This window comes from Marinobacter sp. (assembly GCF_041595835.1).
Classification (GTDB): Bacteria; Pseudomonadota; Gammaproteobacteria; order Pseudomonadales; family Oleiphilaceae; genus Marinobacter.
The window spans coordinates 1-57,671 of sequence record NZ_JBFHJO010000007.1; the positions used below are offsets into that span (position 1 = coordinate 1).

A 57,671-nucleotide genomic window follows, 5' to 3' on the forward strand; every position below is an offset into this window, starting at 1 on the left:
AAGTAGCTCATCATTCCTGAAAATATAGTCTGGCGCCGTGTAAAATCCGAATATCGCAGCCAATGATTGCGTTGTATCCAGATTTCTCAACCACTTAAGATCACCACCAGCCCCCAGCGACTTCAGTACACGGCCAGTAACTCTCAACGGTAATCTCACACCACTTACCACAAGATCAAACAGCACCCGATTCACCGCCAGAAAGGGCTTGGTGGGCTGACGATAAAACAAATTCCCATAAGCAGCGTAATTGGCTTTCGCTTCGGCTATCAGATAATCAATAAGCCCACCCAACGTTATCGGGTTCGAGGAGCCACTACAGCACTGATAAATTCTGTGTTTGCCTGGTTCGGCCAATGCCTCCGCCAGCGCCAGAATGATCGAATTAGCAACGAGATCAACAGGAATTATATCGATAACGCCTGACCGATCGCCCGGAAACAACATAACCTTTTCTCGGGCATAGGCAAGTATGATGGCGTCAGCTACTTTCACCCCCTCAATCCAGCCAGGCGCAGGCTCTTCCAGAGCGCTTTCAATTATTGAAGGCCGGACAATTGTCAGGCTTCGGCCATTCAAAGACTTCATCAGCAACTGTTCACCTAGCCATTTAGTGAAAGTGTAAGTATCACTCCAGCCATAACGATTGGCCTCCCGTATGCCCAACTCCACCAATTTCTTTTCCAGAGTTCTGCCGGAATAGCGGGCTCGCGTATCCGAAATTTTGTCCTGCAGAAGCCCCACCAACGCTTCAATGTCATAGTGACCATGACCGGAACGAGGTATAGCCTTTCCAGCTGGTTTGATAATCGATTCCGTTACTTGACCTGAATTCATTCCGTTCACATAGCAGGTCGACACTTGTAACACCGCCAGCGACGGATTCTGGCGTGCCAACTCGGCAATATTTTCCAGACACAGAGTGTTAATTTTCAGAGCCTTATCCAGCTCTTCCCTGAAGTTAACACTGGCGGCAGAGTTGATAACCGCATCCAGGTCGCCCGCTAACGTGCCAAAGGCCTCTCGTTCCAGCCCGAAGGCTGGTTCGGTAACTTCTCCGGTGATGCAATGAACCCGTTGCTCAATAAACGACTCAAACCCTTCCGGATCACTTTCCCGCATGCAATCAAACACCGAAGATGTAACGATTTCATCAAAAAACCGGCTGCGGGCATCAGAGTGCCGTTTGTTAGCACGAATAAGGAGATAAACACCGCCAATGTCGGGCACCGTCCTTATGATCTTTTCCAGTACAACCTTACCTAAAAAGCCGGATGTACCTGTAATCAGGATCTTCTTACCCTTTAGCTGTCCAAGCACTCTGGACAAAGACTTGCCACTGTCAATCTGCTCACCCGTCATAAATAGAACTCCTTCTCTCATACCCGTTTACTGGCTCAACCCATAAAAATACCGGGCACAGCATCCGTTGCCCTGAAACTACCCGCATATCACCCGGAGCATGCCAGACGTCGCTATCATCCCTGTTTCCGGTCAATGTTTGCACACACAACATGACTAGATGGTGACCGACTGCAAACTTAAAACACAAAAAGTGTCAAAAATTGGCCAGTACGGCCATCGCTCACAACCGTCCCAACATGCCTAAAAAATGTACTCACATCACATTACTGTTAACAAACAGCTTAAATACCTACCACTAAACATTTAATAATCTAAGAATATTGTCTAAGCTCGACCTATAAAAATAAGAATGAACACCTTGTCACAAATATTCCTTACAGAAGACAAGGTCACAAGCCAGAACCAGAAAACGGCCTACAACAACGAAAACGACTGGCGACGAAACAACGGAAACGTACACATGGCAACAAACCAGCCTGAACAATCTTCAAAAGATTTTTTTTCAGCCACCATTCTTGTGACTGACAATGAATCCGACTCAAGACATGCTTTGACCTCCCTGTTGAGAGAACAAGGGTTCAGCGTGGTTGAAGCAAGCAACGATACAGAGGCCTTCAGGTATCTTGCCTGCCAGTCTTTTGATCTTGTCCTGATAGACCTGAATCTACCCTCCCCCCACGTCACCCGGGTGATGGAGCAAACCACCCGATTACAACCAGACTGTGGCGTTGTTGTGGTCAGCGGAGAACATTCTTTTAGCTCAGTTAGCCGCGCACTTCGAAGAGGTGCTCTGGACTATATCCGGAAGCCGTTCGACCCGGAGGAACTTCTGACAACCATCGAAGGTGTTCTGGGAAAACGTTCCCTCATCAAGTCCCACGAAGCCATTCAAACCCGGCTGGAAAAGTCAGAAGCCCTTCATCGTTATATTGTAAACAGCTCACCTGACATCGTCTTTATGCTGGACGCTGCCGGACACATCTGCTTTATCAACAATAAAGTGGAGAGCCTGCTTGGCTATCCACCTGAAAGCCTCTGCGGCAAGCATTTCCGATATGTTCTGGACGACCGGGATGTCGCCCGGGGAACCTACGCACTTCAGGGGCCGGATATCAATGCAGATAACCCACGCTCACTGGAAGTACGCCTGAAACCTCAAGGGCAAAAAACCGCAACCCGTCACTTCGAGATCACAGCGTTCCCAATTGACCCGCAAACCTGGCCTCAAACAGGCATCACCAACGGCGGGCACTCAACTCAAAGTGCCCGGTACTATGGCATTGCCCGTGATGTGACTGACCGTAAAGAGGCCGAGGCCTTCATCAACTTTCAGACCTATCACGACTTGCTCACCCGGCTACCTAACCGCGCGCTCTTCAAAGACAGACTCGAGCTGGCCGTTACCCATGCCAAGCGCAGGAAACAGAAGCTCGCCGTGATGTTTCTGGATCTTGATCGCTTTAAAGTGGTCAACGATACCCTTGGCCACGCTATGGGTGACCGCCTCTTACAGGCCGTCACCTACCGCCTGGAAAAATGTTTGCGCCCGGGAGATACCCTTTCCCGCTTCGGCAGCGATGAATTCACACTGCTGCTGCCATCGATCCATAGCAGCGACGACGCAAGAGGTGTTGCCAAAAAATTAATTGAGGCTCTACAAAGCCCCTTTCAGCTCGGCAATCATGAAGTCTTTGTCGGAGCCAGTATCGGCATTTCCGTGTTCCCCGAAGCCGGCCTGACCATGGAACACCTGGTGCAGAGCGCCGACACCGCAATGTATCACGTAAAAGCGCGAGGCAAAGACGGCTACTGTTTCTACTCTGACAACATGAGCACCAACACAACCAATAGATTGAGTATGGAGCGGGATCTCCGGCTGGCAATGGACCGCAATGAGCTCAAAGTTTTCTACCAGCCTCAGGTTTGCGCAAAAACCAACCGTATGCTCGGTCTGGAAGCCCTGGTCAGGTGGGAACACCCTGAACGAGGACTACTCTACCCGGGAGAATTCCTTCCACTTGCGGAGGAAACCGGGCTGATAGGCAAGCTCAGTGAAAAAGTCCTTAGCCAAGCCTGTAAGGATGTAGGCCGCTGGATTGCCAATGGCCACCCCGACCTTCGTCTTGCCGTAAACCTGTCACCAAGCCAGGTCGAACATCCCCAGTTTGTCGAAATGTTGATGAACAGAGTTAAGGCCCATCACTTTCCCGGCCGGAATCTGGAAATAGAAATCACAGAAAATGTGATCATGAATGACTTGGAACAAATCAGCCGGAAACTCCGGGACCTGGCCAGTACAGGAGTTCGTATTGCCATTGATGACTTTGGCATCGGGTACTCATCCCTGAACTACCTGCACCGACTCCCCATCCACACATTAAAGGTAGACCAATCCTTCGTAAAGGCCATCCGGAGCGGAGATGACGGTGCCTGCATCGTTAATGCCATTGTCGCTATGGCCCATGGACTAAAACTTGAAATCGTAGCTGAAGGCGTAGAGACCAGCGAACAACTGGCCTACCTGAAGAACCTGGGATGCCAGCAAGTGCAAGGCTTCTTCTACGGTCCCGCCAGGCCCGCCGCCGAGATCAGCAAAATGTTAAGCGTCGGCGACTGGTGTATCGCTAACGCCATCTGAGATTATCGATTGTCAGACACTAGGAACCAAAATCTTGATGCGGTTTGCAAAGTGTTGCACTGCGTTACTTTGTGTATCAAGAAATGCGTGCTACTGCACATCTTTCAGACACCTCCTTCTCTAATCTGAGCCCATACCAAGCAGGCCATCACAATATTCGTCTCAAACGAATAAAAACGACAAAAAAGGTGGCTGCAACTAAAGACCAAGAAGAAGGCAGTAATCATGCGCGACAAGTATAAGTATATCGGCCCGGTTTATGATTTCCTCAGCAACCTCTACAGCGGTAAAAACATTCATCACTGCAAAACAGCCATGCTCGATGTAGAAACGGTCAAAAAAGGTGATCGCATCTTGTTTGCCGGTGTAGGCCATGGCCGCGATGCTATCCGGGCTGCCGAATTGGGTGCAGATGTGACCGTTGTCGACTTGTCTGAAACCATGCTTCGTAAATTTGGTGAAGCACAACAAACCGAAGCGCCTCATCTGACAATCAAACGCATTCACAGCGACATTATGAAGATTGATGAGTCTGGCCAGTACGACATGGTTGTCGCCAACTTCTTCCTGAATGTGTTCGACGAAGAGATGATGGTCAAAGTACTTGAGCACCTGATCAGCCTTGGCAAATCAGACGCAAAAATTGTGGTCGGAGATTTCTGCTACCCAACCGGAAACATTTTCTCCAGAGCGTTCAAAAAGCTCTACTGGTACATGGCGGTATTCATCTTCTGGCTGTTCGCCAACAACGCCTTTCATAAGATTTACAACTACCCGGAACACATGCAGCGCCTGGGCCTGCAGGTGAAAGAGAAGAAACATTTCAAGCTTCTCAACATGGACTGCTACTGGTCAATACTTGGCCAAAAACAATCTTGAACGCCCAAGAGCCAGCACAATAACAACAGGTTACCGGGAGCTTCACTATGTCAGACCAAATTCTCGCACTCGATGGCATCAGAGCGATTGCCGATAGTCAGTTCACCTTTTCAGAACGCGTCAGCTACCTGAAAAAGTACGGAGCTCACTCTCAATCATTCTCCACCTTGCAGCCGGGTATGCAGTACTTCGACGTACCCGACATTGGCTACATTGCCTACATGCGAAAATGGGGCGCCACAATCGTTCTATCTGACCCAGTCAGTGCACCAGAGAACTTCCCGGTCATTCTTGAACTGTTTCAGCAGAGGTTTCCCAACGCGTCCTATGTTCAGGTCTCCAAGGCCGTTGTCGACTTTTTGCACTTACGCTTCGGCCTCTACGGTACGCAGTTTGGTAGCGAATCCCGCATTGATCTGGGCAAATGGTCGTTGTCAGGCAAAAAGAAACAAATTCTTCGCACAGCCCTGAACCAAGCCGAGAAACAGGGCATCACGGTGAAGGAGCGATACAGCGACGACCATACCCGTGAAATTTCTGAAGCCTGGATTCGCACCCGAAAATGCAAGAGCAACGAGATCCGTTTTCTAATTCGCCCAATGGAAATGGATTACCGGGAGAATGAACGTCACTTCTACGCGTATCAGGATGGCAAGGCCGTCGGCTTTATCTACTTTGACCCCATTTACCGGAACAATGAGATCGTCAGTTATGTGCCCAACATATCACGGGCCAATGCCGATTTCCGCCAAGGTATTTTCTATACCCTGATGGCCCACGCGATGGAGGTTTTCAAAGAAGAAGGCATACCCTTTATCGACTTGGGGCTGATTCCTCTGTCGCTCGATAAAACAACCGAGCATCAGGAAAGCCGGATTCTGAAAAAAATAATGCACGGTCTCTATGACAAAGGAAATTTTCTTTATAACTTCAAGGGACTGGAGTTCACCAAGTCACGCTTCCGTGGTGACAATTTCAAAACCTATTGCTGTCACAAGCGGGCTATTCCCGCTCTTGAGTTCTTCGCAATCTTCAAGCTGACCCAAGTACTATAACTTGGGCCAGCTACTCTTAACCGATGCGACAGGGGTTCCCACCTCTGCCATAAATAACGCAATCTCCGCCGGGGCCATGCCGGTGAAGCAGGCCTGGACTACGACCGCCTCAGGTATCCCTAGAAACCTTTCAGCCTGAGACAGCCGGCCCGCCTGCTCAAGCCAGTAGGCAACTCTTCGCGCAATCGCTTCGCCGGATTCCACCCAAAACGTAACTTCTGGCAGGATACGGCGAAGCCATGGCAGCAGCAGCGGGTAGTGAGTACAACCCAACACCACAGTATCCACACCGGAATGCCGCAACGGCGCCATGGCCTCAGACAACTCAGCCAGTGGAGGGGCGGTGCCTGCAACCAGCTCCTCAGCCCAGCGTACCAGGTTAGGGTTCCCTACCCGGGTAACCTCACAGTCGCCAGCAAAATCATGAATCAGTTTATCCAGATAAGGCCGCTTGATCGTTGCAGGGGTAGCCAGTAACCCCACCTTCCGGTTAAGGGAACAGGCCGCAGCCGGCTTTACTGCCGGCACAACTCCAACAACCGGAATCTTCATGGTTGCCCGCAAATGCGGCAGGACAACCGTACTGGCAGTGTTACAAGCAATGACAATGACATCGCATGAAATCTGCCGCAGACATTCTTCAATCAAACTGCAGCAACGATCAATCACGACATGTTCTGGTTTATTGCCGTAGGGAAAGCCTGCGTTATCGGCCAGGTAGACCAACTCAGCCCCAGGCAATGCTTGATGAATGCAGGCTGCCACACTCAGGCCACCCACTCCGGAGTCAAAAACCAGTACTCTGGGAGCGTGTTCGTCCATCTTCAGGACCGCCCCGCTCCAGAGGTAATGTATTCTTTCATCGCGCTGATCAAGCGCCCTGCAATGGTGGTATCAGGAGGAATGGGGGGATGCTCATCAGGAGTGAACCAGCCGGCATCGGCCAGCTCATCTTCCTGCAAAACCAGCTCCCCACCCTGATAGTCCGCAAAGAATCCGACCATCATTTGATGAGGAAATGGCCAGGATTGAGAGCCCTGATAACGTATATTGCTCACATCCAGCCCGGTTTCTTCTTTTACTTCTCGAATGACCGCACCTTCGAGACTTTCACCCGGCTCTACAAAACCTGCGATCAGACTATAAAAATTTCGGGTAACCCTCGATGACTTCGCCAATAAAAACTCTTCATCGCGACGAATAACCACAATCACACACGGCGCAATTCTTGGGTACCAGGGAATATTACAACGCCCACACCAACGGGCACGCTCCCTGGGATGAACCTGAGTACGTTCTCCACAGCGCCCACAGTAGCGGTGATCTTGCCACCATTGCCACACCTGAAAGCCGGTGCTGAGGAGTTCCACTGGGGAATCCGGCACCTGCAGTATGGCGTCTCGCAACGTCACCGTATCCAACCCGGGCAAACCTGAATCGGGTAGCGTAGTGACAAATAACTTCTGGCCGAGCCAGGTCCCTAAGGCCAACGCTTCCGGGCGGCTATCCCCCATCTCAGGGGCGCCCCACTGCAGAAACCAACCATCATCAGGCTTAATAATGTTACTGCCTGCAAACGCCAGCAGAAGATCTCCATTCTCAGGAACATCCTCGCTCCAGCCAGGTTTCCACTGCGCGCAGTTAGTCTCCATATTCAGACCTTTTCAGCTTTCGGTTCGTTTAAGCAGCAATGTAACACATCACTTTCGTTAGCCAGAATGGGTATACGCCTTTCCGCACCCGCTACAACCCGTTAAACTTGGCGCCTGTTTTCAGGTCCGGAGTATCACCTTATGCGATTTTATCAGGGCATTCGCAGCCTGATCCTGAGTTTTTTCCGCAAGATCCTGTTTTTATGGGTTCGCACGGATGTCAGTGGCAACACCTTGGAGGCCCTCGGGCTCGACCCTGAAAAACCGGTGTGCTATGTGCTGCAATACAGTTCCCTATCCAGCCGCCTGGTTCTGGAACAGGAAGTTATCCGCGCCAAACTCCCTGGCGCCACGCAGGCTTTGCCGGTCAAAAACAGCCCTTCCCACTCATTCTTCTTCCTCTATCAACGTGTCGGTGGTTTTTTTGGGGGAGGCAGGCAGAAGCCTGTACCGACTAAAGAATTCAGTGATCTGGTTCACTTCGGCCTGGAACACCCCGAACAAGATGTGCAAATTGTTCCTGTCTCACTGTTTTGGGGCCGCTCACCAGACAAAGAAAAGTCGCTGGTAAAGCTCCTGCTTTCCGACACCTGGGCGGTTGCCGGCCGGCTTCAGAAATTCCTGCTCATTCTGGTTCACGGTCGCAACACCTATGTGCAATTCAACAAACCCCTGTCTCTGAACATGGTGATTGATGAATATCGCGACAATGAAGAAAAAGCCGAACGAAAACTGGGCCGAATTCTTCGAACTCATTTCCGCCGGGTTCGCCAGGCTGTTCTGGGCCCCGACCTTTCCCACCGCCGTACTCTGGTTGAGGGTCTGGTCCGCACTCAGGCAGTGAAAGAAGCCATCCGCGAAACGGCAGCGAAAGAGGATACAGCCCCTGAAAAAGTCCGTGCCAAGGCTTATAAATACGCGGATGAGATTGCCGCGAGCATGTCCATCGTTACCATCCGCTTTCTGGAGCTCGTACTCGCCTGGCTCTGGAACCGCATTTACAATGGTATTGCCATTAACAACATTCAGGTAGCAAAAGAAGCCGCCCAGGACAGTGCCGTGGTTTATGTACCTTGCCACCGGTCACACATCGATTACTTGCTGCTATCGTATGTGCTCTACAAAAACGGCCTTATGCCACCCCATATTGCGGCGGGCATCAACCTGAACATGCCCATTGTCGGCCCTATTCTTCGCCGTGGGGGCGCTTTCTTCATGCGCCGCAGCTTTAAGGACAACCCTCTGTACGCGACCGTATTCAACGAATACATGCATGTGATGTTCACCCGGGGCTATTCGATGGAATACTTTGTCGAAGGTGGCCGTTCCCGCACAGGACGAATGCTACCTCCCAGACCTGGCATGCTATCCATGACTGTACGCAGCTTCCTGAGGGATCACCGCAAGCCCATCGTCTTCGTGCCAGTGTACATTGGTTATGAGAAAGTGATGGAAGGCCGGTCGTACCTTGGTGAACTTCAGGGTAAGAAAAAGCAGAAAGAAAGCGTATTCGGGCTGGCGAAAACAGTTCGTAAACTCAGCAACTCTTTCGGCCGCGTCTCCCTCAATTTTGGTGCCCCTATCCCATTAGCGAACGTACTTGACGACGTCCGGGACAGCTGGCGAGAAGAAGCCTATGACGCAGAATTCCGCCCTGACTGGCTGAACGACGCCGTCGCAGAACTATCTCAACGGGTGGCTGGCAACATCAACGCCGCCGTTGCAGTGAACCCCATCGGCATGACCTCTACGGTCTTGCTTGGCACCGAGCGCATGGCAATGGATGAAGGGCAGTTGATACGCCTGATGAACCAGTTTGCAGATATGCTCCGAGCTTTTCCCTACGCTGACACGGTCACGCTACCGGAAGGCGAAAGCAAAGACTGGCTGGCCTACTGCGAAAAAATGGGGCTGGTGAACCGACTGCCACAAAAGTTGGGCGACATTATTTCTCTGGAAGGCTCCAATGCCATCCTGATGACGTACTATCGCAACAACATTCAACACCTGTTCGCCTTGCCAGCACTGATTGTCAGCCTGTTTGAAAACAAAGCCAGCCTGCGTAGAGACAAAATCATCTTTCTGACCAGCGTGGCCTACCCGTACCTGCAATCAGAGCTTTTCTTGCGCTACAGTCAGGACGATGTTGAAAACGTCATCAATCAGTGGATTGACGTGTTGATTGAGCAAGGGCTTCTGGTATCCCTGGATGAAGAAAGACTGGGCCGGCCAGAAGAAGGCACCGAAGCAATGCTGCGGGCGCGTATTCTGTCCCGCTTCATCATCCAGACGCTTGAGCGTTATCACATTGCCCTGGGCATTCTTCGAAAATACGGTTCTGGCAAGCTGACGGCTGAGGAACTGGAAGAGCAGAGCACCTTGTTAGCAGAACGAATGTCCATACTGTTTGGCCTGAACGCTCCGGAATTCTTCGACAAAACCTTGTTCAGAAGCTTTATTGCCAACATGCAGAAAAACGGTGTTCTCGTCACCGATGATAATGGCCGGCTGTGTTACGGCGAAGGACTGGACGAAGTAGCAGAAGATGCCAGACTGGTTCTGAGCGTTGAGAAGAGACAGGCGATTCAACAAATCACCATGCTGGACGCCTGACCCCTAATACCCTGCTGAGTTGAATACGGTTCAGCCCGGCAGGGCTTTAAGCGGATAAATGTCGTAGCGACTACTTTTACCTTCCACCTGTGTGGCCGGCTCAGGGCCTGTGACGGAGGGGGCTTTACGCGGGCGCTTTACTACCACCCGGTAACGAGCACAGGACAGCGCGGCCTCTAGCAGCTGCTCAGAGTCGTCGTCATCACCCACAACCAGGCGGAATACCTGCATTTCCTTCTTCACCAGCGCAGATTTATCACGGTGCGGAAACATGGGATCCAAATAGACCACGTCAGCGGCCTCTGGGCCAGACTTTCTCAGCCAATCCACGGAGTTACCCGGTAACAGGGTCATTCTTTGCGCCACTGGAGCACATTCTGCATTCAGCATCGCCCGAGCTAAACCATCCGCCAGCAAGGCATGAATCACGGGATTGCGCTCAAACAGCGTCACCCGGCAACCAAGACCTGCCAGCACAAAAGCATCCTGTCCCAAGCCCGCAGTGGCATCCAGTACATGCAGCTCAGCCCGGGTTTTCTGCAAACCGACAGCCCGGGCAACAAGCTGACCGGTACCGCCCCCATGCTCGCGCCGATACCCCATTTTGCCAGTGACGAACTCCGCCCTGACCGGGCCTGGAACCCCCTTGCCCGTCAACTGGAGGGCCAACCCCTGATCGTCCATATACAGCAAGACCGGGTACTCCCTGACCAATTTAGGCTTTACCGTGCCCAACCAGGAAAGCCCCAGTTCTTCGGCAAGAGCTTGCATAGCGTGGCTATCACCCAGAGGGCTACAGGCGACAGCGACAGTTTGAGCAAGAGGAACTGTGTTTAAAGACGTGATGTCAGACATCAGATGATGATATCAATGCCGGAAATCACTGGACCGTTCTCGAAATCCTGGCCAGCCGCCGCAACATCAGCAAAAGTTGAAAGCGCACGAACTGCAGGCAACGGCAACTCATCCGCACGAAAGCGTTCAAGGCGAACGTCTTCTGCTGCACGCCGGGCTTCTATACGGCGATCTGTTGCGGCCTCGGGCTGAAGTACAAGGGCCTCGTCACGGGGCTGTTGAGAAGCGCCCAAATCACGTCGAACAGCTTCAGCGTTAGGAGATTGAGGCGAGCTTGCCGGCGCACGGGCAACATCAGAACGATCCCGGGCCGGATGGTTACCCGCCGGGAGGTACGAAGAGTTTGCCGGATTAATCCCACCGATCATAAAACACGACCACAGAAAGTAGCGAAACAGATTGCGCCATTATGGAAGAATCAACAGCAGATGAAAAGAATGCCTGGCCTGAGCTACTCACGCCCCGGCAGTTTCTTCCAGGTCACCTCATCACGAACATACAGAGGTTGCGCCTGTTCAGCGGAAACCGCCAGCCCCTGGCGAAAACCAAGATCTGCCAATCGAGCCACATGCGCGGCCCTTGGCACCAACGTAACATCAAAAAGCTCAACACTGCCAACGACCGCTTCCGGCATATCATCCCGGAATTTCCAGCCCTGGCCGGCACCAAACCAACCTGAAATAACGGCTTCAGAGCCCGGCAGGCTTACTTTTCCCGGGTGACACACTCGCTCGTCACCCAGCCGAACCGGTAATCCGTCGTCACATCTGAAAGTGCCCCAGTATACTTCACTCATGCGGGCGTCAAATGCGACGGCGATACCACTGCCATCGGGGAGCTGGCGTTGTTCAATAGCATTGAGTGCCACCGCGGCCAAAGACGAAACCGGCACAACAGGCAAGCATAAACCCCAGGCTAAACCTTGAATAACGCCTGTCGCAATGCGTAAACCGGTGAACGAGCCTGGGCCTCGGGCAAAGGCCAGCGCATCAAGGTCAGAAGGGGTCAGCCCCTGTTCCGCGAGGAGTTCGCGGACCATTGGCATAAGAAGGCGGGTATGGCCTCTGGGGGCCAGCTCAAACCGCTCGGTTATTTGACCGTCCAGCCACAGAGCGGCAGAGCAGCCTTCGGAAGACGTATCCAGTGCTAAAAGCTTCACAGAACAAGCCTCCGGGGCTACTCTGATTTTCAGTTACTTGAGTTGCGACAGAATCTGATCGCGAATACTGTCCAGGCTGCCAACACCTTCAACGCGAACATACTTCGGCGCTTCAGCAGGAGCCGTACTCGCCCACCCCTGATAGAAATCGATCAGAGGCGCAGTCTGCTCATGGTAAATACTCAAACGCTTGCGCACAGTCTCTTCTTTGTCGTCTTCACGTTGAATCAGATCTTCGCCGGTTTCATCATCCTTGCCTGCAACCTTTGGCGGATCGTATTTCACGTGATAGATACGGCCACTGCCTTCATGCACGCGACGCCCTGACAGACGACTAACAATTTCTTCGTCTTCTACTGCGATTTCAACGACATAATCAATGGCAATGCCTTGATCTTTCAGAGCTTCAGCCTGAGGAATAGTGCGCGGAAAACCATCAAGCAGGTAGCCATTTTTGCAATCCGGCTGTTGTACACGCTCTTCAATCAGCGCAATGATGATGTCATCGGACACCAAACCACCGGAAGCCATGACTTCTTTGACCTGTTTGCCCAGTTCAGACTCCGCTTTAACTGCGGCACGCAGCATATCACCGGTCGAGATCTGAGGAATATCAAACTGGCTGGTAATAAACTGGGCCTGAGTACCCTTACCTGCGCCAGGTGCGCCTAGCATGATGATTTTCATAACGTTGTACTCCCGTTGACTTATATTATAGTTTGAAAAGTTGCGGCAAAAACCTGCGTTTTTGCGACAACCTCTCGCAAACCAAGGGGGCAACTTCAGAAAGCCCCGACCGGAATCGAGGCAGCATTATACGAACTCAGCACCTGTAGAGAAAGTCGACCTCTGTATCATCGCGCCTTTTCCACGAATACAGGCCGCTTCAGGTAAGGTTGAGCAGAGGAATTATTGTCTCAAGACGCCAGAGATGAGGCCAGCACATCCAAGTCAGAAGCTACTTGTTCAACTTCCTGCATAACCAACTCCAGATCAGAAAGCTCCAGCCCCAGGCTCTCTGCTAATTCGGGGATATTATCCAGATTGAATTCATCTCCAATGCCTTGTTCTTTTAACAGGGCGTTGGCTAACTGAACCATCACCACATACTCTTCATGCTCGCCATGGTAACCCATATGCTGATGCATGCCCGCTGCCTTAATCACAGGTTCCGGCAATTGCCACAGGCGATGAAGAATCCCACCAATAGCACCATGACCGACAACCAGGATTTCCTGCCGGTCACTGTGACCCAAAACTTCTTGCTCCAGCGAGTGCATACTCGCTTCCGGGTTGATTTCTCTGAGCGCGTTCAGCTCATCAAATTCCGCAGGGAACAGGTGCCCGATCAACAGCAGCCCAAAGTTGTGCAATAAGCCACAAAGGTATGCCAAGCCTTTGTCATGACCCGCGCGGGCAGCCAGGGTTTGCGACAAAAACGCGCAGTACAATGAGTGTCGCCAGAAATTGTCCATGCCCAAAGCCCCCTTTCGAGGCACGTCAAAAGCCTGAACAGACGCAATGCCAAGAGCAATATGAGCAACACGATCGAAACCCAGCACCCTGGTAACCGCTTCCTGAACCGAGTTAATCTGACCAGGATAGTTAAACAGTGCAGAACGGGCGTAGCGCATAATCTGCGCAGTCATGCTGGGATCAAATTCAATCAGTTCCGAAAGTTCTTTGGCCGACGCCTCCGGATTACCGGTCAACCGGAGAATCCTCAAGGCCAAAGCCGGCATAGGCGGCAGGCGATAGAGCTTTTGCAGCTTATCGGCCACCTCTTGCAGCGTAAGCGCTTCGCGACCGCCAGCCCCTTGCCCGTTAATCACCAGGCGTCCTTCTCGTGCACCGGCCAGCGCCAGCCTACAGGACCGGCCATCCATCTCAACCAGGCAATGGTCTGTGCCTGCGGTAAAGATAACTCGTTCTGTCGAAACAACATCCTCATCAACCAGCACCGGCACCCCCCAAGCAGCCCCCACTGGGGGCACAAAACCTGGAGCACAATCGCTGAAAAGGCGCGTGGCTTGGCGAGCAGTCAGCGGTTGCAGACGTCGGCCGGTGAACTGTTGAACAGCGTCGAGATCAAGCGTGCTGTCAAAGCGATGCACGGCCATCACAACCCCGGAAATATCAATCAGCATAGAAGCCCGGACAAAGTCATGCTGCGGCCGCCCCGATGCCAGCACTGCTGCATCCAGACTATCAGCAACCTCGATTTCGATTTGCCGATAGACAATGCTTTTGCGGCTCAGAAAATGCGCCAGTCTCTCTGCTAATGCCAAAAGTGCTCACTCCTATGCTTCCTGTGCCGAAGGGGTCGCGTCCCTCCGCTCAAACTTACTCAGATGATCAACCGGTATTACGCATGCCTGCGGAAATCCCCGCCATGGTCACCTTAAGGGCAAGCTCTACCATCTCCGGAACTTCGCCCTTATCCTCACTTTCACGATCACGACGCAGTAATTCTGCCTGCAGATAGTGCAGAGGATCCGTATAGGGATTACGCACTCTCATGGAGTGTGCAAACACAGGCTCATGTTCCAGCAACTCCTGTTGCTCTTTCAGTTCAAGCAGGCGACTCACACACCCTTTAAGTCGCCCCCTCAGGTCAGCCCCTAAAGCTTTCAACGCCTCATCCTGCACAAGAGTCTGCTCATAGTAACTGGCAATTCTCAAATCTGCCTTAGCCAGAACCATTTCCAGCATATCAACGTAGGTCTGAAAGAACGGCCAACCCTGCATCATTTCCCGCAATTCTGGCAAACGACCGTGGCGGGCGGCCTGCTCCAGGGCAACATCGCTACCCAACCAACTCGGTAACATCAGACGCATCTGGGTCCAGGCGAAGATCCATGGAATAGCTCGTAAGCTTTCCACGCCGCCGGTTGCTTTGCGGCGTGCCGGCCTGCTGCCCAGGGCCAACTTGCCCAGGGCGGTTTCCGGGGTGACCTGGCGGAAATAGGTAACAAAGTTCGGATTTTCGCGTACGACTTCCCGGTACGAATGAAGTGAGATATCCGTCAGCCAGTCCATCACCTTTCGCCAACTGGCCTTGGGTGCCGGTGGTGGCGCCAGAGTGGCCTCGATAACTGCGGTGGTATATAGCGTCAGACTCTGCACTGCCAGCTTGGGTAAACCGAACTTGAAGCGAATCATCTCGCCCTGTTCAGTGATCCGGAAGCTACCGTTCACAGATCCCGGAGGCTGAGACAAAATCGCCCGGTTAGCCGGGCCGCCGCCCCGACCAACAGTACCGCCACGACCATGAAACAGCGTCAGGTGCACACCATACCGACTGGCAACTTCGGTCAGTTTTTCCTGAGCCTGATACTGAGCCCAGGCCGCCATCATCTGACCCGCGTCTTTGGATGAGTCCGAATAGCCAATCATGACTTCCTGGCGGCGCTGACAATACTCGCGATACCAATCCACTTCGTATAAAGCAGCCATGGCATCAGGAGCGCCCTGAAGGTCATTGAGCGTTTCGAACAGAGGAACAACACGCATCGGGAACGTCATTCCCGCTTCCCGTAACAACAGGATTACACTCAAGACATCCGATGGCTGGCTAGCCATCGATATCACATACGATCCGAGAGCTTCGGGAGTTTGCTGAGCCACAACTTCACAGGTTGCCAATACTTCCCGCACAGATTCTGAAGGCGCCCAGCCACGCGGAACCAACGGACGGCGGCCTTGCAACTCTCGCAATAAGAATGCCTGCCGTTCTTTCTCCGTCCAGGACAGGTAATCTCCCATTCCCAAAAAACCGACAATTTCGGCCACAGCTTCCGCATGGCGAGCGGCTTCCTGCCGGATATCCAGTTTTATCAACGGCAAGCCGAACGTATGGGCCCGGCGAATGGTATCCAGCAATGGGCCGTCAGCAATATGCTCCATACCGCAATCCACCAATGACCTGTAGCATAACTCCAGCGGATCTGTCAGGTCATGGTTTTCGAAGAGAATATCGCCGGTGTCAACGGCCTCACCTCTGACACTGGCTGCCGCCCAGTCACGAGTTTTGATCAACCGGTCCCGCAACTGTCCCAACACAACCCTGTAAGGTTCCCGGGAATCCCCGGTTCGGGCCATCAGCTCATCGCTGCCCTGCCACATAGACAGTTCAGCACGTAGTGCTTTTATGTCTCGTAAGTAAAGGTCTGCCGCCATCCAGCGGCCAAGCAGGAACACTTCCCGGGTCACATCATGGGTGACATTGGGGTTTCCATCCCTGTCACCACCCATCCATGAGGCAATTCGAACGGGCGTAGCCTGCAGTGGCAAGCCTTTGCCAGAGGCCTCTGTGAGTGACTTGTCCAGGGTTCTCAGGAATTTTGGCAACGCCTCCCACAGGCTGTTTTCGATGACCGCAAACCCCCACTTGGCCTCGTCTACCGCAGTAGGCCGTTCATGGCGAATTTCGTCTGTATGCCAAGCCTCGGTGATCAGTTGCGAGAGCCGGCCGACAATCTCTTCCCTCTCACCAGGCAACAGATCATCGTGATCCAACTTCTCAAGGCAATCAGAAACTTCATCGTACTTCAGGATCAGAGTACGGCGAGCAACTTCTGTCGGGTGAGCCGTCAGCACGAATTCGATTTGAAGATCTGCCACCTTGCTGTGCAGTTCCTCCGCAGAGACACCGCCAGCCTTCAAACGTTCAAAGACATCAGCCAGCGACTCCACCTGCAAGTCAGAGGCAAACCCTTGCTTACGACGAATGCCATGATACTGTTCGGCCAGATTAGCCAGATTCAGAAACTGGTTGAACGCTCGAGTGACAGGAAGGAGCTCATCGTCACTCAACTGGCCAAGCAAGGTGATCAGACGCTGGCCTGAGCCACTTTCTTGCCGGCGATCAGCTTTAGCAGCGGCCCGCAGTTCTTCAATCAGATCATAGCAGTCCTGCCCAGGATAGTGCCGGATGCTTTGACCCAGCAATTCACCCAGTAAGCGTACGTTTTCTCGCAAGTCAGGATGCAGTTCAGTCACGGTGAGTTCCTTCTGAATGGACGGAAACAATCTGAACTTACGATACTAAGGATTGGCCAGAAAAGTCCATCAAGCCATTGAGCTACTCTTTCTCGACCCCTTTGACCTGTTGCCAGATCGCATCCAGGGCTTCCAGACTTTCATTGTCCATGTCCCTGCCTTCAGCTTCGAGAATTTTCTCGATTGCCCGGAAACGCGCTTCGAACTTGTGGTTGGTTCTCTTCAGAGCCTGTTCGGGGTTCACTTTCATAAACCTGGCCAGATTTACACAGACAAACATCAGGTCACCCAGCTCATCTTCCACCGCATCCCGTTCGCCAGTACCGGCTTCAGCAGCCTGCCAGGCTTCTTTCAGTTCGTCGATTTCCTCATGCAGTTTGTCGAACACTGGAGCGATGTCTGGCCAGTCAAAACCATGATTGGCCGCACGCTTTTGCAATTTCTCAGCCCGAGCGATCGCCGGCAGAGTTCTGGCAATGCCATCCAACCGGCCAACAGGCTGATCCGTAACCGGCTTTTGTGCCCGCTCTTCAGCCTTAATACGCTCCCAACTGGCTTTGATCCAGGCTTCATCCGGGCGATTATCCGGATCAACCCGGCTTTCCAGGGTACCTTCAGGAAAAACATGAGGGTGTCGGCGAATCAGCTTCCGGACCAGATGATCCACGATGCTATCAAAGTCGAAGTGGCCGTCTTCTTTGCCAATCTGACCATAGAAGATAACCTGGAACAGCAAATCCCCCAGCTCGTCCTTCAGATGAGGGTAGTCTTTCTGCTCAATGGCATCCGCCACTTCATAAGCTTCCTCAATCGTATGAGGCACAATACTGCCATACGTCTGCCTGGCGTCCCAGGGACAACCCGTTTCAGGCTCTCGCAGACGCGCCATCAGGGTTTTCAGGTCTTCGATCGAGTAGCTCATCCGCGTTTTCGCCTTACGTCAATGATGTTCGGCAGATTACGGATCTGCGCCAGCAACCGTGCCAGCTGTTCCAGGCTGGAGATTTCCACCCTCACCCGCATGGTGGCTATATTTTCATCCTTGTTGGTTTGCGTGTGCAGTGCCATCACGTCGCTTTTGGATGCGGACAGCACCTGAGTAATATCCCTCAACAACCCCGAGCGATCGTAGGCCTCAATCTCAATATCCACCGGATATACCGCCGCTGGCTGGCCGCCCCAACTTACTTCAATCACCCGATGAGGCTCGGTTTCCTGAAGATTCAGGTAGGTCAGACAGTCTTGCCGGTGCACTGTCACACCCCGGCCTATCGTAATGTAGCCACCGATCGAATCACCCGGCAGGGGTTTACAACAGTTAGCCACCTGGGTTTTAAGCTTGCCCACCCCCAGAATCTGGATATCAGATTCTGTGTTGTAGCCGCTTTTCCGGGTAGAACTCAGCTTGAGGTCTAGCTGCTCAGATTTGGGCTCCTGCATTTGCTGAGCGACATTGGCCACATGAGTTGGACGCAGATCGCCTGCGCCGACGGCAGCAAACATATCGTCCGTTGAATGATAATTCACCTTTTTGGCCAGCTCATTCAGATCCACGTCGTGGATAGAAAGCCGTTTGAGCTCATCTTCCAGAATAGCCCGACCATCAACAATATTGCGGTCCCGGTCCTGGAGCTTAAACCAGCTGGTAACCTTCGCCCGGGTGCGTGAAGTCTGGATGTAGCCCAGACTGGGGTTAAGCCAGTCACGGCTGGGCGCGGGATTATTTGAGGTCAGAATAAAAACCTGATCGCCGGTTTTAAGCGGGTAGGTCAACGGCACAATACGGCTATTCACCCGCGCTCCCCGGCAGGCATGACCTATTTCGGTATGGACCCGGTAAGCAAAATCGACCGGTGTAGCACCTTGAGGCAGGTCAACCACATGGCCTTCCGGAGTAAACACATAAATCCGGTCAGGGATCACATCAGATTTGAGATGATCCGCCAGGCCAGATAAGTCACCCAGTTCTTCCTGCCACTCCAGCACCTGCCGTAACCAGTTGATCTTGGCATCGTAGCCACTGGACTTATTGTTCTTATCCATGCCTTTGTAAACCCAGTGGGCACAGACACCCAGCTCCGCCTCTTCATGCATAGCATGGGTGCGGATCTGCACTTCCATCACCCGGCCATCAACGCCGACAACGGCGGTATGCAGAGACTGATAACCGTTTTCCTTGGGGTTAGCAATGTAGTCATCAAATTCCTTGGGAATGTGGCGCCATAGCGTATGCACAATACCTAGAACGGCATAACAATCACGCACCTCTGGCACCAGAATACGCACCGCCCGAACATCGTAAACCTGAGAAAAATCGATGCCTTTACGGCGCATTTTCCTCCAGATACTGTAGATGTGCTTCGCCCGGCCACTAACTTCAGCCTTGATCCCAGAAGCTTTCAGCTCGGTCTGCAAAGTGTCAATCACGCTACGGATATAGCGTTCCCGATCCAGGCGCTTTTCATCCAGCAACTTGGCGATTTTTTTATAGGCCGAGGTATGCAAATAGCGGAAGGACAGGTCCTCCAGTTCCCATTTGATGTGCCCGATTCCCAATCGATGCGCCAGGGGAGCGTAGATGTCAAAAACCTCGCGCGCCACCCTCATACGTTTTTCTTCAGAAGCGTCCTTAACTGCCCGGATAGCACAGGTTCGTTCGGCCAGTTTGATCAAAGCCACCCGGACATCGTCAATCATGGTGACCAACATCTTGCGAACGTTATCGAGCTGGCCTTCACTCTGCCCTAGCACGTTGCCTTTAAGAGGGTGGTGGATTGAAGAGATCGCCGCCATCTGCTGCACGCCATTGATCAGCCCGGCCACTTCATCACCAAATTCCTTGCGGATTTCATCAAGTCCTACCCGCTCCTCCCTCACCGCCCGATAAAGCACCGCAGCTACCAGGCTGACCTGATCAAGGTGCAACGCGGCCAGAACCTGCGCCATTTCCAGGCCAATAAGGAAACTGCTCGAACCGGGCGCCCACAGACGATCTTCACGGAATGCCTGTTGTGCTATCAGCGCGGCCTTGTCACAGGCTTTTCGCAACTGCTCCGGATTCTCCAGTTGGGTTTGTTCAGCAATGCGGTGAATCCAGCGGTCAACATCCACTTCACCGTCGGCGGTTACCCCGTAATCTTCCCGAACTTTTACCATAGCAAGGACTTACCTGATACGTGCCTGACTTCAACGCGCCTTAGCCTGAGCGCGGAGAAATCAGGCTTGTCAAACCTGTTAGCGCTTACCGCGCTCAAACAGGGCGATAGACTCAACATGAGTGGTGTGAGGAAACATGTCCATCACACCGGCACGCACCAGCCGATAGCCGTTACGCACCATTACGCCGGCATCTCTGGCCAGCGTTGCCGGATTGCAAGAAACATAAACAATCCGATCAGCACCGAAAGCCGTCAGATACTTGCAGATATCTTCAGCACCAGACCGAGGAGGATCAATCAAAACCTTATCAAAGCCTTCTTTGGCCCAGCTCTGGTCGGTGAAATCACCATGCAGATCAGCACCGAAAAACTCCACGTTTTCCAGACCATTCAGCTCTGCGTTCTCACGACCGCGCACCACCATCGCGTCATCACCTTCCACCCCGACAACCTGACCGCCCTTACGGGCTAAGGGCAAGGTGAAATTGCCAAGACCGCAGAACAAATCCAACACCCGCTCTCCAGGCTGAACATCCAGCCATTCAACCGCACGCTGAACCATGTTTCGGTTAATGCCCGCATTCACCTGAGTGAAATCCATGGGGTGAAACTGCATCGTCAGATCGAATTCATCCATGCGATAAGATAAACGCTCATGATCCCGGCCCGACGACTCAGGCCAGATCCGGTGCACGGTATCCGGGCCTTTCGGTTGAAGGTAGATCTGTAAGTCGTGAGCCTGACCAAATGCAATCAGCTTCTCTCGGTCTTCCGGAACCAGTTCGTCCATGTTACGGAAGACCATGGCAGCATCGTCATCACCACAGGCCACTTCCACCTGTGCAATCCGATCATAGGCCGCCATACTGCCCAGCAATTCCCGCAGCGGCGTGATGCGTTCACCGATACGCGGGTCAAGAACCACACATTTATCTATGTCCGTCAGAAAGCTGTTCCGTTTTTCACGAAAGCCCACCAGCACAGATTCACGAGCCTTCACATAACGAACACCCAAGCGGGCTTTACGGCGGTAACCAAGCACGTCGGGTGAGCGCATAGGCTCAACCCACTCTTCTGGCTCAATACCGCCGAAGTGGGCAAAGTTCTCTCGCAGGGTGTCTTCTTTAAACCGAATCTGAGCATCAGCACTCATGTGCTGAAGGCTGCAGCCCCCGCACAGGTCAGCAAACGCACACGGGGGTTGCTGGCGATCAGGAGCAGCTTCAAGCACTTCAAGGGTACGCAGCTCATCGAATTTGCTCCGACTGCCAACGACCTTCGCCATTACGGTTTCGCCAGGCAAAGCGCCATCAACGAACTGGACTTTACCGTCAGCACGGGCAATCCCCCGACCGTCATGGCCCAGGGTTTCAATCTCACAACGCACTGGCTCTTGGGGCAGAACCTTACGGCGGCGTCTACTCATATCAAATAGTCTCTTGTCAGTTTCCGGCTCACGCGCCCGGGAATACACCGGTAGATAAGTAACGGTCTCCGCGATCACAAATAATGGCTACAATCACGGCGTTTTCAACCTCTCGGGACAGCCTGAGGGCGCCAGCTATAGCTCCACCTGAAGAGACACCGCAAAAAATGCCTTCTTCCGAAGCCATGGCCCGCATGGTGTCCTCCGCTTCCTGCTGACCAATATCGAGGACCACATCAACTCTCGCGGCATCGAAGATTTTTGGAAGATAAGCTTCTGGCCAACGCCGAATCCCCGGGATAGAGGCTCCGTCTTCTGGCTGCAGGCCAACAACCTGGATATCGGGATTGCATTCTTTCAGATACCGGGACACCCCCATGATGGTGCCGGTGGTTCCCATTGAACTTACAAAATGGGTCACGCTCCCCTGGGTTTGCTCCCAGATTTCCGGCCCGGTCGAACGATAGTGAGCAAGAGGATTGTCCTGATTACTGAACTGGTCAAGAACCCTGCCTTTACCCTCGGTTTCCATTCTGATCGCAAGATCGCGAGCGCCTTCCATACCCTGCTCACGGGTCACGTTAATCACTTCGGCACCATAAGCACGCATAGAAGCTCGACGTTCCTCGCTCAGGTTATCCGGCATGATCAGCACCATCCGGTATCCTTTAATGGCCGCAGCCATGGCAAGTGCAATACCCGTATTGCCGGATGTTGCCTCTATCAGGGTATCGCCAGGTTTGATTTCACCACGGCGCTCGGCCTCCTGAATCATACTGACCGCAGGTCTGTCTTTTACCGAACCAGCCGGATTGTTACCCTCAAGCTTAGCCAGAATGACATTGGACGTGTCACCCGGCAGGCGCTGTAATCGAACCAAAGGGGTATGGCCGACATAATCTTCAATAGTGGGGAAAGTCATATTGAAACCCTGTGATACACTTTCGGTGTCGAATCATACTCGTTATAGCCGTTTTGTCCCAATACAGCTTCTCGCTATATCCATGACCTTCCGCTATAACCGGGCTATTCAGGGGAAGATTGCCAAGGGCATGTCTTCCCGGATCATCTATGCTGACATAGAAGCGCCTTTCCCCGGTTCCTCCGGGGCAGGCTCATGAAAAAAAACAGGAACAAACTATGCGGCGCTGGGGTATTCGCAAAAAAGTCTTGGTGGTAACCCTGGTTCCCACCCTTGTTACTACTTTATTGCTGGGGCTGTTTTTTACGAACAGCTGGGTTAGCAACATAGAAAGCCTCCTCCAGGATCGTGGCGAGTCTTTGTCCCGTCAACTGGCGGCGAGCTCAGAATACGGCCTTTTCACCGCCAACCGAAGCCTTCTCAACAGCTTGTCGAACGCCTTACTCGAAGAACAGGATGTACGCTCAATCACCTTCTTCACTCGCGATGGGCAACGACTATTGCACACAGGCCCCGGAAGCACCGATATCATCCCCCCAGAGTCTCTGGAGTCAGACCGACCATTACGGCTAACCATCAACAGCACCACCCGATTCATCTCCCCTGTGCACCTGCAGGACCTCATGATCGAAACCATGATCGATCCTGACACCCGCCTGAATGCCTCACAGTCAAGCGACCTTCTCGGCTGGGTTGCCGTTGAGATGTCTCACACCCGAACAGAAAAAGAGACCTATAAAGCACTCCTGATCTCCTTATTGATGATTATTGGCGGCGTATTTCTCAGCATGGGTATTGCACTACGTCTCAGCCGCGCCTTCACCGATCCGGTATTCCAGCTGAATGAAGCCGTTGCCATGCTCAAGGAAGGAAAACTGGAAACCCGGGTGTATACAGGTGCAGGCCCTGAGTTCGAACAACTGGAGTCCGGCCTGAACGATATGGCTTCTGAGTTAGGCAAAGCGCAGGCCGAAATGCAGCAGAACATTGACCAGGCTACGGAAGACCTGAGAGAAACCCTTGAAACCATCGAAATCCAGAACATCGAACTGGACTTCGCCAGAAAAGAAGCACTGGAGGCCAGCCGGATCAAATCCGAGTTCCTGGCCAACATGTCCCATGAAATCCGTACCCCGCTCAATGGCATCATCGGGTTCACCGAACTATTGCTGAAAACCCCGATGCCGCGACAGCAGCGTGACCACCTGAACACCATTCGAAAATCTTCAGAAATTCTTCTCACCATCATCAACGACATCCTGGATTTCTCCAAAATCGAAGCTGGCAAACTGATCCTTGACCGGGTGCCCTTCGCCCTCAGGGATATCGTTGAAGAAGTCATGGTTATGCTCGCACCGGCAGCCCATGCAAAAAATCTGGACCTGGTTCCGCTGGTCTATAACGATGTCCCCAACAACATCATGGGGGACCCGCTGCGGGTAAAGCAGGTCATTGCGAACCTGGTCAATAACGCCATCAAATTTACCCAAACCGGTGAAGTCGTCCTGCGCGCAAGCCTGGAGGATGAAAACCACGATGATAATCGTATTACCCTTCGCCTGAGCATTACCGACTCAGGGGTTGGCCTATCCCGGGCGCAACAACAATCACTGTTCAATGCGTTTAGCCAAGCCGATGCATCTACCGCACGACAATACGGAGGCACAGGTCTTGGGCTTGCCATTTCAAAACGCCTGGTGGAAGAAATGGGCGGAGAAATCGGGCTTGAAAGCGAGCTGGGGAAAGGCTCCACCTTCTGGTTTACTCTCACGCCGGAACTGTCGGCAACCGGTGACAACACCGCACCGAAAGAAGCTTTGCGTGGTGAACGCGTTATTTATCTGGAGCAACAAAAAACAACGGGGCTGGCTGTTGAACACCTGCTCAGGGACTGGGGTATGGTTGTTGACAGGGTGTCATCACCGGCAGCATTACAAGAGCGTGTCGAAGAGGCTCAGCGCCATCAGGAGGGGTATGCAACCGCTCTTATTGGCATCACTCGCCACTTACTGAATTCAAGCCAGTACTGCCACCTGATCCAGACTCTGGAAGTAGAGCGAGACTGTCGAACCCTGCTTTTAACTCCCACCCTCGAAACGCTGGACACCCCGCTTTCAGGCCTATCCAGCGGACATCTGACCAAGCCGGTTTGCCGGGATGCACTCTATGACGAACTACTGGCGCTCATACACGGCATCCACGTAAACAATCAGAGCGATCAAGAAACGTCACTCCCATTACGACAGGGCAGCCCGGCCAAAACGCCTCGAATTCTGGCAGTAGATGATAACGACGCCAACCTGAAGCTGGTCCTGACTCTGCTTCAGGACTGTCGGATTGATGCAGAAGGTGCGTCCAGCGGATTCGAAGCACTAACCAAAGCGCGCCAAAAGCCGTTTGATCTGGTGTTCATGGACCTGCAGATGCCTGGAATGGATGGCGTAGAGACCTCCGCAAGAATAAGAGACCTGGACTCCGACTCTCACTATACGCCAATCATCGCCCTGACCGCTCACGCCCTGGCTGACGAGCAGGAACGGCTGACACAACAAGGGTTTGATGGCTATATGCCCAAACCTATCAGTAGCCGCCAGTTGACAGAATTGATTCGCGAATACACCGGGTATGACTGCAAAACCACCCAAAGCTCATTCAAAATCGCCGAAGTCAGGGACACCCGAAGAACCCTGCGCCCTTCAAACCGGCGTATGCAGCAGGACTGCGTGAGCATTGCCGAAAGCATCAAGCTGGCCGCCGGCAAGGCTGATCTGGCCGAAGAACTGTTCAGCATGCTGCTCGAGCAGCTGCACACCGACATCCCACGAATACAGGAACTCTGGAGCGAAAAGAATTTTGAGGCTTTACTGGAGTGCGTTCACAAGCTACATGGTGCCACCCGTTATTGCGGCGTCCCCGAACTTCGCACTGCAGCCAATCGATTTGAAACGGCCTTAAAGTGTGACGCTGCCGACCGTGAGATCCTGAAAGATCAGCTCATTTCGGCTATGGACCGGTTACAAATCTGGAGTGAGCAAACCGACTGGCAGCCGCTTTTCAGAGAGCAGCGCCAGCCGCAACCGAGCTGATCGACAATCAGGACCTCGCGCGGTCCAGAATGGCGCGCATATCCTTCACGGCATCTTTCAGCCCGGTAAACACCGCACGTGCGATAATCGCATGTCCAATATTGAGTTCATTGATTCCGGGAATGGCTGCTATACGCTCAGTATTATGATAGTTCAGGCCATGCCCCGCATTCACAATCAGACCTTTTTTTCGCGCATAGGCGACCGCATCGTCCAGAATTTTGAATGAGGCATCAGCCTGCGCCGGTGTTGTTGCATCAGAATACTCCCCGGTATGCAGTTCAATCACTGGGGCGCCACAACGCACAGCTGCGTCAATCTGAACCGGGTCCGGGTCAATGAATAAAGAAACCTCAGCCCCGATTTCAGCCAGTCGCTCACACGCCAGAGCAACACGCTCTTCCTGGCCATCAACATCGAGCCCGCCTTCGGTAGTGAGCTCTTCCCGCTTCTCAGGGACCAAACACACACACGCAGGCCTGACCTGCTCGGCAAACGCCAGCATAGCATCCGTCACCGCCATTTCCAGATTCATCTTAGTCTGCAATACATCGTTCAGTAGCAGAACATCGCGATCCTGAATGTGTCGACGATCTTCCCGGGGGTGAATGGTTATACCATCAGCGCCCGCTTCCTCTGCAATCAATGCTGCCTGCACTGGGTCGGGGTATCGGGTGCCCCGGGCCTGACGCAACGTTGCCACATGATCAATGTTCACACCAAGCAACACTCTGGGATTCATAGGGCTCTCTCTGATGAAGAAACAGAATGACTGAAAAGACTACGACTGTGTAGCGGCTTACCTTGCAAGAGAAAGTCTACCAGCACTCGCATAACACGCTTGGCCGTTTTTCGAGCAATATCGGTGTCGAAATCTCCGGCCGACAGTGCCAATAGGGCCTCACCCTGCAACTGACTCAGCCGAACACCGGTGCAGCCAGCTGACACAATACCTTGCGCAGGATCATAACCATAGCAATCGCCCGCCACTACCGGACACCCCGTGTCCGTGGTTTCATCCCACGCAAAATCATATCCCTGAGATGCGGCAAAGGCTCGCTCAAACCTGCGCAGTATTGGCTCCACGTCCCCTTTCGGCACAAGATTCGCCAGCCTCTGAAGACATTCGATATAACTGGCAAAAAGCGTTGGATAGGGGTCTGCTTCAGGCAGAATACGCTGCAGCAACTCATTGATGTATAAGCCACTGTAGAGCGCATGATTCTGGTTTAAGCGAGGAGCTGAACGCACCTCCACTTGAGTCAGGTTTTTCAGGTTACTTTTCCCGGCCCAGTCGATCAACAGGGGCTGGAAGGGCTGCAGCTGAGCTTTTAGCGGGCTTTTCGTGCTATTTCCAGCTCGGGCCACCAGACTCACCCGTCCATGGTTCAAGGTGAATACATCAATTAACAGCGCCGTCTCCCGCCAAGGACGGCGATGAATCACATAAGCGGGCTCTTGTTGCACCGCCTCTCTCATGGCCGCCTCAGAGGTCGCTCATGCCCAGGCTTTTCAGGGCCCGGTCACTGTCAGCCCAACCACGCTTGACCTTCACCCAGAGGCGAAGCATCACTTTGGTATCAAACATGCGCTCCATGTCTACCCGGGCTTCCTGACCAATCCGGCGCAATCGTTCACCTTTGTCGCCAATAATAATCTTCTTCTGACCTTCACGCTCCACCAGAATCAGAGCCGAGATATGCAAGGTCTTGCCCTGAACCTTAAACTCTTCAATCTCAACAGCCACGGAATATGGTAACTCCGCACCCAGCTGGCGGGTGATCTTTTCCCGCACCATCTCTGAGGCCATAAAGCGTTCACTTCGGTCAGTGATCTGATCATCCGGGTAGAAGTGCACGCTCTGTGGCAGAAAACGACCAACGGCTTCTTGCAGAGGTTTCAGATTGTCATCTCTAAGTGCTGACAGAGGTATGATTTCAGCGAAATCACGCTTCTTGGCCAAGGCCTCCAGGTGAGGCAACATCAATTCACGCTTTTCCAGTTTGTCGACTTTGTTCACTGCCAGAATAACCGGGCACTTTACCCGCTCAAGCTTTTCCAGAACCATTTGGTCGGCGGTAGTCCAGGCCAGCTGATCAACAACAAACACCACGACATCGACACCAATCAGAGCCGACGTCGCCGCTTTGTTCATATACCGGTTAATCGCCCTGGGCTCTTCTTCATGCATGCCCGGGGTATCGACATAAACGGCCTGCACATCGCCATCTGTCTTAATGCCAAGAACCTGATGGCGGGTAGTCTGAGGCTTACGAGAGGTAATACTCAGCTTCTGGCCCAGAATATGATTCAGTAATGTGGATTTACCCACATTGGGGCGGCCTACAATAGCAACAAAGCCACAGCGACTATCCGGATTTTCCGGGGTGGTAACATCATTCATCAGGAATTCTCCACGCCCAGTTGTTTAAGGGCACTGCGGGCAGCTTGCTGTTCCGCAATACGGCGACTACTGCCAGTGCCTGTAGTTTTTCGATCCAGTGACGGCAATGCACAAGACACATGGAAAGTCTGATTGTGAGCTTCTCCATCCACAGAGATCACTTCATACCGCGGCAACGGAAACTGTCGGGACTGCAGATATTCCTGAAGCCGGGTTTTCGGGTCTTTCTGGGTATCCTGAATGTCCAGAGCAGCCAATCGCTCTTTAAACCAGCGCAACACCTGTTCACGACAGGTATAAAAATCGCTGTCCAGGTAGATAGCTCCAATAACAGACTCAACCGCATCAGCCAGAATGGACTCACGGCGGAACCCGCCGCTTTTCAATTCACCAGAGCCTAAACGCAGGTACTGGCCCAACTGAAACTCGCGCCCGATTTCCGCCAGGGTGACCCCCTTGACCATCCGGGCTCTGAGTCGGCTAAGCTGCCCTTCCCGGGCGGCTTCAAAATGTAAGAACAGGTATTCTGCGATCACCATATTTACAATAGAGTCGCCAAGAAACTCCAGGCGCTCATTGTTCTGATTACCGCAACTTCTGTGGGTAAGCGCCAGCAGCAACCGCTCAGGGTCTTTGAACTGATAACCGAGGCGGCGCTGAAGCTGATCAAGATCGGGTTGTGAACTCACTTGCCTTTGAACTCATACTCATGTTGGAAGTGAACGATCGTGTCCACACTGCCAAACAGGTTATTGCGAACTTCGTAATCAACATTGACCAATACCAAACCACCGTCTTTCTCTACAGTGATATTTTTAGGATCAAAACCGCGTACGCTGTTCACTCTTAATTGCTTGTTGATGGTTTCTCGCACCTGAGCTGGCCCCATCTTGGACAAGCCTTCGATATTCTCAAGATTTTCGAGAGCTTCCTGAATGGTAAAATCATCAAGATAGGCAGGACCAACCTTGAGCACGAACGTTAACAGGCCAGCAAAAAACAAAGCCACAATCAGCATGGTCAGGGCACTGCCCTGCTGACGTTTCAGGCTTACAGGAAACTTATTATTCATAGTTATTCGCTCCGAAATCATCGGGATCATTCAATACCACCTACTCGATCAAAAGATGGCAAACTTGTAAAAGATTTCCAGTGCATCCAGATACCAAAGGCCTTTCCGACCACCAGTTCATCCGGTACGGTTCCCCAGAATCGACTGTCATTACTGTTATCCCGGTTGTCACCCATCACAAAGTAATGACCGGCCGGAACTTTCCATTCGCCTTCACCTGCCCCCGAAACACGGCCCATGGTGAGGTAGATATCATGCTCTACATCACCCATTTCTTCGCGCCAGCGCTCCATCGGGGGGAGCCGGGCAACAAAATCCCGGGCTACCGGCTCATCATTTATGAAAAGCTGCTTGTTACGGTATCTGATGGTATCACCCGGCAAACCGATCACGCGCTTGATGTAGTTGGTGACGCCGTCTTCGGGGAAGCGGAACACCATCACATCACCCCGTTCAGGGTCTCCAACCTCAAGCACCTTAGTACCGACAACTGGAAGCCTCAAACCATAGGCGTACTTGCTGACCAGGATAAAATCACCCACTTCCAGGGTTGGCAGCATCGACCCAGACGGGATCTGAAACGGTTCAACCAGAAACGAGCGCAAGACCAGAACAATTGCCAGAACCGGAAAGAATGAGTGGCTGACATCAACCAGCCAAGGTTTCTTCGGTTCTTGGTCATCGTCCACAGCACCTTGCTCACCAGCTTTGGCCAAACGATGTTTTTTCAAAAACAATTTGTCTGCAAGCCAAACCACACCGGTCACAAGCGTGAGAACGACCAGTACCAGTGGAAAATCAATATCCATCCGGATGCCTTTGTGTTAATTATCGACCTTCAACACGGCAAGAAACGCTTCCTGAGGCACCTCAACATTACCCAGCTGCTTCATACGTTTCTTACCTTCCTTCTGCTTCTGAAGCAGTTTCTTCTTCCGGCTAACGTCACCACCGTAACACTTGGCCGTTACGTTTTTACGCAGCGCTTTAACCGTTACCCGCGATACCACTTGCGTACCAATGGCTGCCTGAATGGCAATATCAAACATCTGCCGAGGTATCAGCTCTTTCATTTTTTCGATCAGCTGACGACCTTTGCGGTGAGCCAGATCTTTATGAACAATAATGGCCAGAGCATCGACCCGCTCTGCATTGATCAGTACATCCAGACGCACCAGATTAGCGTTCTGGAACCGGACAAAGTGATAATCCAGTGACGCGAACCCGCGGCTTGCGGATTTAACCCGGTCGAAGAAATCCATGACCACTTCCGCCATCGGCAGCTCATAGGTGAGCTGCACCTGCGACGACATAAAGTGCATGTTCTTCTGAACACCCCGCTTTTCCTCACACAGAGCAATCACGTTACCCAAATGCTCCTGGGGTACCAGGATATTGGCCTCAACGATCGGCTCTCGCATTTCTTCGATAGAACCAATATCCGGAAGCCGCGAGGGATTATCTACCGATAACGTCGCACCCTGCTTGGTAACCACTTCATAGATTACTGTTGGCGCAGTAGTAATCAGGTCTATATCGTATTCTCGTTCCAGCCGCTCCTGAATAATCTCCATGTGCAGCATGCCAAGGAAACCACAGCGGAAGCCGAAGCCAAGGGCGTCTGAGTTTTCTGGCTCGAAGAATAACGAGGCGTCATTCAAGGTCAGCTTTTCAAGAGCATCCCGGAAATCGTCATAGTCATCAGCGCTGACCGGGAACAAACCGGCATAAACCTGCGGTTTGACCTTCTTGAACCCCGGCAACATGGGGGTTTCTTCAGCATATTTCTGATGCACAATAGTGTCACCCACAGGCGCACCGTGGATATCTTTGATCCCGGCCACTACAAAACCTACGTCGCCGGCTTCAAGAATGTTGGTATCCGTCGGTTTTGGATTAAAAATACCGACTTTGTCTGCATTCCAGGACTTGCCCGTGGATTTGATAACGATCTTGTCTCCCTTACGCAAAACGCCCTCGATGACCCGCACCAACGACACAACGCCCAAGTAGTTATCAAACCAGGAGTCAATAATCAGGGCCTGCAAGGGGGCGCTACGGTCACCTTTGGGTGGCGGTATCCTTTTGATAAGGTCCTCAAGAACATCTTCAACGCCCAGACCACTCTTTGCACTGCAACGCACTGCATCCTGGGCCTCAATACCAATAATATCCTCAATTTCTGCCGCCACACGCTCCGGCTCGGCCTGCGGCAAGTCCATCTTGTTAAGAACAGGAACAACTTCAAGACCCTGTTCAAGTGCCGTATAACAGTTCGCGACCGACTGGGCCTCAACACCTTGCCCCGCGTCGACCACCAGCAACGCACCTTCACAGGCATACAGCGAGCGCGAAACCTCGTAAGAAAAATCCACGTGTCCCGGGGTGTCGATAAAGTTCAGTTTGTAGGTTTCACCATCCCGGGCAGTGTAGTTGAGCGTTACACTCTGGGCTTTGATGGTAATGCCTCGCTCTTTCTCCAGGTCCATGGAGTCGAGCACCTGTTCAGCCATTTCTCGCTCGGTCAAGCCGCCGCAAGTCTGGATAAAACGATCCGCCAGCGTGGATTTACCGTGGTCGATGTGGGCAATAATAGAAAAATTACGGATTCGGCTCAGTTCAGTCACAGACAATGATTACTCATATAAGACATAGGTTTGAGCCCGGAATGGCCGCTACCGGATCCGGGGACGGCGTGATTTTACCGGTAACCGGCCGCCATTGCCATGATCAGGAAATAAGCGGCTTCTCGTACTGACGAATAAGGAAGCCGATCAGGGCATCTTCATCGAGCGGGTAGCTGAATAAATTGCCCTGACACTGCGCACATCCGGCGGACTTCAGGAAGGTCAACTGCTGCATGGTTTCAACACCTTCTGCAACGACGGTCAGGTGCAGCTTATGCGCCAGCGCTATAACCGCAGAGGCTACATCTGTCGCGCTGACATTGTATGGGATATCACGGATAAAGCCGTGATCAATTTTGATGACATCTAAGGGTAATTGCTGCAAGGCAACCAGTGAACAGGACCCCTTCCCGAAATCATCCAGTATTAAACACACCCCCAGATCATTCAGAGAAACCAATAACTCTCTGAGCATACGAGGGTCTTCATTCAGTAACTCCGCGGGCATTTCCAGTTCCAGCCGGTCCGGTGATACACCGGTTTCGGTGATCACTCTACGAATAAGGTCAAGAAAACCAGCGTCAGTGATCTGACGAACAGAGAAGTTAACCGCCATTTTCAAGGACTCAAATCCAGCCCTTTCCAAGGCCTGAACCTGAATACACGCCTGACGGAGGGCCTGTTCACCAAGCCTGATAATCAAGCCGGTCTCATCCGCCAAATGGATAAACTGTTGAGCAGAAACAAGCCCCTTCTCCGGATGGTGCCAACGCAAAAAGGCCTCGACACCAATAACTTTCTGGCTTACCAGGTCAATTTTGGGCTGGTAATGCAGTACAAAACGATCGTCCTCAAGAGCCGTCGCCAGCTCTTCCTGTTGCAATAACCGACGAGCAGCCTTGATATTCATAGCCGGGGTGAAGAACTGGTAGTTATTCCGGCCCAGCTCTTTGGCCCGATACATCGCCAGGTCAGCATACTTCATGAGCGTACCGACATCTTCGCTGTCGTTCGGGATCAGGGTAATACCAATACTGACCGTAATACCCACATCGTGTTCATTCAGGCGCATTTTCTGGCACAGCTTGCGCAAAATAGATTCTGCCACTTTCCCGGCAGCATCCGCCCCGCTGACACGGGAAAGCAGGACAACAAACTCATCGCCTCCCAGCCGCGCAACAGAATCCTCCTCACGCACACACCCGGTGAGCCACTCCGCAACCTGTCTCAGCAACTCGTCGCCCGCATCGTGCCCCAGGGTGTCGTTGATTCGCTTGAATCCATCGAGGTCAAGGTACATCAACGCTGCAGGTTCACCACTTCGGCGACTTCGGTGGACAACATGATTAAGCCGATCACGGAACAGTTGCCGATTAGCCAGCCCCGTAAGAGGGTCATAAAAAGCCAACCGGTGCAGTTCAGACTGCGCAGCCTTAAGCTGAGTGAGATCCCGAAGACTTAACACCACGCCATTAACACCGGGCACTTTCAGCATAGAGGTAAAAGTGCCCTCCATATCACGACAAACACCGGCTGCATCAGTAACACGCGCACGGACTACCGGCATCTGTTTACCCGGGGAGGTGACAGCCTCCTGAAACACTTGCTTTATCCGGGGCCAGTCTCCGGCATTCACCAAGCTTTCAAAATCCAGGCTATAAACCTTATCCGGATCAAAACCCAAAATATCCCGGCTGGACGGGCTGGCGTACAAAGGTTTTCCTTCGCAATCCATCACCAGAGTAACGTTAGCCGCACCTTCAGTAATTGCGCGATAGCGCCCAGCACTGGCTTGCGCAATTAACCGGGAGCGCACCAATGACAATACCAGCAGATAAATCAGAACACTGATCGCAAGGCCCGACCCCAAAACGATCGGAGGTCTGGGGTCTGCGGCCAGAAAGTCAAAGGCCGGAGTAGAGCGGGTTTGCAGAAGCCAGTCCCTTCCCCCATGGGAAACGGTCTGGCTGAGCTCAAAACTGAAATCATCATCCAGTGACCCCAAATTGGAGCCGTACATCAAGGTACTCCGAGACTCTGTCGCACTGTCATATATTCGAACATCAAGAAACGGGGAAATCAGCCCGACAATCCCATCAATCAGATTGTTCATCCGGAAAGCACTGAACACATAACCCGCCAGCATCATCCGCCGCTCTGTACGAAGTTCCGGAACAGCCCCCCCCTGATAAACCGGGTAGTACATCAGGAAACCAGCCTGATCTTCATCGACAGATTCCTGCACCAGCACAACTTTCCCGGTTACGGTCGGCTTTGCACCATCTCTCGCCTGCTCCATCGCGACGCGGTGAACCGGATCACTAAAAGCGTCATACCCCAAGGCGCTCCGGTTTCGCTCTGTACCGGGCTCAAGGTAAACCATTGGATAATAATCAGGACCAACACCTAGTGGCTGGACCAGATAGTTGAAAACACCTTCCGCCCGTACAGATGAAATATGATTTGCCATCTGACGGACATTGATACGTTGAACGTAACCAATCCCCTCAATACCGGGGTAATAACGGTTAATATCGACTTTATCAACATACTCTCGCCATTCGTCCCGGCTGACCTCGCCAGAAACTGCAAACAGGCCAGCACTACCCGCTAACACCTGTTCGTAATTAATCAGGCGTTCTTCGATGGCGGTTTTAAGTTGAAGAGACTGAGCACGGAATTTTGCTTCTGTGCGGTCTTCCACTAAACGGATAGAGACCTGCCATAACAGAAGAGTTACACCAATGGACACCAGAAAGACAAGCCAGGCCAGCCAGGAGTTACGCAATTTAAGTAACTGACGGAGAGGCAATTCCTTGTTTGACATCATGACACGGGTCCGCTCCATGACCTATGGCTGTTATATTATAAGTTCAGACGAGTATAACAAAAGCTCCCGGGCATGTCGTGACACGCACCGAGAGCTTGAGCACACTCCGATTTTACAAGCGCTTAAATCATGGTCTCATCACCAGGTAGATGGCACGGCCCTGGCGGACAACGCGAACCGAAACAGCCCTACCTTCTGGCAAGTTTTTAACAACCTGCCGGAATTCCTTCAAGGAACCAACTCGCTGGCGATTAATTTCAGTGATAATGTCCCGGCTACGAACTCCCGCTTCAAAGGCCGGACCACGCTCAACATTCGTCACAAGCACGCCGCTCTCAACACCTGCCGACCGGGCACCTTCCGGTGTCAGCGGTTCAACCGTCAGCCCAAGCGCCTTGGAGGCACTGCTGCCACGGCTATTATTAGCCGGCGACTGACTGATTTGACCGTCCTCCGGCAGCTCACCGATTTCAACATCGAGCTCAATTTCCTTACCTTCACGCAGAACGGTTAACCGGGCAGATTCACCTGCCAGAGTTCTGCCAACCTTAGGTGGCAGGTCAGAGGATAGCTCCACCTCTTCACCGTTGTACTCCAGTACAATATCACCGGCCTGCAGCCCACCAGCCAAGGCTGGCGAACCTGGCATCACTTCTGCAATCAAGGCCCCCCGGGGCCGCTTGAGACCGAAAGTCTCAGCCAGATCGCGATTAACCTCCTGAATCAATACCCCTAACCATCCGCGCGCCACAGTACCTTTGTCACGAAGCTGGCGGAACACACTCATAGCATCATCAATAGGAATAGCAAAAGACACACCCATGAAGCCACCGGAGCGGGTATAAATCTGCGAGTTTATTCCGACAACCTCTCCGTCCATATTAAACAGTGGTCCACCGGAGTTACCCGGATTAATGGCGACGTCTGTCTGGATAAACGGTACGTAATTTTCAGAAGGCAAGGACCGGCCAAGCGCGCTGACAATACCCGCAGTAACGGTGTAGTCGAACCCGAAGGGCGAACCAATGGCGAACACCCATTCACCGACTTTAAGCTCTTTGGAACTGCCGACTCTGACAACAGGCAGATCATCAGCGTTCTCAATCTTCAGAACCGCCATATCAGAACGGGGATCGGTACCAACAATCGTCGCAGAGAATTCACGGCGGTCATTTAACCGAACAACCACTTCATCGGCGCCCTCAACAACGTGATTATTGGTCAGTACATAACCATCTTTTGAAACAATGAATCCTGACCCCATGGACCGGGTCGGTTGCTGCGCACCTGGTCCACCACCAAAAGGCGAGTTTGGCCCACTAAAAAATTCCTGCAAAAACGGGGGCAACTGCTCAAGCTGACGCTCATCGAAAGGAAGACCGTGAAGCCCAGAGCGCCGGTTAACAGGCTCGCTGGTCGTACTGATATTCACCACGGCGCTGGAGTTCTCTTCCACCAACTCAGTAAAGTCTGGTAGCCCTCGTGCAGCAACGCTCTGACTCCAGAATACCGATACCATCACCGCAAGCATCAGTATGGCACCCGCTATAGTTCCCGAACGCATAGTCTCTGGGAGGCGGGCAACCACGGTGTTTGTTTTATGCATGTTGAACCCCCTTATATTGGCCGATGGTCAGTGGTTACAATCTAAGGCTGACCAACAGCTTTTCAACTTACAATATCGTAGGGTTCACAGGCACGCGATTGACGCAATTCTGTTAACCCGAATCATACGTGGCTGAAACCTGTCTCCGGAGCGTGACTGCCAGTGGCGAACCGCCCAAAAGCCTGCTCCGAGCCCCGTAAAAGCAGCCACAATCGCAGCAAGATCCGTCCCGCCAAGCCAGCGATAACCAGCAATACTCATCAAAACCATCAACACCAACGGCAGCCCATAAACCGCCAGCGAAGCGGTCAGCAAGGACTGTTCATCAACACCAATCACCACTTCGTCACCAAGGTTGGCTCCAGCGGTATTCTCAACCAGAATCTGATTCGCCCGACCACCGGACACGGCAGCCAGCGCACGCTGACCACAACCGGAGCGCGCAGAACAGCTCTGGCAGGCACTGGTTTGTATGGTCTGAACCCACGCCCACCCACTGTCCAGAGCAACCACTTTTCCAGTTTCAGTGATCACTGACAGGCCACCCCCGAGCCACGTCACTGTCAATCGTGACGGCATCAGCAACTTTCCTGGCTGTGCCAGGGGGAATTTCTCCAACAACCGCGACAAGGAAAGCCCGATCTGCCACGGAAACCTCACGCATATAAACCGTTGTCGCGCCAATCCGTGAGGCACCGGTTGGCATCTTCAGTTTTTTAACCGGCTCGACAAACACTGAAAACGTCGCCAGACCATCAGAGAAGGCAACGGCTTTACCCTTGCCTGAGCGAGGGGCCGCTGCCGGCATAAAACCTTCTGGCTGCCAATTCAGCGTCCAGCCATTCATCCGCCCTACAGGAGTCTGCCGGGCCTTCTGGGCATCCAAGTGACGAGTAATTTCACGGCCCTGAGTCTGAACATCAAACTCACTGTCCGGGATATCGTCGGTAATGTTAAGGCTGGTAAACTGAAAGTGCTCTAAAACGGATTCATCCACGTCCCGAACATGGCTTTTAACCAGCAGCCCCGTGCTCTTTTCCAGCCACAGACGGTGGCTGTACCGGTGCTTATCTTTGGCGGTCAAAGCCACCGTCACCACATCGTAGCCAGCAACCCTGTCTTCACCAATCAACTCGGGGAGGTACCACTGACCAAACGGCATAAGTTGGCTGGTAAATGCTTCTGCGAACGGACCTGAAGGAATAACCTCGTCCAACCGGATTCGCCCGTGATCCGGCAAGACACATACCACGTGCATGCCTTTCCTGACAATCTCACCACTGCCACCGTCCTGCATCACCAGACGTTCTTCAACCCGACCATCCCGATAACGGTGTGCTATGCGCATGGAATGCACCTGATCACCTCTGGCGTATACAAACACACCTTCGTAAGACGTCATATTCAGGGCTGGCCCCAAGCGCTCCAGCCAGGCCATAGCCTGCCCCACAGGCTCTGATTCAGGAGCTTCCGGCGCTTGCGAATATGCGACGGAAGCCCCCATAAAAAACGACACGGCAAGAAAGACAAACCTGAGAGCCATCACCAATCTGTTTTTAACCGGAAACTTCATTACCTGACACCCCGGGTTCAATAACCGCCGTTCGCACTAACCATCCGAGCATAACCCATCGACCCGCCGCCCGCGCCGACACTATTATGCTGCGCGTGTTCCAGTAAATATTGCCGCATCTGGCGCAACTGATCTTCATCCAATCGCTGCCAAGCCACCTCTTCCACCGCCGATGTGAGCTCAGCCGCCCCGCCTTCGTCTATTCCCGCTGCCGCCAGAATATCCGTCACATCCCCCGGCTGAGACTCCCAACCCGCGCCAGCACCAAACCCTACTACCAACGCCAGGGCAACCATGGCCGCAACCGGCCAATGCCAGTATGAAGTCGCGACAGCACGAGCCTTTCTTCTGGAATCAGCCGGAACAGCCTGACCATCAATAGCCTCACGCACGGCTCCAGCCACATCGATACTGTATGGGGCAAAGTGGCTTTCATGCATCAGATCGCGCACCTGCTGCCAACGCTGCCACTGCGCCCTGATTTCATCCTGATTTCCATGCGAAAGAAGCCTGCGAACCGAAAGTTCATCCGCTTCGTCGTCCATCATCGCTGAAAGGGTTTCTCTGAGACGCTCATCCATAGGGTGCAACCTCACTTACGTCACTGAATGATTAAGCAATGGACTGATGTAGCGATCCACTGCGTCCCGGGCTCTGAAAATCCGGGAACGGACGGTTCCAATAGGGCATTCCAGAATTCGCGCAATGTCCTCATAACTCAAGCCGTCATACTCTCTGAGCAGAAAGGCCGATCGTAGTTCCTCGGGCAATCCCGATATGGCCTCCGACAACGCTTTCTGTAGCTGATCTTTCTGCAGCAGGCTTTCAGGTGAAGCGACATCACGCAGTCGGCGGCCATCGTCAAAATTTTCAGCTTCCGCAGAATCGGCCGACCCTTGGGGGCGGCGCCCACGGGCTTCGAGATAATTTTTAGCGGTGTTAACAGCAATCCGGTACAACCAGGTGTAAAATGCGCTATCACCACGAAAGCGGTCGATCGCCCGGTATGCCTTAATGAAGGTTTCCTGGGCCAGGTCCATCACTTCCTGGCTGTCGTATACATAACGACTGATAATAGATGCCACCCGGGACTGGTATTTCACAACCAACAGATCGAAGGCCGCACGGTCACCGTTACGAACCTTGCGCACCAATTGCAGATCCGTCTGGCTTTCGGTCTGCTCACCGGGTTTCGAATTATTTTCAGAAATCATGGACGAAGCAACGGATGGTCCCGTTCTGGTTGCCACCGCGGTGGCTTTTAATAGGCTCGCTTGTGTCATTCGACTGTTCCGGTGTTCATAAATGAACCCAGGTTGCAGACAGCAACCGGCTGGTGGCATACCCATCAAGCCAAATAGACAGCAAGCACAAAGTTTAGTTCAATACACGTCCACATTATGGCCTGCGATAACGACTCAATGCCACAATCCTACGAATACGATGTTCTTATTATTGGCAGCGGCGCTGCCGGTCTGACCGTTGCCCTGAACCTGCCAGAGCACCTGCGGGTTTGCGTGGTCAGTAAAGCCGACATCAGTTCCGGAGCTACACTCTGGGCTCAGGGCGGAATCGCAGCGGTTCTCGACGCAACAGATTCTGTCGAAAATCATATTCAGGATACGCTGAATGCTGGCGGCGGGCTCTGCCACGAGGATGCCGTGCGCTTTACAGTCGAGCACGGTAAAGAAAGCATTGACTGGCTGATCGAATCCGGAGTGGCGTTTACCCGCAAAGAAGACGACGAACAGTACCACCTCACCCGTGAGGGCGGACACAGCCACCGCCGGATCATTCACGCCGCAGATGCCACTGGCCAAGCCGTTTCTACAACACTGGCAAGCCAGGCAGCCGCAAAACCCAACATTGAGCTGAAATCCGGCCGGGTCGCGGTTGACCTTATTACCAACCGCAACCTGTCACTACCCGGAAACCGTTGTATCGGAGCCTACATTCTCAACCTGGAAGACAATCACGTTGAATTGTACCGGGCCCGCTTTACAGTTGTGGCAACAGGCGGTGCCTCGAAGGCGTATCGTTATACCACCAATCCGGATGGTGCCTCCGGCGACGGAATCGCCATGGCTTGGCGTGCAGGCTGCAGAGTGGCCAATATGGAGTTCAACCAATTCCACCCAACCTGCCTGTATCACCCCCACGCCAAATCATTCCTGATCACCGAAGCTGTTCGCGGTGAAGGCGGTGTGCTCCGGCTCCCGGATGGCAGCCGGTTTATGGACAGGTTTGATGAACGGGCCGAACTCGCGCCCAGAGACATTGTCGCCAGGGCGATCGACCATGAAATGAAGCGCCTGGGCGCTGACCACCTGTACCTCGATATCAGCCACAAGCCCGCAGACTTCATCAAACACCATTTTCCGACTATCTATGAGAAATGCCTCAGCTTTGGCATCGACATCACAAAAGACCCCATTCCAGTGGTGCCTGCCGCTCACTACACCTGCGGTGGCATCATCAGTGACGATCGGGCCAGAACCGACATCAACCAGCTTTATGTGGTGGGCGAAGCCGCTTTCACCGGGCTGCATGGCGCCAACCGAATGGCGAGCAACTCCTTACTGGAATGCCTCGTATACGGGCGGGCTGCAGCGCAAGACATTGCTCGCCGGGAAGCCGATATTCCCTCAGTTCCCTTAGCTCCGGGGTGGGATGAAAGCCAGGTACGAGACTCCGATGAAGATGTCATCATTTCCCACAACTGGGATGAACTGCGCCACTTCATGTGGGACTATGTCGGTATTGTTCGCACCACCAAGAGACTTCACAGAGCCAAACACCGGGTTGACCTCCTTTCCGGCGAGATCAGCGAGTTCTACAGCAACTACCGCGTAACCAACGACCTGATCGAATTGCGGAATCTGGTCACTATCTCAGACCTGATTATATGTTCAGCCTTGCAGCGAAAAGAAAGCCGGGGCCTGCATTACACTCTGGATTACCCGGAACTTCTGGACGAAGCTCGAGACACCATATTGGTACCGACAACCTATCGAACCCTGTCCCCCTGAACCAGGGACTTCACCAAATTTCTAAAGGCAAAACCCACTATGTCCGACATTAACGCAGCAAACGACCACACTGATTTCCATCGCTTATGGTGGCACAGCCGCCGCGGCATGCTAGAGCTGGATGTTTTGCTACTGCCGTTTCTGGAAGAAGCCTACCGGGACCTCGAACCGGAAGATAAGGAACGCTATCGCAAGCTGCTTAGCTGCGAAGATGCCGACATGTTCGAGTGGTTCATGCAGCGCAGCAAACCCGAAGACCCGGATCTTCGGCGCATTGTTGAGATGATTCTGAACCGTGTCCAGCCGGATTAAACTGACTCTGTCACCCTCTGTTTCAGCCGGGTTGCTAGCTACAGCCCCCTGGGTTGCTTTGGCCTCTTTTAGTGCCGCGGCTGCTCTGGAGTCATCGCCCCTGATGCTGGCGTTCATGATACCGGCCGGTCTCTTGGGCTGGAAATCATTCCGTCACCACGGTCTGTTACAAAACCCGAACTCCGTGATTGCCATAACCGGCGACCAAACCGGGCTTCTATGCCAGCTCGCCAACGGTACTGAAATCCCCATCACCATTTGCGGTTCCAGCCACCTGAGTTCTGCATTAGTGATTATGAAATTCAGGCCTGCAGGTCGCAGATCAGGTAGCATGGTCACACTCATTACCGGCAACATCGGACCTTTCAGGTCCAATGCCAGTGAACCGGACTTCAGGCGCCTGAGAATGATTCTTCGGGCCAGCCAGCCTGAACACCCGCGCAGAACCCCCTCGCACTGATCTGGAGACCATCGTGAGCAAACAGGATTCCCTGCCAGTGTCCAGCGTCCAGGCCGCAGGCTTTGTAATACTGGCCAACCGAACCATAGTTCGCGTCAGCGGCCCGGGAGCAGACAAATTCGTGCAAGGCCAGTTCACCCAGCACGTTGATGAAGTGACTGAAGGTCAGTCACTTCGGGCTGCGGCCTGCACCCCCAAAGGTCGCACTTACTGCCTTACCCGCCTGGTGCGGGATGGCAACGATCTACTGATGGACCTTGAAAACAGCTTGATCGACAACACGTTAAGCCATCTCAGAAAATACCTGATGCTCTTCCGTGGCACGACCATGGACGCTCTACCCACGGCCCGGATTATTGGCCTGATTGGTGAGTCTGCCGCAACAGCGGTTGCCGGAAACGGTGCCCGAACGCTCAAATCGCCAGGCCAGGTCCTGCAAATCGGCGACAGCCATCTGATTCGCATTGAAAACACGTATAATCAGACACCGCGCTATGAATGGTGGCAGCCAAACGAAGAGCATGCCTGCCCGCCAGACGTGTCCGAAATCACGCTGGATCACTGGCGCGAGTCGAGCATCGCTGCCGGTGTGCCGTGGCTGACGCAGGCAACCATCGAAGCCTATGTGCCACAAATGCTGAACCTCCAGCACTTACAGGGCGTCCACTTCAAAAAAGGCTGTTATACCGGACAAGAAGTGATTGCCAGGATGCACTTCCTAGGGCAACTGAAAAAAAGTTTGTATCGACTCTCGTTCAAAAACACCAACCAGGCACCTGAAGAAGGTACCAGGCTGCTAATGAATGGCAAAAGCGCAGGTGAGGTGGTTAACGCGATTATGACGGGCAATCAGCAAGGCGAGCTGCTTGCAGTCATCCGCCATGACGCCGATCCCGACTTGCTGTCACTCGAAGGTCAGGAACTGGCCAAACTTCACCTTGAGCCACTGCCCTATCCAGTACCTGAGCAGGACAAAAGAACGCAGGCAGATACATAAGATCACAGGCAAAACTGATTATTTTTGCTATACATAAGCTTTACACCTGTCAAAACAGAGCCCTGCACAAGGGCAACCAGACAAGCGGAACGTTACTGACCATGGCCAATATTATTGAAACCATCAAAGCTGATCTGACCAGCGCCATCGAAAACGACAAACTGGTACTGCCAACACTACCGGAGGTGGCCCTTCAAGTACGGGAGATTGCTGAATCTGAGGATTCGGCCATTGCGGATCTGGTAAATGCCATCAGTAACGACACCGCGCTTTCCGCGCGCATTATTCGCGTGTGCAACAGCCCCCTGTTCCGCGGCAGTCGCGCTATTGAAAACCTGAACATGGCCGTTAGCCGGTTGGGCATGGCTTATACCAGCAATCTCGCTATGGGCCTGGCTATGGAGCAGATGTTCCAGGCCACTTCAGAAATGGTCGACAAACGTCTTCGAGCCACCTGGCAAACCAGCACGGATGTCGCCGGGATCTGTCACGTCCTTGCCCAGCACTACACCAAGCTTCGCCCCGATCAAGCTACCCTGGCAGGCCTGGTGCACCTGATTGGCGTCTTACCTATTCTACGCTACGTCGAAGACCAGGAGCTCGAAGTCAGTAGCCTTATGCTCGATGCCGTAATAGATGAGCTACATCCTCGCATTGGCAGTATGATTCTGAAAAAGTGGCAATTCCCGGAAGCTCTGCAAAACGTACCCATGGACTATGCAAACTTCCAGCGAGAAGTACCTGCAGCTGACCACGCAGACCTGGTCATGATTGCTAACCTGCAACTGGTCGCCGGCACTGACAATCCATGGAACGAGATGGATTTTTCTACCATCTCGGCATTTGCACGGCTAGGACTCGATCCAGAAATGAACATGGAGGAGGAAGAGGACCTCAACGCCCAAATGGAAGCTGCAATGGCGTTGCTCAAATAAAACTCTGGCAACTTGACCAACAGATTTAAGACTTTTTCAGGCCTGATTATTATTTGCGGTAGCGAGCCAGCAATTCCGCTTGAGAAGGCAGAGCCCAGTCCACCGGACTCTGCCCTTTCCCGATGAGCCAGTCGTTGGCTAAGGAGAAATGCTTGCAACCGAAAAAACCACGATAGGCGCTGAGTGGTGATGGATGAGGCCCTTCGAGAACCAGGTGACGCCCTCGATCGATAATGCGCCCCTTCTTCCTGGCGTAACTACCCCAAAGAAGAAAAACCACACCCTCGCGGTGCTGATTGATGACTTCAATCACCCGATCAGTAAAAGCCTCCCACCCCTTGCCCTGGTGGACTCCGGCATTACCTTGCTCTACCGTCAGCACTGCATTTAATAGCAAAACACCCTGCTCTGCCCATGGCTGAAGACAGCCGTGATCTGGCGGTGCAATACCCAGGTCCTGATGGATTTCTTTGAAGATATTAACCAATGAAGGCGGTATACGCACACCGGGGCGAACGGAAAAAGACAAACCGTGCGCCTGGCCAGGACCATGGTAGGGATCCTGACCAAGAATCACGACCTTGACCTTATCCAACGGAGTGCTGTTCAGGGCATTAAAACAATATTTCTGTGCAGGGAAGAGTACTTTACCTGCCTGTTCCTCAGCGGCCAGAAATGCTGCCAGATGCTGCATATATGGCTGCCGGAATTCTTCCGACAGCCACTCATCCCAGCCTTGCCCGGGCTTCAGCTGCTGAGCCAGCGCCTCGACTGGATGCATGCGTTACTCTCCGGACTTCTGCTCAGTTTTGTGCTCAGGACGCATAGCGGGAAACAGAATCACATCACGGATAGACGGAGAATCGGTCAGCAACATAGCCAGACGGTCGATACCGATGCCTTCACCGGCAGTCGGTGGAAGCCCGTATTCCAGTGCCATCACGTAATCTTCGTCATAGAACATCGCTTCATCATCACCGGCATCTTTCTCTGCCACTTGTGCCTGGAAACGCTCGGCCTGATCTTCTGCATCGTTCAACTCCGAGAAGCCGTTGGCAATTTCACGCCCGCCCACGAAGAACTCAAAACGCTCAGTTACGAATGGGTTGCTGTCTTTACAACGAGCCAGTGGAGACACTTCTTTCGGATATTCTGTAATGAACGTCGGTTGCATCAAACGATGCTCCGCAGTCGCCTCGAAGATCTCGATTTGCACCTTGCCCAAGCCCCAAATGTCTTTTACCTGAATGCCCAGGCCTTTAGCCAATTCACGAGCCTGCGCTTCATCGGCTAGCTGTTCGCGAGTCATATCCGGGTTATAGCGCAGAATGGCATCAACCACAGTCAGGCGATCGAACGGCTTGCCAAAATCGTATTCAATAACTTCTTCTGTGCCATCGTTAAGCACACGAGTGTTCGTCACAGTCGTTGTACCCAGCACTTTCTCTGCGATAGTACGCAGCATGTCTTCTGTCAGATCCATCAGATCATTGTAATCAGCGTAAGCCTGATAGAACTCGACCATGGTAAATTCCGGGTTATGCCGAGTCGATAAACCTTCATTACGGAAATTACGGTTAATCTCGAACACCCGTTCAAAACCACCCACAACCAAACGCTTGAGGAATAATTCCGGGGCTATCCGAAGATACATATCAATACCCAGAGCGTTGTGATGAGTCACAAACGGGCGAGCAGTGGCTCCACCTGGAATCACCTGCAGCATGGGGGTTTCCACCTCCATGAAATCACGTTCAGTGAAGTACTGACGCATCACACTGATAATTTTGGACCGGGCATGGAATACACGACGGCTATCTTCGTTCATCATCAGATCAACATAGCGATGGCGGTAGCGAGCTTCGGTATCCGTCAAGCCTTTATGCTTTTCAGGTAGCGGGCGAAGTGACTTCGTCAGCAGCGTGTATTCGTCCATAGAAACATACAAGTCACCTTTGCCAGACTTGCATAGAACACCACGCACACCCACGATATCGCCCAGGTCCCAGTGTTTAGTCTCTTTCTGCACGTCCTTGGACGCATAGATCTGGATACGGCCAGTCATGTCCTGAACCACTTTAAACGCTTTGCGATCAAGCATCATACGGCCGGCTATGGCCACCTGAATGCCCATAGCCTCAAGCTCTTCCTTGGATTTATCACCGTATTTTTCCTGCAATTCAGCAGCGGTAGCATCACGGCGGAAGTCATTCGGGAACGGATTACCTTGCTCGCGCAGATTCGCCAATTTAGCTCGGCGCTCGGCAATCAGCTTGTTGTCCTCGGGCTGTGCAGCGTTCTGGGTATGTTCAGTCATTTTAGCTCACTAAGAAGTCGGGGGTGTCCGGTTCAGCTTGATTGGCGCCGTTTACAGCGCCATCTTCAGGCTGGCCTCGATAAACTTGTCGATATCGCCATCAAGAACCGACTGGGTGTTACTGGTTTCTACCTTGGTGCGCAGATCTTTAATACGGCTATCGTCCAGCACATAGGAACGGATCTGACTACCCCAGCCAATATCGGATTTCGAGTCTTCCTGCTTTTGCTTCTCAGCATTACGCAGTTGCATCTCGCGCTCAAACAGCTTTGCTTTCAGCTGTTTCATAGCCTGATCTTTGTTCTGATGCTGGCTTCGACCAGCCTGGCAAGCCACCACTATACCGGTGGGATTGTGGGTCAATCGCACAGCTGACTCGGTACGGTTTACGTGCTGACCACCCGCACCAGAGGCCCGATAAACATCTACCCGCAGGTCAGCCGGATTAATCTCGATTTCAAAGCTGTCATCTACTTCCGGAGAAATAAACACGGATGAGAAAGACGTATGACGGCGATTACCAGAGTCAAACGGCGATTTGCGAACCAGACGATGAACCCCGGTTTCGGTACGCAGCCAGCCATATGCATAATCACCCTGAATATGGATGGTTGCACTCTTGATTCCGGCAACCTCGCCTTCCTGCAGCTCAACAATCTCAGCTTTGAAACCGCGGCGCTCGGCCCAACGCAAGTACATGCGCAGCAACATATTGGCCCAATCCTGAGCTTCGGTTCCTCCGGAACCGGCCTGGATGTCCAGGTACGCATTATTCGCGTCCATTTCACCGGAGAACATACGACGAAATTCGAGTTTCTCGAGCTCTTTATCGAGATTTTCCAGGTCAGCTTCTATTTCCTGGACTGTACCTTCGTCATCTTCTTCAACAGCCATGTCGAGCAGACTTTCTGCATCTGCCAGGCCATTGGTGAGGTTATCAATAGTTTTGACGATCAATTCAAGATCAGAACGCTCTTTACCCAGCGCCTGGGCGCGCTCGGGATCATCCCATACGGTGGGAAGTTCCAGTTCTCGCTCTACTTCGACCAGACGTTCGCTTCGCTGATCGTAGTCAAAGATACCCCCTCAGCGCTTCGGTGCGCTCGCGAAGCTCTTTGATCTTCGTCACTATGGGATTAATTTCCATGAAACCTCTTCTCGCTTTGGAAAATGATGCGATAAAAACAGAGGGCGGATTCTACCGGAATTCGCGGGTTAAATCAGCTCAGAGGCTCCAGATAATCCACCAGCAATTGCAGATTCGTCCGCCCCCGGAAAGTATTGGAGTCTGGCTTATAAACCACTCTGGCCCCAGTACGCGTATAGTCTGGCACTTCCGGGCCAGTATTAAAGGCGATGCCATCCACAATGCCACTACCACCGACCGGTTGCAGCACCAACTTCAGGTGATTTTCACCAACAATCCGCTGACTCACTACATTGAACTCGCCATCGAACAATGGTTCAGGGAAATGCTGCCCCCAAGGCCCGCCACGCTTCAGCATATACGCGGTATCAAGATTCAGTTCTTCCGGCGCTAAAGGGCCATCCGTCACAATCGCAGCTTCCAGATCCTCAGGCTTCAAGGTTTCTCTGACCGCCTGATCGAAAGCATCACTAAAAGCGTCCAGGTCTTTACGGGCAATCGTCATACCCGCAGCCATGGCATGGCCGCCGTATTTTTTCATCAAGCCCGGCGACTGTGCGTCTACGACGGCTAACGCATCACGGATATGCAGGCCTGGAATGGAGCGGGCAGAGCCTTTGAGGTGCTCGCCATCATCGTCCGGCGCAAACGCAATGGTCGGACGATGGGTCTGCTCCCGGATCCGCGCAGCAAGAATACCAATCACCCCCTGGTGCCAATCAGGATCAAACAGAGCCAATCCCCAGGGCAACCCCTCTATATCGAGAGACATCGAAGCCAGCAATTCCTGCGCTTGTTGCTTCATATCTTTTTCAATGGTGCGACGTTCACGATTGAAGTTATCCAGTTCCCGCGCCAAACGCAGAGCTTCATCAGGATTATCAGCCAGCAAACAGGCAATGCCGATACTCATGTCATCCAAACGCCCTGCGGCATTCAGGCGGGGACCCACCACGAACCCAAGGTCAGTGGAGCTTATCTGAGTATAGTCGCGGCCTGCCACTTGCAGCAGTGCCAGTATTCCGGGGCGTGCCTCCCCCTTTCGGATGCGACGAATACCCTGCTCGACAAAAATCCGGTTGTTATGATCCAGCGGCACGACATCAGCCACAGTGCCCAAGGCAACCAAATCCAGCAGGTTCCCGAGGTTGGGCTCGGGATCCGGCAACAACTTATTGTCACGCAGATGTTTTCTCAATGCTGTCAGCACATAAAACATCACCCCCACACCTGCAGCGTTTTTACTCAGGAAGGGGCATTCAGGCTGATTAGGGTTCACGATGGCATCGGCATCCGGCAACACATCGCCGGCCAGGTGATGATCGGTGACAACCACTTTAATTCCCAGATCCCGGGCCGCACGCACACCTTCAATAGCCGATATGCCGTTATCCACCGTTACCAGCAGGTCAGGCAGATCTCCCTCGTCTTGCAGGCGGTGGATGATGCCTGGCGTCAAGCCATAGCCATCGGAGAATCGGCTGGGCACACGAAAATCCACCGAGGGCACGCCCAGCATAGACAGCCCCAGCATCGCCACTGCGGTACTGGTGGCACCGTCTGCATCGAAGTCACCCAGTATCATCACCCGCTGCTTCTGAACCACGGCATCAGCCAATAATTCAACAGCCCGGTCGATACCCCTTAAAAGCATAGGGGATGCCAGGTGTTTCAGGGTGTATTGAAGCTGATCATCGGAGCACACCCCTCGGGCCGCATAAAGCCGGCGAAGGATAGGAGGCAGGCTTTGCCCCCAGCCCGGCGAATCAGCTGGCTGGGGGCGACGCAGGATTTTTTTAGGAGTCATGCCGGTTCAGGCGTTCTTCCAATGCTTGGCCAGGAACCCCTGCACCTCTGTCAAATCATTATTCAGAACGGTATAGCGCTCTTCCCGTTCGAACAGATCAGCCATATGGGGCGGCAGCTGTGGCTTCACCGTCAACCCGGATTTGACGATCGCATCCGGGAACTTGGCCGGATGTGCTGTACCCAGAGTAATCATAGGAATGGAAGCGTCACGGCGACAGTTACGAGCCGCACGAACACCAATGGCGGTATGCGGATCCAACAGATACTCATTCTGCTCGTATATTTCACGGATGGTGTCGCACGTGGTTTTATCGTCTACGGCATCACTATCAAACAACCTGCGAGCATTTTTCCAGCGATAGTCCTCAATACTGACAGGACCCTTGGCGGCATTTTCCAGCAAGACTTTCACTGCTGCACCATCACGACCGTGCAGATCAAACAACAGACGCTCAAAGTTGCTGGATACCATGATGTCCATACTCGGCGACAGCGTATGTTCCAGTTGCTGCTGCTCGTATCGATTGCCACTCATAAACCGATGCAAAATGTCATTACGGTTAGTGGCTATCACCAACTGGCTAATCGGCAAGCCCATTTTCTTCGCCAGATAGCCTGCAAAGATATCGCCGAAATTACCCGTGGGCACCGAGAACGCCATACTGCGATCCGGGCCACCCAGAGCCAAAGACGCCTGGAAGTAGTAAACAATCTGGGCCATGATCCGCGCCCAATTGATAGAATTCACCGCTGCCAACTGGGTTTTACCGCCCAGAAATGACTGATCACCAAAGCTCTCTTTGACCATACGCTGGCAGTCGTCAAAGTTGCCCTTCACTGCGATGTTATGGATATTGTCGCCCTTCACTGTGGTCATCTGACGACGCTGAACTTCCGACACCCGCTGATGCGGGTGCAGAATAAAGATATCCACGTGTTTGCAACGCCGGCAACCTTCAATCGCCGCCGAACCGGTATCACCAGAGGTGGCTCCCATGATCACCACATGCTGTTGGCGCTTTTCCAGCACATAGTCAAGCAAACGACCCAATAACTGCAACGCGAAATCCTTGAAGGCCAGGGTTGGGCCACGGAACAGCTCCATTACCCACTCATTACTGTCCAGTTGCACCAGGGGCGCTACGGCTTTATGAGCGAAACCACTGTAGGTTTCCTCCAGCATTTTCCGGAAATCGTCTGCAGGAATAGCACCTTCCACAAACGGGTACATAACCTTGAAGGCCAACTCCGCGTATGGCAGACCCCGCCAGCTACGAATTTCTTCCAGGCTGAAATGAGGAAGCGACTCCGGCACGTACAGGCCGCCGTCGGTAGCCAAGCCAGTCAGAAGAACGTCTTCGAAGCCAAGAGCGGGTGCTTCGCCCCGTGTGCTGATGTATCTCACGTGCGTACCTGTTAGTTAAAGTTTTCTGCGCGGATGCGAACAACCTTGCCATCAACATCGGCCAAGGATTCCATGTCCTCAATGGCCAGATTCATCTGGCGTTCCTGAACCGTGTGAGTCAGGATAATAACCGGAATGCGGCCATCCGCGAACTCGGATTCTTTCTGCATAATTGACTCAATATTGATGCCGTGCTCACTCAGAATCGATGCAATTTTAGCCAACACTCCCGGGCGATCTAAAGCCTGAATCCGCAAATAGTAAGCAGACTGAATCTCTTCCATGGCCAGTACAGGGAGGTCTTCCAGGGCCTCGGGACTGAAACCCAGATAGGGAACCCGCTGCCGACTACCACTGGCCACTGAACGCGCCACATCAACAATGTCCGCAATGACGGAAGAGGCCGTAGCATCTGCACCGGCGCCGGGGCCGTAGTACATTGTCTGGCCTACAGCATCACCGTCAACCATAACGGCGTTCAGCACACCATCTACCTGAGCAATCAGGTGAGTCTTGGGCACCAGAGTCGGGTGAACCCGCAGTTCAATACCTTCATCTCGACGGCGGGCAATACCCAGATGTTTTACTCTATAGCCCAGCATATCTGCATGAGCAATATCACCCGGAGTCAGGGCAGAGATGCCCTCGGTATAGGCTTTTTCGAACTGCAGTGGCACTCCCATGCCGGACGAAGCCAGAATGGTCAGCTTGTGCGCGGCATCAATACCCTCAACGTCAAACGTCGGATCCGCCTCAGCGTAACCAAGCGCTTGCGCCTCTTTAAGTACCTCATCAAAGGGACGGCCAGCACGCATCTCGGTCAGGATAAAGTTACCAGTACCATTAATGATCCCGGCAATAGTATCAATACGATTTGCAGCCAAACCTTCGCGCACAGCTTTGATCACCGGAATACCGCCAGCTACGCCCGCTTCATAGGCAACCACAACGCCCGCCTTTTCAGCAGCGTCAAAAATTTCATTACCATGAACAGCAATCAAGGCCTTGTTAGCCGTTACCACATGCTTACCCTTGGAGATTGCCGCCAGAACCAACTCTTTGGCGATCTCGTAGCCACCAATCAGCTCAACAACGATATCGATGGCGGGATCGTTCACTACGTCAAAAATGTCGGTACTGAACGGAACATTGCCTAAATCCAGATCGTCCCGGGCATTTCTGCTAGCCACACGGGTAATCCGGATATTGCAGCCGACACGGCCCGAAATAATCGCCGCGTTGCGAGTCAGGACATTGAATGTACCGCCGCCAACGGTTCCCAGTCCGCAAATTCCGACATTAACGTCTTTCAAACTCTCACCTCTGATCCCGATGGGGGTGCTGATGGATTGCAATAGGGGGCATAGTATACCGATTCAAAGCCCGCTGAATAAGCCCCGAACCGGTCACAGTTCAAACAGTAGAGATTGGTGCCGTGAACCGGCACCAATGGAAACTTAAAGCAGGCCGAGACCTTCAGCCAGATTGCGGGCAGGGACGTAGCCCCGAATCATATTGCCGTCTTCCAGTACAATAGCTGGCGTACCCGTCACACCGACCTGAGTACCAAAATGGTACTGGGCCTCCACCGGGTTATCACAGGTCTTGCGTGACACAGACTTGTTGCTCTTGGCAGCATCCATTGCCTTTCTCTGATCGTCGGCACACCAGACAGACTCATACTTGGTAAAAGAGGGGGTACCCGGGCCTGAACGGGGAAATGCATAGTAATTTACAGTAATGCCATACCCGTTAAGCTCGTCGATTTCATCATGCAACTTTCGGCAATAAGGGCAATCGATATCAGTAAATACATCAATCACAGCCTTTTGCTCACCTTTTGCCGGATATGAAATAAGCCCTTCTTTGCCAAAATCCGCCATTTGCTGCTTACGAACATCCGCACGAGCTTCTTCAGTAACATTAGCAATGCCATTGCCTGTAATTTTCAGGAGGTCACCCGTTAGCAGGTACACACCATCTTTTGTCGTGTAAATAGTGTCGCCATTGCTGCTATACACCTCATAAAGGCCAGCCGCTTCCGACTCACGCACAGACATCACTTTCAGGCCAGGCACTGCATCAGACAAACGACTGGCAATTCCGTCTTCGACTTCTCCAGCACTCACAACTGACACACTGGCCAGCGACATAGTCAGGCCAGCTACTGCGGCCAAAGTTTTCAGTTTCATGAGCAAAAAAACACCTTTTCAATTAAAAAAAACCGGGGTCAGCGCCCGCCCAGCCAACCAGTCAATTCTAAACCGATGACTTGTGTTAGTGCGACACGAATAAATAACAAAAGTTCAGTTGCACATCAGACAGGCATCACCCCCTGGGATGGTGCGCCTGATGGAGATCTTGCAGGCGCTGCCGGGCCACATGAGTATATATCTGTGTCGTGGAAAGATCCGAATGTCCGAGCAGCATCTGCACCACACGCAAATCAGCGCCATGATTTAGTAAGTGAGTAGCAAAGGCATGACGCAAGGTGTGTGGTGAAAGATGCTTTTGGATTCCGGACCTTGAAGCATAAAGCTTAATGCGATGCCAGAAGGTCTGACGAGTCATCGCACAGGCCCGGTTGCCAGGGAACAGCGCGTCACTGCTTTTTCCTTTCAGCAACTCACCTCGCCCCTCTTTCATATACCGCAACAACCAATCCACAGCCTCCTCACCCAGCGGCACCAGGCGCTCTTTGCCCCCCTTACCGCTGATTCGAACGACGCCCTGGCGAAGATTCACCTGATCAACACTAAGACTCGTCAGTTCAGTGACCCGTAAACCACAACCATACAGAATTTCCAGCATGGCCCTGTCCCGCAACTCCAGCGGCACTTCAGGGTCCGGCTCAGCTAACAGCACATCCACATCTTGCTCGGTCAGCGTATCAGGCAGTCGCTTTGGCAACTTTGGGCTATCGATCCTCAACGTTGGATCTTCTGAAACAATCCCTTCCCGCAACAAGTACCGATAGAAACGCCGGACTCCTGACAAACGCCGGGCCGCAGTACTGGCCTTCAGACCATCGGTAAGACCCCGCGACATCCAGGCCAGTATATCGGTACGACGAGCCCCGGTCAGTGAAGGCGCCCCAGGCTGCTGCTCAAGCCACTCTGACAACCCCGACAAGTCACTGGCATAAGCCATCCGGGTTTTCTCGCCCAGACCATCTTCGAGCCAGATTGCATCAGCAAACTGAGAAATCAGCAACTCATCTTCAGATCTGGCCAATGGTAGCCCCCAATAACGTCAGTCAGGCTAAATTAAAGCATAAAAAAAGCAGCCACCCGGGCTGCTTTTTTTTCGTGCTGATCGGCCAGGCCGAAATCAGCCGAGCTTTTCCTTGATACGAGCTGCCTTACCAGACAGGTCGCGCAGGTAGTAAAGCTTAGCCTGACGCACATCACCACGACGCTTAACACTCACACTGTCAACCAGCGTAGAGTAGGTCTGGAAAGTACGCTCAACGCCCACACCGTAAGAAATCTTACGAACAGTGAAAGAAGAGTTCATGCCACGGTTGCGTTTACCGATAACCACACCTTCGAACGCCTGCAGACGCTCACGTGTACCTTCTTTTACGCGAACCTGTACAACCACGGTATCACCCGGCGCGAACGCAGGGATTTCCTTGGTCATCTGTTCTGCTTCAAGTTGATTGATGATGTTGTTCTTGCCGCTCATCGTAATGCTCCTGATACCTAATCTTTCAATGCCCTGATGATTCAGAGGCACCCGGTTCGTTCAAAATTTCATCCAGAAGCTGACGCTCTTCTTCCGTAAACACCCGCTGCTCCAGCAGGTCGGGGCGTCGCTCCCGGGTTCGCCTCAACGATTCTTTCAATCGCCAACGCCGGATCTGTTCATGGTGACCGCCCAAAAGAACTTCCGGCACCGCCTGACCTTCGTATACCTCGGGCCGGGTGTAGTGCGGACAATCCAGCAAACCATCAGCAAAGGAGTCTTGCTCTGCCGACTGCGCATGACCCAGCGCTCCGGGGATGAGGCGTGTTACCGCATCAATCACAGCCATCGCCGCCAGTTCACCACCTGAGAGCACAAAGTCACCCAGTGACACTTCCCGGTCGACTTCCGCCGATATCAGACGTTCATCAACGCCCTCATAACGACCGGCAACGAGAATCAGATGTTGCTCGGCAGCTAGAGACTCAACTACCGACTGATCCAGCCTTTCGCCCTGAGGAGAAAGATAGACCACACAGGCCTTGCCGGGTGCCGATGCCCGCGCCTCAAAAATGGCGTCCCTGAGAGGCTGAATTTTCATCAGCATTCCCGGGCCTCCACCATAGGGCCGGTCATCAACAGTACGGTGACGATCATGCGTAAAATCCCGGGGATTCCAGCTTTTGAACGTCAAAAGACCTTCTCGAACGGCCCTACCGGTAATTCCGTAATCTGTCACCGCAGAAAACATGTCAGGAAACAGACTGACTGCGCCAATCCACACTCGTCAGTACTCCGGATCCCAGTCGACCACCATTCGCGAACCACTTAGATCCACACTCATAACTACCTGATCCGGCAGATACGGGATAAGTCGCTCGCGCTGATCAATAGAATCCGCTGTCGCACGCACAACAAGCACATCGTTGGCGCCCGTTTCCAGCAGATGATGCACCTTACCCAGGCACTCATCTTCCACCGTGAACACATCAAGGCCCTCCAGCTGGTACCAGTAATACTCCCCAGGGGGAAGCTCCGGTAACTCTTCTGTCGGAACTCTGATTTCAGCGCCCGCATAAGTTCGGGCTAGCTCACGATCATCAAGTCCTTTAAGCTTGACGACGATCCCCTGCCCTTGGCGACGACCATCCTCAAGCTTTACAGGAATACGCTTACCGTCAAGAACCAAAGTCCAGTCACGGTAATTAAGTATCCCTTCTTTAGGCTCGGTGTCAGAGAAGACTTTAAGCCAACCCTTGACCCCAAACACCGAGGTGACCCGGCCGATCACAGTTTCCTGCGAATTCTGCGTCATGCCTGTCGAACCTCGATATTAAATTACAATTACTCAGCAGTTTTGAGCAGCTGGGCAACGCGATCGCTGGTTTGAGCACCCTGGCCCACCCAGAAATCAACACGCTCACGGTTTACACGCAGGCGCTCTTCCTGGCCACGGGCAACCGGGTTAAAGAAACCAACACGCTCAATGAAACGGCCGTCACGAGATTTACGGCTGTCAGTGACTGTCAGATGGTAGAACGGGCGCTTCTTAGAGCCGCCACGAGCCAAACGGATTGTTACCATTTCGACCAATATCCTGTTCTGTTGTACGAACTTTGTACGATTCTCACCCGACTGAAAACAGCCGACGAGAAGACCCATACTCGAAAGGGGCGCTATTCTATGCGAAAAAAGCGCCAATGAAAATAGGGAAACGCCCGGTTTCCCTATTTTATATGTAAGGCTTTTTACATACGGCCAAATGGAGGCATGCCGCCACCACCGCCGGGCGGCATCATACCACCAAGACCACGCATCATGTTGGCCATTCCGCCTTTCTTGCCAAACTTTTTCATCATCTTCTGCATTTGCTTGTGCTGCTTGAGCAGACGATTCACATCTTGTATCTGAGTTCCGGAGCCGGCAGCAATACGCCTCTTACGCGAATTATTGATCACATCCGGGTAGCGACGCTCTTTCGGAGTCATGGAGCAAATAATCGCCTCCATCTGACCCACAGATTTGTCGTTTACCTGAGCCTGTGCCATCTGTGCCATTTGCCCCATACCCGGCAACTTATCCAACAGACCGCCAATACCCCCCATATTCTTCATTTGCTGAAGCTGATCACGAAAATCTTCCAGATCAAAACCTTTACCCTTTTTGATCTTCTTGGTCAGTTTTTCAGCTTTCTGACGATCCAGCTTCCGCTCAGCTTCCTCAATAAGAGAAAGCACATCGCCCATACCAAGAATTCGGGAGGCAACCCGGTCCGGATGAAACGGTTCCAGAGCATCGGTTTTTTCACCTACACCCAGGAACTTTATCGGCTTGCCGGTAATATGACGAACAGACAGCGCAGCACCGCCTCGAGCATCACCATCAGTCTTGGTCAGCACAACACCCGTCAAAGGCAAGGCGTCATTAAATGCCTTGGCGGTATTCGCCGCATCCTGCCCCGTCATGGAGTCAACCACAAACAGTGTTTCAATTGGGTTCACAGCTTTGTGCAAACGCCCAATCTCACCCATCATCTGCTCATCAATGTGCAAACGGCCGGCGGTATCAAGAATCACGACATCCAGGTGCTTGCGGCGCGCAGCCTCAATGGCCCCATTAGCTATATCAACAGGGTCCTGGTCGGCGCTACTGGGGAAAAACTCCACCCCAACCTCTCCCGCAAGGGTTTCCAACTGTTTGATAGCAGCGGGGCGATATACATCCGCACTCACCACCATCACAGACTTCTTGTGCCGCTCTTTAAGGAAGCGGGACAGCTTGGCTACAGTAGTGGTTTTACCCGCCCCTTGCAGGCCCGCCATCATAATGACAGCCGGCGGCCGGGTAGACAGGTTAAGGGTCTCATTACCCTCACCCATTACCCGCTCAAGTTCCTGCTGAACAACCTTCACAAACACCTGACCCGGCGTCAGGCTTCGCTGAACTTCCTGGCCGATAGCACGCTGCCGCACACTCTCAACAAAGTCTTTGACCACCGGCAACGCCACGTCCGCCTCGAGCAGCGCCATGCGCACTTCTCGCAGAGTATCTTTGATGTTGTCGTCGGTGAGGCGCGCCTGACCAGAGATCTTGCGCAAGCTACCGGATAGCCGGTCCTGGAGATTCTCAAACATGTTGCTCTTCCGTACCCCGGAGAAATTGTTCACACAAATCAAGAAGCCAGTGTCGGCTGCTTGATTCCTGTTGCATAATCGCGACATTATACCCAGACTTGGGAGCCTCAGAACAACTCCGAGGCCGCTTTAACCCACAGGCCACTATATAAAGGACGTCATGGGAACGCTGATTCTCGCGGTTACCGCACTTTTACTGTACAGCGTAGGAACTGCCCTGCAAGCACTCCACTTCAGGGGCAAAGTAGAAACCAGCCTGGCAATCACCACACTGATTGGCGTACTTGCGCTCACCGGCCACGGGCTTCTGATCGCGCAAACCGTCCACCTGGACGGCGGGTTCGACCTCAGTTTTTTCAAAAGCTCCGTACTTATCTCCTGGCTTATTGTTTTTCTTCTACTCGGTCTTAACCTGACAAAACCTGTGGGGAGTCTGTTTCTAGGCGCGTACCCTATTGCAGCGGCAACCATCATCCTGGCACTCATAACTCATACACAATCCAAGCTTGTCCCAGACC

51 protein-coding genes (1 of these 51 running past the window's edge) are annotated in these 57,671 nt (G+C 52.9%); 12 read left to right on the forward strand and 39 right to left on the reverse strand.

Annotated features, from left to right (window positions below):
- The coding region (locus ABYA77_RS04465) for a fatty acyl-CoA reductase (RefSeq protein WP_372964744.1) at positions 1–1,362 on the reverse strand (1,362 nt) is incomplete at its 3' end.
- Positions 1,363–1,825: 463 nt separating this feature from the next.
- Between ABYA77_RS04465 and ABYA77_RS04470 the strand changes: the two genes are divergently transcribed.
- The 3 genes from ABYA77_RS04470 (at position 1,826) to ABYA77_RS04480 (ending at position 5,937) form a co-directional block, all read left to right on the forward strand.
- Positions 1,826–4,003: an EAL domain-containing protein gene (locus tag ABYA77_RS04470; RefSeq protein ID WP_372964745.1), complete on the forward strand. Its 2,178-nt coding sequence runs from the start codon at positions 1,826–1,828 to the stop codon at positions 4,001–4,003.
- 225 nt (positions 4,004–4,228) lie between these two features.
- Positions 4,229–4,882, forward strand: coding sequence for a class I SAM-dependent methyltransferase (locus tag ABYA77_RS04475; protein WP_372964746.1), 654 nt, complete (start codon positions 4,229–4,231; stop codon positions 4,880–4,882).
- 47 nt (positions 4,883–4,929) lie between these two features.
- Positions 4,930–5,937 (forward strand): DUF2156 domain-containing protein, encoded by a 1,008-nt coding sequence (locus ABYA77_RS04480; RefSeq protein WP_372964747.1) that lies wholly within the window; start codon positions 4,930–4,932, stop codon positions 5,935–5,937.
- Here ABYA77_RS04480 and murI read toward each other — a convergent pair.
- The gene (murI, locus tag ABYA77_RS04485) at positions 5,932–6,759 is read right to left on the reverse strand and encodes a glutamate racemase (protein ID WP_372964748.1); all 828 of its coding nucleotides are present in this window, start codon (positions 6,757–6,759) and stop codon (positions 5,932–5,934) included. The two genes, ABYA77_RS04480 and murI, sit on opposite strands and share 6 nt — an antisense overlap.
- 2 nt (positions 6,760–6,761) lie before the next feature.
- Entirely contained in the window at positions 6,762–7,589 is an 828-nt protein-coding gene (nudC, locus tag ABYA77_RS04490) for an NAD(+) diphosphatase (protein WP_372964749.1), read from the reverse strand.
- A gap of 141 nt (positions 7,590–7,730) precedes the next feature.
- Here nudC and plsB point away from each other — a divergent pair, with 141 nt between their 5' ends.
- Positions 7,731–10,202 (forward strand): glycerol-3-phosphate 1-O-acyltransferase PlsB, encoded by a 2,472-nt coding sequence (gene plsB / locus ABYA77_RS04495; protein WP_372964750.1) that lies wholly within the window; start codon positions 7,731–7,733, stop codon positions 10,200–10,202.
- Between the two features lie 30 nt (positions 10,203–10,232).
- On the opposite strand, the gene ABYA77_RS04500 is transcribed toward plsB, so the two are convergent.
- From ABYA77_RS04500 to cysM, 10 genes are all read right to left on the reverse strand, one after another.
- The gene (locus ABYA77_RS04500) at positions 10,233–11,057 is read right to left on the reverse strand and encodes a class I SAM-dependent methyltransferase (RefSeq protein ID WP_372964751.1); all 825 of its coding nucleotides are present in this window, start codon (positions 11,055–11,057) and stop codon (positions 10,233–10,235) included.
- Complete coding sequence (locus ABYA77_RS04505) at positions 11,057–11,425, reverse strand: UDP pyrophosphate phosphatase (RefSeq protein WP_372964752.1); 369 nt, start codon at positions 11,423–11,425, stop codon at positions 11,057–11,059. The genes ABYA77_RS04500 and ABYA77_RS04505 overlap by 1 nt, the downstream gene beginning before the upstream one ends.
- A gap of 83 nt (positions 11,426–11,508) precedes the next feature.
- Positions 11,509–12,216, reverse strand: coding sequence for a tRNA (adenosine(37)-N6)-threonylcarbamoyltransferase complex dimerization subunit type 1 TsaB (gene tsaB / locus ABYA77_RS04510; protein ID WP_372964753.1), 708 nt, complete (start codon positions 12,214–12,216; stop codon positions 11,509–11,511).
- A gap of 33 nt (positions 12,217–12,249) precedes the next feature.
- Positions 12,250–12,903: an adenylate kinase gene (adk, locus tag ABYA77_RS04515; RefSeq protein WP_372964754.1), complete on the reverse strand. Its 654-nt coding sequence runs from the start codon at positions 12,901–12,903 to the stop codon at positions 12,250–12,252.
- A gap of 230 nt (positions 12,904–13,133) precedes the next feature.
- Positions 13,134–14,504 (reverse strand): HDOD domain-containing protein, encoded by a 1,371-nt coding sequence (locus ABYA77_RS04520; protein WP_372964755.1) that lies wholly within the window; start codon positions 14,502–14,504, stop codon positions 13,134–13,136.
- Between the two features lie 67 nt (positions 14,505–14,571).
- On the reverse strand, positions 14,572–17,217 hold the full coding sequence (gene ppc / locus ABYA77_RS04525) for a phosphoenolpyruvate carboxylase (protein ID WP_372964756.1): 2,646 nt from the start codon (positions 17,215–17,217) through the stop codon (positions 14,572–14,574).
- An 82-nt stretch (positions 17,218–17,299) separates the two neighbouring features.
- Complete coding sequence (gene mazG, locus ABYA77_RS04530; protein ID WP_372964757.1) at positions 17,300–18,139, reverse strand: nucleoside triphosphate pyrophosphohydrolase; 840 nt, start codon at positions 18,137–18,139, stop codon at positions 17,300–17,302.
- Entirely contained in the window at positions 18,136–20,373 is a 2,238-nt protein-coding gene (gene relA / locus ABYA77_RS04535) for a GTP diphosphokinase (protein ID WP_372964758.1), read from the reverse strand. Before relA ends, mazG begins: the two co-directional genes overlap by 4 nt.
- A gap of 78 nt (positions 20,374–20,451) precedes the next feature.
- On the reverse strand, positions 20,452–21,801 hold the full coding sequence (rlmD, locus tag ABYA77_RS04540; protein WP_372964759.1) for a 23S rRNA (uracil(1939)-C(5))-methyltransferase RlmD: 1,350 nt from the start codon (positions 21,799–21,801) through the stop codon (positions 20,452–20,454).
- Positions 21,802–21,829: 28 nt separating this feature from the next.
- Complete coding sequence (gene cysM, locus ABYA77_RS04545; protein ID WP_372964760.1) at positions 21,830–22,723, reverse strand: cysteine synthase CysM; 894 nt, start codon at positions 22,721–22,723, stop codon at positions 21,830–21,832.
- Between the two features lie 25 nt (positions 22,724–22,748).
- Here cysM and ABYA77_RS04550 point away from each other — a divergent pair, with 25 nt between their 5' ends.
- Together ABYA77_RS04550 and ABYA77_RS04555 are read left to right on the forward strand one after the other, a co-directional pair.
- Positions 22,749–22,922, forward strand: a complete 174-nt coding sequence (locus ABYA77_RS04550) for a hypothetical protein (RefSeq protein WP_372964761.1) — start codon at positions 22,749–22,751, stop codon at positions 22,920–22,922.
- Between the two features lie 19 nt (positions 22,923–22,941).
- Positions 22,942–25,809 (forward strand): ATP-binding protein, encoded by a 2,868-nt coding sequence (locus tag ABYA77_RS04555; protein WP_372964762.1) that lies wholly within the window; start codon positions 22,942–22,944, stop codon positions 25,807–25,809.
- Between the two features lie 7 nt (positions 25,810–25,816).
- On the opposite strand, the gene pdxJ is transcribed toward ABYA77_RS04555, so the two are convergent.
- The 13 genes from pdxJ to rpoE form a co-directional block, all read right to left on the reverse strand.
- On the reverse strand, positions 25,817–26,551 hold the full coding sequence (gene pdxJ / locus ABYA77_RS04560; RefSeq protein ID WP_372964763.1) for a pyridoxine 5'-phosphate synthase: 735 nt from the start codon (positions 26,549–26,551) through the stop codon (positions 25,817–25,819).
- Positions 26,548–27,288 (reverse strand): DNA repair protein RecO, encoded by a 741-nt coding sequence (recO, locus tag ABYA77_RS04565; protein WP_372964764.1) that lies wholly within the window; start codon positions 27,286–27,288, stop codon positions 26,548–26,550. The genes pdxJ and recO overlap by 4 nt, the downstream gene beginning before the upstream one ends.
- Before the next feature lie 7 nt (positions 27,289–27,295).
- A complete protein-coding gene (era, locus tag ABYA77_RS04570) occupies positions 27,296–28,213 on the reverse strand; it encodes a GTPase Era (RefSeq protein ID WP_372964765.1) in 918 nt (305 codons plus the stop codon).
- Complete coding sequence (gene rnc / locus ABYA77_RS04575) at positions 28,213–28,902, reverse strand: ribonuclease III (RefSeq protein ID WP_372964766.1); 690 nt, start codon at positions 28,900–28,902, stop codon at positions 28,213–28,215. Before rnc ends, era begins: the two co-directional genes overlap by 1 nt.
- Positions 28,899–29,285 (reverse strand): DUF4845 domain-containing protein, encoded by a 387-nt coding sequence (locus ABYA77_RS04580; protein ID WP_372964767.1) that lies wholly within the window; start codon positions 29,283–29,285, stop codon positions 28,899–28,901. Before ABYA77_RS04580 ends, rnc begins: the two co-directional genes overlap by 4 nt.
- A 26-nt stretch (positions 29,286–29,311) precedes the next feature.
- On the reverse strand, positions 29,312–30,094 hold the full coding sequence (gene lepB / locus ABYA77_RS04585; protein ID WP_372964768.1) for a signal peptidase I: 783 nt from the start codon (positions 30,092–30,094) through the stop codon (positions 29,312–29,314).
- Between the two features lie 15 nt (positions 30,095–30,109).
- Positions 30,110–31,912 carry a translation elongation factor 4 gene (lepA, locus tag ABYA77_RS04590; protein ID WP_372964769.1) on the reverse strand — a complete coding sequence of 601 codons (1,803 nt, stop codon included), beginning with the start codon at positions 31,910–31,912 and terminating at the stop codon, positions 30,110–30,112.
- Between the two features lie 103 nt (positions 31,913–32,015).
- Complete coding sequence (locus ABYA77_RS04595; protein WP_372964770.1) at positions 32,016–34,742, reverse strand: EAL domain-containing protein; 2,727 nt, start codon at positions 34,740–34,742, stop codon at positions 32,016–32,018.
- A gap of 127 nt (positions 34,743–34,869) precedes the next feature.
- A complete protein-coding gene (locus ABYA77_RS04600) occupies positions 34,870–36,348 on the reverse strand; it encodes a DegQ family serine endoprotease (RefSeq protein ID WP_372964771.1) in 1,479 nt (492 codons plus the stop codon).
- 84 nt (positions 36,349–36,432) lie between these two features.
- Positions 36,433–36,882 (reverse strand): SoxR reducing system RseC family protein, encoded by a 450-nt coding sequence (locus ABYA77_RS04605; RefSeq protein WP_372964772.1) that lies wholly within the window; start codon positions 36,880–36,882, stop codon positions 36,433–36,435.
- Positions 36,872–37,921, reverse strand: coding sequence for a MucB/RseB C-terminal domain-containing protein (locus ABYA77_RS04610; protein WP_372964773.1), 1,050 nt, complete (start codon positions 37,919–37,921; stop codon positions 36,872–36,874). Before ABYA77_RS04610 ends, ABYA77_RS04605 begins: the two co-directional genes overlap by 11 nt.
- A gap of 17 nt (positions 37,922–37,938) precedes the next feature.
- On the reverse strand, positions 37,939–38,502 hold the full coding sequence (locus ABYA77_RS04615; RefSeq protein WP_372964774.1) for a sigma-E factor negative regulatory protein: 564 nt from the start codon (positions 38,500–38,502) through the stop codon (positions 37,939–37,941).
- Positions 38,503–38,517: 15 nt separating this feature from the next.
- Positions 38,518–39,135 (reverse strand): RNA polymerase sigma factor RpoE, encoded by a 618-nt coding sequence (gene rpoE / locus ABYA77_RS04620; RefSeq protein WP_372964819.1) that lies wholly within the window; start codon positions 39,133–39,135, stop codon positions 38,518–38,520.
- Between the two features lie 207 nt (positions 39,136–39,342).
- Here rpoE and nadB point away from each other — a divergent pair, with 207 nt between their 5' ends.
- From nadB to ABYA77_RS04645, 5 genes are all read left to right on the forward strand, one after another.
- Entirely contained in the window at positions 39,343–40,950 is a 1,608-nt protein-coding gene (gene nadB, locus ABYA77_RS04625) for an L-aspartate oxidase (protein WP_372964775.1), read from the forward strand.
- Between the two features lie 39 nt (positions 40,951–40,989).
- Positions 40,990–41,262 (forward strand): succinate dehydrogenase assembly factor 2, encoded by a 273-nt coding sequence (locus tag ABYA77_RS04630; protein WP_372964776.1) that lies wholly within the window; start codon positions 40,990–40,992, stop codon positions 41,260–41,262.
- Positions 41,246–41,722, forward strand: a complete 477-nt coding sequence (locus ABYA77_RS04635; RefSeq protein ID WP_372964777.1) for a hypothetical protein — start codon at positions 41,246–41,248, stop codon at positions 41,720–41,722. Before ABYA77_RS04630 ends, ABYA77_RS04635 begins: the two co-directional genes overlap by 17 nt.
- 13 nt (positions 41,723–41,735) lie before the next feature.
- A complete protein-coding gene (locus ABYA77_RS04640) occupies positions 41,736–42,719 on the forward strand; it encodes a folate-binding protein YgfZ (RefSeq protein ID WP_372964778.1) in 984 nt (327 codons plus the stop codon).
- A 101-nt stretch (positions 42,720–42,820) separates the two neighbouring features.
- On the forward strand, positions 42,821–43,654 hold the full coding sequence (locus ABYA77_RS04645; RefSeq protein ID WP_372964779.1) for an HDOD domain-containing protein: 834 nt from the start codon (positions 42,821–42,823) through the stop codon (positions 43,652–43,654).
- 49 nt (positions 43,655–43,703) lie between these two features.
- Here ABYA77_RS04645 and ung read toward each other — a convergent pair whose 3' ends face one another.
- The 13 genes from ung to ffh form a co-directional block, all read right to left on the reverse strand.
- The gene (gene ung, locus ABYA77_RS04650) at positions 43,704–44,435 is read right to left on the reverse strand and encodes a uracil-DNA glycosylase (RefSeq protein ID WP_372964780.1); all 732 of its coding nucleotides are present in this window, start codon (positions 44,433–44,435) and stop codon (positions 43,704–43,706) included.
- A gap of 3 nt (positions 44,436–44,438) precedes the next feature.
- A complete protein-coding gene (lysS, locus tag ABYA77_RS04655; RefSeq protein WP_372964781.1) occupies positions 44,439–45,971 on the reverse strand; it encodes a lysine--tRNA ligase in 1,533 nt (510 codons plus the stop codon).
- Between the two features lie 51 nt (positions 45,972–46,022).
- Positions 46,023–47,118, reverse strand: a protein-coding gene (prfB, locus tag ABYA77_RS04660; protein ID WP_372964782.1) for a peptide chain release factor 2 whose coding sequence is annotated in 2 segments (ribosomal slippage) — positions 46,023–47,045 and positions 47,047–47,118 — 1,095 coding nt in all. Because the reading frame shifts where the segments join, the coding sequence is not laid out codon by codon here.
- Positions 47,119–47,191: 73 nt separating this feature from the next.
- A complete protein-coding gene (gene recJ / locus ABYA77_RS04665; RefSeq protein WP_372964783.1) occupies positions 47,192–48,925 on the reverse strand; it encodes a single-stranded-DNA-specific exonuclease RecJ in 1,734 nt (577 codons plus the stop codon).
- A 6-nt stretch (positions 48,926–48,931) separates the two neighbouring features.
- Positions 48,932–50,332 (reverse strand): threonine synthase, encoded by a 1,401-nt coding sequence (gene thrC, locus ABYA77_RS04670; protein WP_372964784.1) that lies wholly within the window; start codon positions 50,330–50,332, stop codon positions 48,932–48,934.
- An 11-nt stretch (positions 50,333–50,343) separates the two neighbouring features.
- Positions 50,344–51,645, reverse strand: coding sequence for a homoserine dehydrogenase (locus ABYA77_RS04675; RefSeq protein ID WP_372964785.1), 1,302 nt, complete (start codon positions 51,643–51,645; stop codon positions 50,344–50,346).
- 144 nt (positions 51,646–51,789) lie between these two features.
- Positions 51,790–52,524 (reverse strand): DsbC family protein, encoded by a 735-nt coding sequence (locus ABYA77_RS04680; protein ID WP_372964786.1) that lies wholly within the window; start codon positions 52,522–52,524, stop codon positions 51,790–51,792.
- Between the two features lie 136 nt (positions 52,525–52,660).
- The gene (xerD, locus tag ABYA77_RS04685) at positions 52,661–53,566 is read right to left on the reverse strand and encodes a site-specific tyrosine recombinase XerD (protein WP_372964787.1); all 906 of its coding nucleotides are present in this window, start codon (positions 53,564–53,566) and stop codon (positions 52,661–52,663) included.
- Between the two features lie 96 nt (positions 53,567–53,662).
- The gene (gene rplS / locus ABYA77_RS04690) at positions 53,663–54,019 is read right to left on the reverse strand and encodes a 50S ribosomal protein L19 (RefSeq protein ID WP_372964788.1); all 357 of its coding nucleotides are present in this window, start codon (positions 54,017–54,019) and stop codon (positions 53,663–53,665) included.
- Positions 54,020–54,044: 25 nt separating this feature from the next.
- Complete coding sequence (gene trmD / locus ABYA77_RS04695) at positions 54,045–54,803, reverse strand: tRNA (guanosine(37)-N1)-methyltransferase TrmD (protein ID WP_372964789.1); 759 nt, start codon at positions 54,801–54,803, stop codon at positions 54,045–54,047.
- A 3-nt stretch (positions 54,804–54,806) separates the two neighbouring features.
- Complete coding sequence (rimM, locus tag ABYA77_RS04700; RefSeq protein WP_372964790.1) at positions 54,807–55,334, reverse strand: ribosome maturation factor RimM; 528 nt, start codon at positions 55,332–55,334, stop codon at positions 54,807–54,809.
- A 29-nt stretch (positions 55,335–55,363) separates the two neighbouring features.
- The gene (gene rpsP / locus ABYA77_RS04705; protein WP_372964791.1) at positions 55,364–55,603 is read right to left on the reverse strand and encodes a 30S ribosomal protein S16; all 240 of its coding nucleotides are present in this window, start codon (positions 55,601–55,603) and stop codon (positions 55,364–55,366) included.
- A 164-nt stretch (positions 55,604–55,767) separates the two neighbouring features.
- Positions 55,768–57,153 carry a signal recognition particle protein gene (ffh, locus tag ABYA77_RS04710; protein WP_372964792.1) on the reverse strand — a complete coding sequence of 462 codons (1,386 nt, stop codon included), beginning with the start codon at positions 57,151–57,153 and terminating at the stop codon, positions 55,768–55,770.
- A gap of 160 nt (positions 57,154–57,313) precedes the next feature.
- Here ffh and ABYA77_RS04715 point away from each other — a divergent pair, with 160 nt between their 5' ends.
- Positions 57,314–57,671, forward strand: the 5' portion of a protein-coding gene (locus ABYA77_RS04715) for an inner membrane protein YpjD (RefSeq protein WP_372964793.1). 449 nt of this gene lie beyond the right edge of the window; 358 of the gene's 807 nt are visible here — the first part of the coding sequence; the start codon lies at positions 57,314–57,316; its stop codon lies beyond the right edge, outside the window.

Bases quoted from the DNA above. Each gene is read 5' to 3' on its own strand.
- ABYA77_RS04470 (WP_372964745.1), top strand. From the start codon at position 1,826: ATGGCAACAAACCAGCCTGAACAATCTTCAAAAGATTTTTTTTCAGCC.
- ABYA77_RS04475 (WP_372964746.1), top strand. From the start codon at position 4,229: ATGCGCGACAAGTATAAGTATATCGGCCCGGTTTATGATTTCCTCAGC.
- ABYA77_RS04480 (WP_372964747.1), top strand. From the start codon at position 4,930: ATGTCAGACCAAATTCTCGCACTCGATGGCATCAGAGCGATTGCCGAT.
- murI (WP_372964748.1), bottom strand. From the start codon at position 6,759: ATGGACGAACACGCTCCCAGAGTACTGGTTTTTGACTCCGGAGTGGGT.
- nudC (WP_372964749.1), bottom strand. From the start codon at position 7,589: ATGGAGACTAACTGCGCGCAGTGGAAACCTGGCTGGAGCGAGGATGTT.
- plsB (WP_372964750.1), top strand. From the start codon at position 7,731: ATGCGATTTTATCAGGGCATTCGCAGCCTGATCCTGAGTTTTTTCCGC.
- ABYA77_RS04500 (WP_372964751.1), bottom strand. From the start codon at position 11,057: ATGTCTGACATCACGTCTTTAAACACAGTTCCTCTTGCTCAAACTGTC.
- ABYA77_RS04505 (WP_372964752.1), bottom strand. From the start codon at position 11,425: ATGATCGGTGGGATTAATCCGGCAAACTCTTCGTACCTCCCGGCGGGT.
- adk (WP_372964754.1), bottom strand. From the start codon at position 12,903: ATGAAAATCATCATGCTAGGCGCACCTGGCGCAGGTAAGGGTACTCAG.
- mazG (WP_372964757.1), bottom strand. From the start codon at position 18,139: ATGAGCTACTCGATCGAAGACCTGAAAACCCTGATGGCGCGTCTGCGA.
- relA (WP_372964758.1), bottom strand. From the start codon at position 20,373: ATGGTAAAAGTTCGGGAAGATTACGGGGTAACCGCCGACGGTGAAGTG.
- rlmD (WP_372964759.1), bottom strand. From the start codon at position 21,801: ATGAGTAGACGCCGCCGTAAGGTTCTGCCCCAAGAGCCAGTGCGTTGT.
- cysM (WP_372964760.1), bottom strand. From the start codon at position 22,723: ATGACTTTCCCCACTATTGAAGATTATGTCGGCCATACCCCTTTGGTT.
- ABYA77_RS04555 (WP_372964762.1), top strand. From the start codon at position 22,942: ATGCGGCGCTGGGGTATTCGCAAAAAAGTCTTGGTGGTAACCCTGGTT.
- pdxJ (WP_372964763.1), bottom strand. From the start codon at position 26,551: ATGAATCCCAGAGTGTTGCTTGGTGTGAACATTGATCATGTGGCAACG.
- recO (WP_372964764.1), bottom strand. From the start codon at position 27,288: ATGAGAGAGGCGGTGCAACAAGAGCCCGCTTATGTGATTCATCGCCGT.
- era (WP_372964765.1), bottom strand. From the start codon at position 28,213: ATGAATGATGTTACCACCCCGGAAAATCCGGATAGTCGCTGTGGCTTT.
- ABYA77_RS04580 (WP_372964767.1), bottom strand. From the start codon at position 29,285: ATGAATAATAAGTTTCCTGTAAGCCTGAAACGTCAGCAGGGCAGTGCC.
- lepB (WP_372964768.1), bottom strand. From the start codon at position 30,094: ATGGATATTGATTTTCCACTGGTACTGGTCGTTCTCACGCTTGTGACC.
- ABYA77_RS04595 (WP_372964770.1), bottom strand. From the start codon at position 34,742: ATGATGTCAAACAAGGAATTGCCTCTCCGTCAGTTACTTAAATTGCGT.
- ABYA77_RS04600 (WP_372964771.1), bottom strand. From the start codon at position 36,348: ATGCATAAAACAAACACCGTGGTTGCCCGCCTCCCAGAGACTATGCGT.
- ABYA77_RS04610 (WP_372964773.1), bottom strand. From the start codon at position 37,921: ATGAAGTTTCCGGTTAAAAACAGATTGGTGATGGCTCTCAGGTTTGTC.
- ABYA77_RS04615 (WP_372964774.1), bottom strand. From the start codon at position 38,502: ATGGATGAGCGTCTCAGAGAAACCCTTTCAGCGATGATGGACGACGAA.
- rpoE (WP_372964819.1), bottom strand. From the start codon at position 39,135: ATGATTTCTGAAAATAATTCGAAACCCGGTGAGCAGACCGAAAGCCAG.
- nadB (WP_372964775.1), top strand. From the start codon at position 39,343: ATGCCACAATCCTACGAATACGATGTTCTTATTATTGGCAGCGGCGCT.
- ABYA77_RS04630 (WP_372964776.1), top strand. From the start codon at position 40,990: ATGTCCGACATTAACGCAGCAAACGACCACACTGATTTCCATCGCTTA.
- ABYA77_RS04645 (WP_372964779.1), top strand. From the start codon at position 42,821: ATGGCCAATATTATTGAAACCATCAAAGCTGATCTGACCAGCGCCATC.
- ung (WP_372964780.1), bottom strand. From the start codon at position 44,435: ATGCATCCAGTCGAGGCGCTGGCTCAGCAGCTGAAGCCCGGGCAAGGC.
- lysS (WP_372964781.1), bottom strand. From the start codon at position 45,971: ATGACTGAACATACCCAGAACGCTGCACAGCCCGAGGACAACAAGCTG.
- recJ (WP_372964783.1), bottom strand. From the start codon at position 48,925: ATGACTCCTAAAAAAATCCTGCGTCGCCCCCAGCCAGCTGATTCGCCG.
- ABYA77_RS04680 (WP_372964786.1), bottom strand. From the start codon at position 52,524: ATGAAACTGAAAACTTTGGCCGCAGTAGCTGGCCTGACTATGTCGCTG.
- rplS (WP_372964788.1), bottom strand. From the start codon at position 54,019: ATGAGCGGCAAGAACAACATCATCAATCAACTTGAAGCAGAACAGATG.
- rimM (WP_372964790.1), bottom strand. From the start codon at position 55,334: ATGACGCAGAATTCGCAGGAAACTGTGATCGGCCGGGTCACCTCGGTG.
- rpsP (WP_372964791.1), bottom strand. From the start codon at position 55,603: ATGGTAACAATCCGTTTGGCTCGTGGCGGCTCTAAGAAGCGCCCGTTC.
- ffh (WP_372964792.1), bottom strand. From the start codon at position 57,153: ATGTTTGAGAATCTCCAGGACCGGCTATCCGGTAGCTTGCGCAAGATC.